This window comes from Streptomyces sp. Inha503, from assembly GCF_047215865.1.
Classification (GTDB): Bacteria; Actinomycetota; Actinomycetes; order Streptomycetales; family Streptomycetaceae; genus Streptomyces; species Streptomyces lycopersici.
The window spans coordinates 1604852-1660889 of sequence record NZ_CP178360.1; the positions used below are offsets into that span (position 1 = coordinate 1604852).

Sequence of the window (56038 nt, forward strand, 5' to 3'; positions counted from 1 at the left end):
ATCGTCGACAGCCTCTTCGGCACCGCGGGGGTCCAGCGCACCGTGGCGCTGGAGGTCGTGGACACCACCACCGCCCTGACCATGGTCCGGCGGCGTCTCGGGCTCGCCTTCGTGGCCGAGGAGGCCATCGCCTCGCAGCCCGGCCTCACCCAGGTCGATCTCGCCGATCCGCCGCCGCTCCACGGTCTCGGCCTCGCCGCCTCGCGCAACCATCCCCCGTCCGAAGCGGGCCGCGCCCTGCGCCGGACCCTGCTCGCCGCGCGCTGACCGCGGCGGCGCAGCCGAATGTCTCACCGCCACTCCCCTTGTGGCCGCATGCCGCGCATTGACGGAGTGAGTACTCACTCCGTACGGTACCCCCATGACAGAGAAGGCAGAGAACCCCTCAACCCCGCCCCGTCGCCGCGCACCGGCCATGGATCCCGATCAGCGCCGCGCGATGATCGTCGCCGCGGCGCTCCCCCTCGTCGTCGAATACGGCGCCTCCGTGACGACCGCGAAGATCGCCCGGGCCGCGGGCATCGGCGAAGGCACCATCTTCCGGGTCTTCGAGGACAAGGACGCCCTGCTCGCGGCCTGTATGGCCGAGGCCGTACGGCCCGATGACACCGTGGCCCATCTTGAGTCGATCGCCCTGGACCAGCCGCTGGCGGACCGGCTCGCCGAGGCGGCCGATGTGGTGCGCGGTCACATGGGCCGCATCGGCGCGGTCGCCGGGGCGCTCGCGGCGGCCGGGCGGCTGGAGCGCATGGCGCCCAAGCCCGGCAAGGACGGCCGCCTCCCGGACCGCGAGGCGAGCCTGGTCCGGCCGCGCGCGGCGCTGGCCGCGCTGTTCGAACCCGACCGGGACCGCCTCCGGCTCGCCCCGGAACGGCTCGCCGACGCCTTCCAGTTGACGCTGATGTCGGCCGGGCGCCTCGGCGCCCCCGACCCGCTGACCACCGAGGAAGTCGTGGACCTCTTCCTGCACGGCGCGCTCGCGGCCCCCGGGGAGGCCCGGTGACCGCACCCGACGCGTACGAAGCGCTCCCGCCACGCCGCCGGACCCTGGTCACCCTCGCCCTGCTGGGCTGCGCCTTCCTGGCCATGCTGGACGGCACCGTGGTCGGCACCGCGCTGCCCCGCATCGTCGAGCAGATCGGCGGAGGGGACTCCTGGTACGTCTGGCTCGTCACCGCCTATCTGCTGACCTCCTCGGTCAGCGTGCCGGTCTACGGCCGCTTCTCCGACCTCCACGGTCGCCGCCGGCTGCTGATCGGCGGGCTCGCCGTCTTCCTGGCCGGCTCCATCGCCTGCGGCCTGTCCGCCTCGATGCCCGCCCTGATCCTCTCCCGCGCGCTCCAGGGCCTGGGCGCGGGATCCCTGCTGACCCTCGGCATGGCGCTGGTCCGCGACCTCCATCCGCCGTCCCGCCCCCAGGGGCTGATCCGGATGCAGACGGCGATGGCCGCCATGATGATCCTGGGCATGGTGGGCGGCCCGCTCCTCGGCGGGTTGATCGCCGACCACATCGGCTGGCGCTGGGCGTTCTGGCTCAACCTCCCGCTCGGGCTGGCCGCGGGCGCCGTCATCGCCCTGGCCCTGCCCGACCGGCGTCCCGCCACCCCGCCGTCCGGCCGGCTCGACCTGGCGGGGATCCTCCTGCTCGCCACCGGGCTCTCGCTCGCGCTGACCGGCCTCAGCCTCAAGGGGAACGCGACCGCCGGACACGCGCCCTCCTGGACGGACCCGGCCGTGCTGGGCTGTCTGCTCGGCGGTCTGGCGCTGCTCGCCACGCTCATACCGGTCGAGCGGCGGGCCGCCGTCCCCGTCCTGCCCCTGCGGCTGTTCCGGCACCGCACCTATACCGCCCTGCTGACCGCCGGTTTCTTCTTCCAGGTCGCCGCGGTGCCGGTGGGGATCTTCCTGCCGCTGTACTTCCAGCACATCCGCGGCCACTCGGCCACCGCCTCCGGTCTGCTGCTGCTCCCCCTGCTCATCGGCATGACCCTGGGCAACCGGCTCACCGCCGCCACCGTGCTGCGCAGCGGGCACGTCAAACCGGTCCTCCTGATCGGCGCGGGGCTGCTCACCGTCGGTACCGCCGCCTTCGCCGCCCTGCGGGCCACGACGCCCCTCACGCTGACGTCCGTTCTGCTGCTGCTCGTCGGACTCGGCACCGGACCGGCCATGGGCGGGCTCACCATCGCCACCCAGAACGCCGTCCCGCGTGCCGACATGGGCACCGCCACCGCGGGCTCCGCGCTCACCAAGCAGATCGGTGGCGCGGTCGGCCTGGCCGGCGCCCAGTCCCTGATCGCCCACTCCGGCGCGGCCGCGCCCACCGCCACGGCCATCGGCTCCACCGTCGCCTGGAGCGGCGGCGCGGCCGGGCTCCTCGCCCTCGGGGCACTGCTCCTCATGCGGGACATCCCCATCGCCACGGCCGGGAAGCGCCCCGGCGCACCCACTCCCGCGTCCGCCGGCCCCGCGAAGGCCGATCGGCGCGCTTGACCTCAAGCGTTACTTCGAGAAGGTCGGCGTCCTGGTTCGCCGCGACGGGGTACAGCCACAAGGACGGTGACGAGTAAAGTCGGCGGCATGGAGTGATGACCCGGCACACCGATCCGTACCAATACCGCCGTTCGAGCCCGTGCTCCGGCGTGTGTTCGGTGTGCCCGCGGCACCCGTCATTCACTTCACACGATCGGAATCCGTATGACCGACGGCATGACTGACGACATGACCGACGACATGTTCCTCGACGATGTCGCCGAGCGACTCGCCGCCCTGCCCGCCGTGCGCGCCGTCGCTCTCGGCGGCTCGCGTGCGCAGGGCACCCACACCCCGGAGAGCGACTGGGACCTGGCCCTGTACTACCGGGGCGGCTTCGAACCGGCCGCGCTGCGGGCCGTGGGCTGGGAGGGCGAGGTCTCCGGGCTCGGCGAGTGGGGCGGTGGTGTCTTCAACGGAGGCGCCTGGCTGACGATCCACGGACGGCGCGTGGACATCCACTACCGCGACCTCGATGTGGTGGAACACGAACTCGCCGAGTCGCGGCAGGGCCGCTTCCACTGGGAGCCGCTGATGTTCCACCTCGCGGGCATCCCCAGCTATCTGGTGGTGGCCGAACTCGCCATCAACCAGGTGCTGCGGGGCTCCCTGCCCCGGCCCGAGTACCCGGCGGCGCTGCGCGAGGCGGCGCCCCCGGTGTGGCGCGAGCGCGCGGCCTTGACCCTACGGTACGCCTCGGCCGCGTACGTGGCACGTGGCCAGGCCACCGAGGTCGCCGGGGCGTTGGCGACCTCCGCCCTCCAGACGGCGCACGCGGTGCTGGCGGCGCGCGGTGAGTGGGTGACCAACGAGAAGCGGCTCCTCCAGCGGGCGGACCTGCGTGCCGTCGACACGATCGTGGCGGGGCTGCGGCCGGAGCCCACCGCCCTGGCCGAGGCGATCACCGCCGCGGAGGCGCTGTTCGAGGCGACGGAGGCCGCGGAGGCCACGGGCTGAGCGGTGGCCCTGGGGACGGCCTGAGCGGTGCCCCGGGGGCGGAGCGCGCCTCCGTCCCCGGGGCCGGGCCGTCCGAGGCGCCGGGCCACCCCGCTGGTCACCCGCGCCGGGTGAGGATGCTCAGCGCGTTGGCCGCGACGATGGCGCCCACACTGATCCACTCCGTCCACCCCAGGCCCTGTCCCAGGCCGACCCAGCCGACCAGCGCGGCCAGGACGGGGTTGACGCTCATGAAGAGCCCGAACGCCTGGGCGGGCACACGGCGCAGCGTGAACAGGTCCGCGAGGTACGGCACGGCCGAGGAGAGGACGCCCGCGACGATGGCGTACGCCGCGGCGCTCACGGTCGGCGGCCGGTGGACGGCGACGGCGATCCCGACCGGCAGGAACATCAGCGCGGAGATCCCCGCGGCCGCCGCGGATCCCTGGGCGCCGGGGACCCGCCGCCCCACGGTGCGGTTGAGCAGGATGTACGACGCCCAGCACACGGCGGCCAGCAGCCCCAGCCCCATGCCCGGATAGTCGGCCGAGGGGCGCGGGCGCATGAGGGTCACCACGGCGGCCGCCGCGACGAGCGCGCAGCAGGCGTCCACGCGGCGCCGTGAGCCGACGAGCGCGATGCACAGCGGGCCGAGGAACTCCAGGGTCACCGCCAGGCCGAGGCCGATGCGGTCGATGGCGCTGTAGAGGGACAGATTCATGGTGCCGAACACCACGGCGAGCCCCACCACCGGCCGCCACTGCCACCAGGTGAAGGTCCACAGCCGGGGCCTGCCGACGGCCAGCAGGACGATCGCGGCCACGTACTGGCGGACGGCGACGACCCCGACCGGGCCGATGACGGGGAAGGCCTGGGATCCGATCGCGGCGCCGGTCTGGTTGGACAGCCCACTGCCGATCATCGTGGCCACCCCGGCGAACCGCCGTCCGGTCGGCCGCTGCTCAAGGTCGGGGGCCGGGCCCCGCTCCAGGCTCGGATCCAGGCCCGGCACCGGGTCGGCGTCGGCAGGGGTCGGAGCGGTCCGGTGCGCGATCTCCGTCGCTCGTGGGGCCGGGGTGCGTGACGCGGGGGCGAGTCGCATGCGTCGATCGTGTGTCCGGCCCATGCATACGCAAAATGCGTTTGGTTCTCCATCTATACGCTGGACGTATGGATGTGGAGCTGCGGCAACTGCGCTGCCTCGTCACGATCGTCGACGAGGGCACCTTCACCGACGCCGCCATCGCGCTCGGCGTCTCCCAGGCGGCCGTGTCCCGGGCCGTGGCCACGCTCGAACGCGCCCTGGGCACCCGGCTGTTGCGGCGTACCTCCCGCGAGGTGACCCCGACGGGCACGGGGCTGCGCGTGGTGGCACACGCCCGGCGGGTGCTGGCCGAGGTGGACGGGCTGATCCGGGAGGCCGTCTCGGGCCACGCCCGTCTGCGGATCGGCTACGCCTGGTCCGCGCTCGGCCGCCACACCCCCGCCTTCCAGCGCCGCTGGGCCCAGGCGTACCCCGAGACGGAGCTGCACCTCGTGCGCGTCAATTCCGCCACCGCGGGGCTGACGGAGGGCGCCTGCGACCTGGCCGTGGTGCGCAGACCGCTCGACGAGCGCCGTTTCGACTCCGCCATCGTCGGGCTGGAGCGGCGGCTGTGCGCCGTGGCCGCCGACGACCCGCTCGCCAGGCGCCGCTCGGTCCGGCTGGCCGACCTCAGCGGGCGCACCCTGCTGGTCGACCGCAGGACCGGCACCACCACCGCGGAGCTGTGGCCGCCCGACTCCCGGCCGGCCACGGAGGAGACCCACGACGTGGAGGACTGGCTCACCGTGATCTCCGCGGGCCGCTGCGTCGGCATGACGGCGGAGTCCACCGCCAACCAGTATCCGAGACCGGGAATCGCCTACCGGCCGGTCCGCGACGCCGAGCCGATCGCGGTACGCCTCGCCTGGTGGCGGGACGACCCGCACCCCGCCACCCAGACCGCGGTCGAACTGCTCACCACTCTCTACCGCAACGGCTGACCCCTGACCCCACCCCTACATATGGACCGTTCCGGATAATCCAGTACGGATCGAATTGTTACCCTGGGCCACATGACCGCCATGGCGCCCACCAAGACCGAACCCGATCTGTCGTTCCTCCTCGACCACACCAGCCACGTCCTCCGCACCCAGATGTCGGCCGCGCTCGCCGAGATCGGGCTGACGTCACGGATGCACTGCGTACTGGTCCACGCCCTGGAGGAGGAGCGCACCCAGGCGCAGCTCGCCGAGATCGGCGACATGGACAAGACCACGATGGTGGTGACGGTGGACGCCCTGGAGACGGCGGGCCTCGCGGAGCGGCGTGCCTCGACCCACGATCGCCGGGCCCGGATCATCGCGGTCACCGAGGAGGGTGCGCGGATCGCGAAGCGGAGCCAGGAGATCGTGGACCGCGTCCACCGCGAGGCGCTGACAGCGCTCCCCGAGACCCAACGCACCGCGCTGGTAAGGGCGTTGACCCGGCTGTCCGAGGGGCATCTGGCCACGCCCGCGGAGAGCCCCCGCCCGGCCCGGAGGGCGCGGCAGCGCGAGAAGTAGAGCGGAGACACCCGTACGGCCCGCCACGCAACCCCTTAGGCAGGTCCGAAACAAATAGTCTGCAACAAAACCATCTGCTACGGTCACTCCTGTCGCGCCTACTGACAGGAGTGTCCGCATGTCCGCCACCTCTTCCGCCCCACCATCTCCCCGCGTTCCCCCTTCACGCCGACTGGCCCTCGGGGTCATCGCCACCGGCATGCTGATGGTGATCCTCGACGGCAGCATCGTGACCGTGGCCATGCCCGCCATCCAGAGCGATCTGCGGTTCTCCCCCGCCGGGCTCAGCTGGGTCGTCAACGCCTACCTGATCGCGTTCGGCGGTCTGCTGCTGCTCGGCGGCCGTATCGGCGATCTCATCGGCCGCAAGCGTGTATTCCTCGTCGGCACCGCGGTGTTCACCGCGGCCTCGCTGCTCGCGGCCGTGGCAACCTCCCCCGCGGTGCTCATCGCCGCACGTTTCCTCCAGGGCGTCGGCAGCGCGATGGCCTCGGCGGTCAGCCTGGGCATCCTCGTCACGCTCTTCAGCGAACCCGCCGAACGGTCAAGGGCGATCGCCGTGTTCAGCTTCACCGGCGCCGTCGGAGCGTCGATCGGCCAGGTGCTCGGCGGGCTCCTCACCGACGCGCTCGGCTGGCACTGGATCTTCCTGATCAATCTGCCGATCGGGCTGCTGACGCTCGCGGTCGCCATACCCGTCCTGCCCGCCGACCGCGGGCCGGGCCTCGCGGCCGGCGCCGATGCCCTCGGCGCCCTGCTCGTCACGGCCGGGCTGATGCTGGGCATCTACACCGTGGTCAAGGTGGCGGACTACGGCTGGACGGCGGCGCGCACACTCGCCCTCGGCGCCGTCTCGATCCTCCTGATCGCCCTGTTCCTGGTCCGCCAGGCCACCGCCCGGACCCCGCTGATGCCCCTGCGGATCCTGCGGTCGCGCGGGGTGGCGGGGGCCAATCTGGTCCAGCTCCTGATGGTGGCCGCGCTCTTCTCGTTCCAGATCCTCGTCGCCCTCTATCTGCGCAATGTGCTGGGGTACGACGCCACCGGAACCGGTCTGGCCATGCTCCCGGCCGCCGTCGCCATCGGCGCGGTGTCCCTCGGCGTCTCCGCGCGGCTCAGCGCCCGCTTCGGCGACCGCGCGGTGCTGCTGACCGGGCTGGCCCTCCTGACCGGCGTCCTCGGCCTGCTCGTCCGCGTCCCCGTACACGCCCGGTACGTACCCGACCTCCTCCCGGTGATGCTGCTCGCCGCCGGGTTCGGGCTGGCGCTCCCGGCGCTGACCAGCTTTGGAATGTCCGGCGCGAAGGAGGACGACGCCGGGCTCGTCTCCGGGCTGTTCAACACCACCCAGCAGATCGGCATGGCACTGGGCGTCGCGGTGCTGTCCACCCTGGCCGCCTCCCGCACGGACGCCCTGCTCGTCCGGGGCGAGGGCCGGGCCGAGGCGCTGACCGGCGGCTACCACCTGGCCTTCGCCGTCGGCACTGGGCTCATCGTGGCGGCCTTCGCGGTGGCGTTCACCATACTGCGAGGACCCGCCAAGAGCCCGGCGAACGGCGCCGAGACGAAGCCCGGCCCCCCGCGTGGCAAGCGGGCTTCCGGCCTGGGCGACGATGAACATCGCGCCCGGGCCGTACGTACCGGGGAATGTGAACGCACCTGGTGAGTGCGCCGGGTGACCGGTGAGGAGGGCTCGGGTGTCCGCCCCTTGGACGAGGAGAGATACCGTGAAAGCACATCGTCTGCCGTGCCGCCCGCGGTGGATCGGCGCCCTGGCCGTCGCCACCTCGGCACTCGCCCTCGCCACGGCGGCCCCCGCCCTGGCCCACACCGAGGTGAGCGCCTCCGACTCCCGCGCCCTGGCGAAGAACGTCACGCTGACGTTCGAGTCGGAGGCGGAGGACCAGGGGGCCGGTTTCACCGAGATCCGGACCGTGCTGCCCAAGGGCATCGACCCCGGCGATGTGAGGCTGAAGCAGGCGCCGAAGGGCTGGAAGCTGAAGCCCACCGATGACGGCTACTCCGTCGGCGGCCCGGCGCTCGCACCCGGCGAGAACGCCGAACACAGCGTCGTCGTACGGCAGTTGCCCGATGCCACATCGCTGGCCTTCAAATCCGTGGACACCTACGAGGGCGGCAAGGTGTCCCGGTGGATCGAGGTGGCCCGCGCCGGAGAGCCGGAGCCGGAGAATCCCGCCCCGCTGCTCAAGCTCAAGCCCGCGGCCGCCGGCGCCACCCCGGACGCCTCGCCCTCGGCCTCGCCCTCCCCGAAGCCGGAGCGCGGGGCGCCGAGCCCGGACGGCAAGGAGCCTTCGAAGGCCGCGACCTCCGACGGCGGATCCGCGTGGCCCGCCGTGGGCATCATCGTCGGCGTCTGTCTGTTCGCCCTGGCCGGAGGGTTTGTGCTGTTCCAGCAGCGGCGCGGCTCGGGCGGGTCGGACACGGAATGATCCGAGGGCCATCGGGGTCCTCGCCACGCCGAGCGGAGCGCGGGTTTGCTGCCGGGGCGAGTGGTAACGCGGTGAACATGACCGAGAAGAAGAACGCACACACTACCCGGAGCTCCAACGTGAACGCGAAGGCCACCGCCACGAGGCCGAAGGAGACCGCGGAAAAGGCCAAGGACACCGCGGGCAGGGCTGAGACCACGGCGAGGACCGCCGCGACCGGCGCGGCGACGACCGCGGCGCACACCGCTCATGTCGCCGCCGACAAGGCCCAAGTGGCCGCCGGGAAGGCCATGACCACCGGTCGCGCCGTGGCCACCGAGGCGCCCAAGAGGGCCGCATCGGCGGCGGGTTCGGCCTGGATGGCGATCAAGGCGCGGAAGGTCCTGGCAACCGTCGCCGGTACCGGTGCCGCCGCGGCGGGCGCCACCACCGCGGTGGTCCTGCGCAGGCGCGCGGCTCGTCGTCGCCGCCCGCTGGCACGGCTGACCGGCGGCCGGCTCGGCTCCTGATATCGCACCTTCGACTGATATCGCACCTTCGACGGCCCCCTTACGCAAGCGACTTGCAATTCTTGCGCTATGCTTGCGTGCATGACGCGACGACTTGCTGAAGTGGCGAAGAAGGTGGGGGTCAGCGAGGCCACGGTCAGCCGGGTCCTCAACGGCAAGCCCGGGGTCTCCGAAGCCACCCGGCAGGCGGTGCTGTCCGCGCTGGACGTCCTCGGCTATGAGCGGCCCACGCAGCTGCGGGGCGACCGGGCCCGGCTGGTGGGGCTGGTACTGCCCGAGTTGCAGAACCCCATCTTCCCGGCGTTCGCCGAGGTCATCGGCGGGGCGCTGGCCCAGCTGGGGCTGACTCCGGTGCTGTGCACCCAGACCAGGGGCGGGGTCTCGGAGGCCGATTACGTGGCCCTGCTGCTGCAACAGCAGGTCTCCGGGGTGGTGTTCGCGGGCGGGCTGTACGCGCAGGCAGACGCACCGCATGACCACTACCGGCAGCTCGCCGAGCGCAACATCCCCGTGGTGCTGGTCAACGCGGCCATCGAGCACCTCGGCTTCCCGGCCGTCTCGTGCGACGACGCCGTGGCCGTGGAGCAGGCATGGCGGCATCTGGCCTCCCTCGGCCATGAGCGGATCGGGCTGGTGCTCGGGCCCGGTGACCACATGCCGTCGGCGCGCAAGCTGGCCGCCGCGCGGGCGATCGCCGGTCACCTCCCCGATGAGTTCGTGGCCCGGGCGATCTTCTCGATCGAGGGCGGCCACGCCGCGGCCTCCCGGCTGATCGACCGGGGCGTCACGGGCATCATCTGCGCCAGCGACCCGCTGGCCCTGGGCGCGATACGAGCGGCGCGCCGCAAGGGGCTCGGCGTGCCGTCGCGGGTGTCCGTGGTCGGCTACGACGACTCCGCGTTCATGAACTGCACCGAGCCGCCGCTGACCACCGTCCGCCAGCCCATCGAGGCCATGGGCAGGGCGGCGGTGGAGGTGCTGAACTCGCGGATCGGCGGGGTGGCCGTGCCCGCCGAGGAGCTGTTGTTCGAGCCGGAGCTGGTGGTGCGCGGCTCCACCGCCCAGGCGCCGCGGGAGTGAGGAGGCGGAGGACCGTCGAGGGGTGATCAAAAGGGTGGTCGAGAGGCCGCCGACAGGCTCAATCCATCTGATTCGCAGTGCAGTTGAATAATTACAGAATCTACGCGACATCTTGCGGGCCGATGTCGTCGGTGCTTGAGTGTGCGGCGCACTCACGGTTGTGTGCGCCCCGCTCGCGGCCGTGGTGCTTCCCTGCTCCTGTACAGAGGGGTCCACCCATGAGAAGCACCGGGTTCCGTCGTACTCTCATCGCGCTCAGCACGTTCTCCCTCGCCCTCACCGCCTGCGGCGGGTCGGGCGACGGCTCGGCGGGCGGAAAGACGCGTATCACGGTCAACTGCATGCCGCCCAAGAGCGCCAAGGTCGACCGCAGGTTCTTCGAGGAGGACATCGCCTCCTTCGAGAAGCAGAACCCGGACATCGACGTCGTCGCGCATGACGCGTTTCCCTGCCAGGACCCCAAGACGTTCGACGCCAAGCTGGCCGGGGGTCAGATGGAGAACGTCTTCTACACGTACTTCACCGATGCCGGACATGTGGTCGACATCAATCAGGCGACCGATCTCACTCCGTACGTCAAGGAGTTGAAGAGCTACCCGACCCTCAGCAAGCAGCTGCGCGACATCTACACGGTCGACGGCAAGATCTACGGCATCCCGCGCACCGGCTACTCCATGGGTCTGATCTACAACCGCAAGCTCTTCGAGAAGGCCGGACTCGACCCCGACAAACCGCCGATGACCTGGGAGGAGGTCCGCGCCGACGCCAAGAGGATCGCCAAGCTGGGCGGTGGCACGATCGGCTACGCGGACTACAGCGCCCAGAACCAGGGCGGCTGGCACTTCACGGCCGAGCTGTACTCACAGGGCGGCGACGTCGTCGGCGCGGACGGCAAGAAGGCCACCATCGACACCCCCGAGGCGCGGGCCGTCCTGCGGAACCTGCACGACATGCGCTGGGTGGACGACTCGATGGGCAGCAAGCAGCTCCTGGTCATCAACGACGCCCAGCAGCTGATGGGCTCCGGCAAGCTGGGCATGTATCTGGCCGCGCCCGACAACCTCCCGATCCTGGTGAAGGAGAAGGGCGGCAACTACAAGGACCTCGCCATCGCCCCCATGCCCGGTGGCAAGGCCACGCTCATCGGCGGCGACGGCTATATGTTCCAGAAGAAGGACACGCCCGCCCAGATCCGGGCCGGCCTCAAGTGGCTCGACCACATGTTCCTCACCCCGGGCAAGGGCTTCCTCGGCGACTACGTCCGCGCCAAGAAGCGACACGCCCCGGTGGGCCTGCCCGAGCCACGGCTGTTCACCGGCGCCGCCGACACCAGGGACCAGCGGATCAAGAAGGCCAACGCCAATGTCCCCGTGGGCAATTACCAGACCTTCCTCGACGGCAACCAGAAACTGCGGATGAAGATCGAGCCGCCGCATGCCCAGCAGATCTACTCCGTGCTCGACGGGGTCGTCTCCGCCGTCCTGACCAAGAAGGACGCCGATGCCGACCAGCTGCTGAAGGAAGCCTCCGGCAAGATCGACAGCATTCTGGCCCGGGGCTGACCCGATGACCAAGACCGCTGCGCGGCCGCCCGCCGGGGCGATCGCCGTCCACCCCGTGCAGGCGCCGCCCCCGGCGGGGGGTCGGGGGCGGCGCCGTCTCGCCGATCAGATCCGGGCGTATGGCTTCCTCCTCGGCGGCCTGATCTGCTTCGCGCTGTTCTCCTGGTATCCGGCGATCCGCGCGGTCGTGATCGCCTTCCAGAAGTACACGCCCGGCTCGTCCCCCGAATGGGTGGGCACCGCCAACTTCACCCGTGTCCTGCACGATCCGGAGTTCACCGCGGCCTGGCGGAACACCCTCACCTTCACCCTGCTGGCGCTGCTCATCGGCTTCGCGATCCCGTTCCTGCTCGCCCTCGTGCTCAATGAACTCCGGCACGCCAAGGCGTTCTTCAGGGTCGTGGTCTATCTGCCGGTGATGATCCCGCCGGTGGTCAGCGCCCTGCTGTGGAAGTGGTTCTACGACCCGGGCGCCGGGCTGGCCAACGAGGCGCTGCGCTTCCTGCACCTGCCCACCTCGAACTGGTCCAACGGCGCCGACACCGCCCTGGTCTCCCTCGTCATCGTGGCCACCTGGGCCAATATGGGCGGCACCGTCCTGATCTACCTGGCGGCGCTACAGTCCATCCCCGGTGAGCTGTACGAGGCGGCCGAACTGGACGGTGCGGGCCTGCTCCAGCGCGTCCGCCACGTCACGATCCCCCAGACGCGGTTCGTGATCCTCATGCTGATGCTGCTCCAGATCATCGCAACCATGCAGGTCTTCACCGAGCCGTTCGTGATCACCGGTGGTGGCCCGGAGAACGCCACGGTCACCGTCCTCTACCTGATCTACAAGTACGCCTTCCTCTACAACGACTTCGGTGGCGCCTGCGCGCTGAGCGTGATGCTGCTCGTGCTGCTCGGCGCCTTCTCCGCCCTCTATCTGCGGCTCACCCGCTCCGGGGAGGACGGCGCATGAGCGGCACCCGGACCCTCGTCTCCCCCGCCGCCCTGGCCCGCCCCCGTGGCCGGGCCGCCTACTGGACGGTCTTCACCGCCGTGGTGGTGCTGTTCGCCATCGCCTTCCTCTTCCCCGTCTACTGGATGGTGACCGGTGCGATGAAGTCGCCGGACGAGGTGGCGCGGACACCGTCCACCATCGCGCCGGAAGAGTGGCACCTCAGCGGCTACAGCGACGCCTGGGACCTGATGCAGCTTCCGCAGCACTTGTGGAACACGATGGTCCAGGCGGCCGGTGCCTGGCTGTTCCAGCTGGTCTTCTGCACGGCCGCCGCCTACTCCCTGTCCAGGCTGAAGCCCGCCTTCGGCAAGGTGATCCTCGGTGGCATCCTGGCCACGCTGATGGTCCCGGCCCAGGCGCTGGTCGTGCCGAAGTACCTGACCGTCGCCGACCTGCCGCTGATCCACACCAGCCTGCTCAACGACCCGCTCGCGATCTGGCTGCCCGCCGTCGCCAACGCCTTCAACCTCTATCTCCTCAAGCGGTTCTTCGACCAGCTCCCGCGCGATGTCCTGGAGGCCGCCGAGATCGACGGCGCCGGAAGGCTGCGCACCCTGTGGTCGATCGTGCTGCCCATGTCGCGTCCGGTGCTCGGCGTTGTGTCGATCTTCGCGCTGGTGGCGGTGTGGCAGGACTTCCTGTGGCCGCTGATGGTCTTCTCCGACACCGGCAAGCAGCCGATCAGCGTGGCACTCGTCCAGCTGTCGCAGAACATCCAGCTGACCGTGCTCATCGCCGCGATGGTCATCGCCAGCATCCCGATGGTCGCGCTGTTCCTCGTCTTCCAGCGGCACATCATCGCCGGGATCAGCGCGGGCAGCACGAAGGGCTGACACCGCCCCCACGAAGGGCTGACACCGCCCCCTCGACAGAAAGGCTCCCACCGTGGCCCAGCCCACCCCTGCCCGGACGCCGGACGACTGGTGGCGCTCCGCCGTCATCTACCAGGTGTACGTACGCAGCTTCGCCGACGGGGACGGCGATGGCACCGGCGACCTCGCGGGCGTCCGCGCCAGGCTGCCGTACCTCGCCGAACTCGGCGTCGACGCGCTGTGGTTCAGCCCCTGGTACCAGTCGCCCATGAAGGACGGCGGCTATGACGTCGCCGACTACCGCGCCATCGACCCGGCCTTCGGCACCCTGGCCGAGGCGGAGAAGCTCATCGCCGAGGCCCGTGAGCTGGGCATCCGCACCATCGTGGACATCGTGCCGAACCACGTCTCCGACCAGCACCCCTGGTGGCGGGCCGCTCTCGCGGGCGGCGCCGAGCGCGAGCTCTTCCACGTCCGTCCGGGCCGCGGCGACCATGGCGAGCTGCCGCCCAACGACTGGACGTCGGAGTTCGGCGGCCCGGCGTGGACCCGGCTGCCGGACGGCGACTGGTATCTGCATCTGTTCGCCCCCGAGCAGCCGGACCTCAACTGGGCCCACCCCGCCGTACGCCAGGAACACGAGGACATCCTGCGCTTCTGGTTCGAGCGGGGTGTCGCGGGGGTGCGCGTCGACTCGGCCGCCCTGCTGGCCAAGGATCCCCGGCTGCCCGACTTCGTCGCGGGCCGCGATCCCCATCCGTACGTCGACCTCGATGAGCTCCATGACATCTACCGGTCCTGGCGCGGCGTGGCCGACGAGTACGGCGGTGTGTTCGTCGGCGAGGTGTGGCTGCCGGACAGTGAGCGCTTCGCCCGCTATCTGCGCCCCGACGAGCTGCACACCGCCTTCAACTTCTCGTTTCTGGCCTGCCCCTGGGACGCCCGGCGGCTGCGCACGTCGATCGACGAGACGCTCGCCGAACACGCTCCCGTGGGCGCGCCCGCCACCTGGGTGCTGTGCAACCACGATGTGACCCGTACGGTCACCCGCTACGGGCGCGAGGACACCGGTTTCGACTTCGCCACCAAGGCCTTCGGCACCCCCACCGACCTCGCCCTCGGCAACCGGCGGGCGCGGGCCGCCGCCCTGCTGTCGCTGGCCCTGCCCGGCGCGGTCTATGTCTACCAGGGCGAGGAACTGGGCCTGCCCGAGGCCGACATCCCCCGCGAGCGCATCCAGGACCCGATGCACTTCCGCTCCGGCGGCACCGACCCGGGCCGCGACGGCTGCCGGGTTCCGCTGCCGTGGGTGGCGGAGGCGCCGTACGCCGGTTTCGGCTCGCGCGAGGAGCCGTGGCTGCCGCAGCCCGCGCACTGGTCGGCGTACGCGGCCGAGCTACAGACGGAGGATCCGGGCTCGATGCTCGGTCTCTACCGCGCGGCGATCCGCATCCGCCGGGCCACCCCCGGCTTCGGCGACGGGCCGCTGACCTGGCTCCCGTCGGCCGACGGTGTCCTGGCCTTCACCCGTGACCACGGCCTGGTCTGCGTGGTCAACCTCGCGGACAGCCCCGCCGAGCTGGACGGCACCTCCCGGCTTCTGCTCAGCAGCGGCCCGCTGGACGACCGGGGCCGCCTTCCGCGGGACACGGCGGTCTGGCTGCTCCGCTGAGCGGCCACCCCCCGCACCGCGCTATCCCACCACCCCCACCATGAAGGGATCAGCACATGCACCGCAGCAGTACCGCATCGGCATCCACCAAACGCCTGTCGGCGATCGGCGTGGCCGTCGCCCTCGCGGCCGGCACGCTCGTCACCCTGACCCCCACGGCGGCACACGCGGCCGCGGGCGCCTCCCTGCCGTTCACCTCGGCCGAGGCCGAGTCGGCCACCACCACGGGGACGAAGATCGGCCCCGACTTCACCCAGGGCACGCTCGCCTCCGAGGCGTCCGGGCGCCAGGCCGTCCGCCTCGCCTCCGGGCAGCGCGTGGAGTTCACCGCGCCGCGCGCCGCCAACGCGGTGAACGTGGCCTACAGCGTGCCGGACGGCCAGTCGGGCACGCTGAACGTCTATGTCAACGGCACCAAGCTGGCCAAGACCATCGCGGTCACCTCCAAGTACTCGTACGTGGACACCGGCTGGATCGCGGGGTCGAAGACCCACCACCTCTACGACAACGCCCGGCTGCTGCTCGGGCGACACGTCCAGGCCGGTGACAAGATCGCCTTCGAGGCGGCGAACACCCAGGTCACCGTGGACGTGGCCGACTTCGAGCAGGTCGCGGCCGCCGCCGCCCAGCCCGCCGGATCGGTGTCCGTCACCTCCAAGGGCGCCGACCCCAGCGGGCAGGGCGACTCCACCCAGGCGTTCCGGGACGCCATCGCCGCCGCCCAGGGCGGAGTGGTCTGGATCCCGCCGGGTGACTACAAGCTGACCTCCTCGCTGAACGACGTCCGACACGTCACCCTCCAGGGCGCCGGCGGCTGGCACTCGGTGGTGCACACCTCGCGGTTCATCGACCAGTCCAGCTCCTCCGGCAGCGTGCACATCAAGGACTTCGCGGTCATCGGCGAGGTCACCGAGCGCGTCGACTCCAACCCCGACAACTTCGTCAACGGCTCGCTCGGCCCGGGCTCCAGCGTGTCCGGCATGTGGCTCCAGCACCTGAAGGTCGGTCTGTGGCTGATGGGCAACAACGACAACCTGGTGGTCGAGGACAACCGCTTCCTGGACATGACGGCCGACGGCCTCAACCTCAACGGCACCGCCAAGAACGTCCGGGTGCGGAACAACTTCCTGCGCAACCAGGGCGACGACGCGCTCGCCATGTGGTCGCTGAACTCGCCGGACACCAACAGCAGCTTCGAGGGCAACACCATCTCGCAGCCGAACCTCGCCAATGGCATCGCGATCTACGGCGGTACGGACATCACGGTCAAGAACAACCTCATCTCCGACACCAACGCCCTCGGCAGCGGTATCGCCATCTCCAACCAGAAGTTCATGGACCCGTTCCACCCGCTGGCCGGCACGATCACGGTCGACGGCAACACGCTGGTCCGCGCGGGCGCCATGAATCCCAACTGGAACCACCCGATGGGCGCCCTGCGCGTCGACTCCTACGACAGCGCGATCGAGGCCACCATCAACATCACCAACACGATCATCACCGACAGTCCGTACAGCGCATTCGAATTCGTGTCCGGCGGCGGCAGGGGCTACCCGGTCAAGAACGTCAATGTGTCCGGCGCGACCGTGACCAACCCCGGAACGGTCGTCGTCCAGGCCGAGGCGCCGGGCGCGGCGAAGTTCAGCGATATCACGGCGTCCAGCGTCGGCGCGGCGGGCGTCTACAACTGCCCGTACCCGTCCGGCTCCGGCACCTTCAACCTCACCGACGGCGGCGGCAACTCCGGCTGGAGCAGTACCTGGTCGGACTGTTCCAGCTGGCCCCAGCCCGGCCAGGGCAACCCGGATCCCGAGCCGGGCCGCAACCTCGCCAAGGGCCGCCCGGCCACCGCGACCGGCTCTTGGGACGTCTACACCCCCGGGAAGGCGGTCGACGGCGACGCGAACACCTACTGGGAGTCGGCCAACAACGCCTTTCCGCAGGCCCTGACCGTGGACCTGGGCTCCGGCCAGGCGGTCCGCCGGCTGGTGCTGAAGCTGCCGCCCTCGTCGGCGTGGGGCGCCCGCACCCAGACCCTGTCCGTGCTGGGCAGCGCCGACGGCTCCGGGTACTCGACGGTGGTGGGCTCGCAGGGCTACCGCTTCGACCCGGCGTCCGGCAACAAGGTCACCGTCGCCCTGCCCGACGGGACGAACGTGCGGTACCTGAGGCTCAACGTCACCGGCAACACCGGCTGGCCGGCGGCCCAGGTCAGTGAGGTGGAGGCGTATCTGACCTCCTCGTGACCCCCTCTTCGCGCCGGGGAGCGAGGTGTGGATCAAGGTCATCACCAGGGGTGCTTGCATGATCATGCGTAAGACTGCATACTCCTGCTGTGTCCAAAGTTCTCACCTCCCTCCCTGTCGGCGAACGCGTCGGGATCGCCTTCTCCGGCGGCCTCGACACCTCGGTAGCGGTCGCGTGGATGCGCGACAAGGGCGCGGTGCCCTGCACCTACACCGCCGACATCGGCCAGTACGACGAGCCCGACATCGCCTCGGTCCCCGGGCGCGCCACGACGTACGGCGCGGAGGTCGCCCGTCTGGTGGACTGCCGGGCGGCCCTGGTGGAGGAGGGGCTCGCGGCCCTCGCCTGCGGGGCGTTCCACATCCGCTCCGGCGGCCGCAGCTACTTCAACACCACCCCGCTCGGGCGGGCGGTCACCGGCACCCTGCTGGTGCGCGCCATGCTCGAGGACGATGTGCAGATCTGGGGCGACGGCTCCACCTTCAAGGGCAATGACATCGAGCGGTTCTACCGCTACGGCCTGCTGGCCAACCCCTCCCTGCGGATCTACAAGCCGTGGCTGGACGCCGACTTCGTCAGCGAGCTCGGCGGCCGCAAGGAGATGTCGGAGTGGCTGCTCGCCCATGACCTGCCCTACCGGGACAGCACGGAGAAGGCGTACTCCACCGACGCCAACATCTGGGGCGCCACCCACGAGGCCAAGTCGCTCGAGCACCTCGACACCGGTATCGAGATCGTGCAGCCGATCATGGGCGTGCGGTTCTGGGACCCGTCGGTCGAGATAGCGGCCGAGGACGTCACGATCGGCTTCGAGCAGGGCCGCCCGGTGACGATCAACGGCAAGGAGTTCGCCTCCGCAGTCGATCTGGTGCTGGAGGCCAACGCCATCGGCGGCCGCCACGGCATGGGCATGTCGGACCAGATCGAGAACCGCGTGATCGAGGCCAAGAGCCGGGGCATCTACGAGGCACCGGGCATGGCGCTGCTGCACGCGGCGTACGAGCGGCTGGTCAACGCGATCCACAACGAGGACACCGTCGCCACTTACCACACCGAGGGGCGCCGCCTCGGCCGGCTGATGTACGAGGGCCGCTGGCTGGACCCGCAGGCGCTGATGGTGCGCGAGTCGCTACAGCGCTGGGTCGGTGCGGCGATCACCGGCGAGGTGACGCTGCGGCTGCGGCGCGGTGAGGACTACTCCATCCTGGACACCTCAGGACCGGCGTTCAGCTACCACCCGGAGAAGCTCTCGATGGAGCGGACCGAGGACTCCGCCTTCGGTCCCGTGGACCGGATCGGCCAGCTGACCATGCGCAACCTCGACATCGCCGACTCGCGCGCCAAGCTGGAGCAGTACGCGGGTCTCGGCATGGTCGGCAGCTCGCATCCGGCGCTGATCGGCGCCGCGCAGGCGGCCTCCACCGGGCTGATCGGCGCGATGCCGCAGGGCGCTTCCGAGGCGATCGCCTCGGACGGGCAGGTGTCCGGGCAGGACAAGCTGCTCGACCGCGCCGCGATGGAGTTCGGCGCCGACTGACCTCCCCGCTCCCCTGGCCCACCGCCCATCCGCGCCCGAGCGCGGATGGGCGGTGGCGTGTTCCGGCCGGGCCAGGTCAGTGCACGGGCCGCTCCGCCGCGCCGCCGCCCAGGCCGTCGACGTACGAGGCGATCCAGGCCAGCGGGGCGTTCCAGTTGATGGTGATCTCGTTGGTGGAGAACGCCATCAGGCTGTCGGTGTAGCACATCGCCGGGGCGCAGCCCTTCAGCTTCTTCTTGGCCACCGGGTCCTGGAGCCCGGAGTTCGGACCGCCCGCCAGCGAGCCGGGCGCCGGACGCGGCAGCCGGTGGTCGCGCTGGTGGGCCCAGAAGCGGTGGTGCTGGTTGTGCGAGTCCCGTTCGCCGTGGCCGGTGACATAGGACTGGTTGAGCGGGTTGCCGCCCAGCAGATAGTCCATGCCGCGGAGCACCGCGTCGAGGTAGCGGTCCTTGCCCGTCAGGTCGTGCGCGGTGGCGAGCACGATCATGTTGTTGAGCACCTGGCTGTTGGAGCCCCACTCGTACTTGCCGTCCTTCGGCGCGTACGGCACGCCGTACGCCGACTTCGCGGAGTCCGCGGCGTAGCGGTCGGCGGCCTTCGCCACCATCGCGCGCGCCTCGGCGCGCTGCCGCTCGGTGAGCTTGTTGGGGACGGTGGCCAGGTCCAGCGCTCCGAGCCCCGCGGTCGAGGCCCACGACATGCCGCCGCCGCGCGGGAAGAGCGCGCCCACGTCGCGGTGGAGCGGCGAGTCGAGCACCGCCTTGGCGTAGCCGTGGTCGCCGGTGGTGATGAACAGCTCGGCGGCCGCCCAGTAGAACTCGTCGCCGACGTACCGGTCGCCGTAGGCACCGCCGCCCGTGGAGTCCTTGTCGCTGGCGTAGATCTTGGGATGTGCCTTGGCCGCGTCCCACGCGGCCCGGGCCGCGTGCAGACAGCGGGCGGCGAACTCCGGGTCGTAGGACTTGAACAGCCGGGCGCTCTGCGCGGCGGACGCCGCCAGGTTGAGCGTGGCCGCGGTGGACGGCTTGTGCAGCTCGCGCTGTTGCTGGTCCTGGTCCGGCCGGGTCGGGAAACCGGTCCACTGCTTGTCGTGCACCTTATGGAACGCCATACCGGCGAGCGGCTTGCCCTTCGGCACCTGCATGCGCAGGAGGAATTCCATCTCCCAGCGGGCCTCGTCCAGGATGTCCGGGACGCCGTTGCCGCGCTCGGGCACCCGGAGCCGGCCATCGCCCAGCGGCGCGGCGTCGACGCCCTTGGTGGTGCGGGCGCGCTCGTACGCGGACATCAGCTGGGCCACCGAGATACCGCCGTTGACGACGTACTTGCCCTGGTCACCGGCGTCGTACCAGCCACCGGCGACATTCCGGCGGTAGTCGCACACGCCCTTGACACACGGGACGTCGGTGTCGCCCCGGTGCGGGGCCGCCTTGTCATGGCCGGCGGGACGGGCGTACTTGGCACCCACGAGGTCCGCGTCGATCTTGATGCCGCTGCGGTTGTGGTAGAAGTACGCGAGCGCGTCGCTCCGCAGCGTGTCGTAGAGGTGGTCACCGATGGCGAACGGCTCGCTCTTCTTCCCGTCGATGGTGACGGTGTACCCCTCGCCCGCGTCCGTGACCTCGCTGAAGTCGAAGGTCTGGACGTTTTGCCGGGAGCTGGGGTCCACGCCCGCGGGAGTGGTGGCACCGCTCGCCCGCTCGGTGCCGTCGGCGGCCCTGAGCGTCCAGGTCAGCGGCTTGGTTGCGGGGGTGACCACGGTGCCCTTCTTGGGGCCGTGGGTCAGATAGCCGACCTGGTTCACCCGCACCGGCGAGCCGGTGTCGGCCTTGGGAGCGGCCGTCCCGGCGCCGTGCCGCGCGTGGTGGTCCACGGCGCCCGCCGCGGGTGCGGCCAGGGCGCCGAGGGTCAGTCCGGCGGCGACCGCCGCGCCCACCATGCGCCGGCGGCGGCGGTCGGTCCGGTCAGTGGTGATCCGTACGCGAGGAGCAGTAGCAGACAAGACTTGAGCACTTCCGGGGTTCGGCGTCTTTTTCCGTCCCTCAGAGGCTAGGAAGAGGCCCTGGCCTGGAGCTTCGTACGCTTAGCCGAAATCCGGGTACACCAGGTGACCGAGGCCGGCCTCCTTCGATCGAGGTATCGGGGAAGCTGAGCCACGGTGGCGGCGGGCTACCAGCGGGCGAGGTCCGCCTGGAAGGACGGGTCGAAGCGCCGCATGTACCCGGTGTCATCGCGGTTGCGCAGTCCGCACCGTACGTATTGCTCATGCAGGCGCGCCAGGGCGTCCGGGTCCAGCTCCACGCCGAGGCCGGGGGCGCCGGGCACGGGCACCGCGCCGTCCACGAAGGTCAGCGCGCCGTCCACGATCACGTCCTCGGTCTTCCACGGCCAGTGGGTGTCGCAGGCGTAGGTGAGGTTCGGGGTGGCCGCGGCCAGGTGGGTCATCGCGGCCAGGCTGATGCCCAGGTGCGAGTTCGAGTGCATGGACAGGCCCATGCCGAAGGTGTCACAGATGCCGGAGAGCAGCTTGGAGCGGCGCAGCCCGCCCCAGTAGTGGTGGTCGGAGAGGACGACCTGGACGGCGTCGGCGGCCACCGCGGGGGCCAGCTCGTCGAAGGCGACCACGCACATGTTGGTGGCCAGCGGCATGGGGACCTCACGGGCGACCGCGGCCATGCCGTCGATCCCGGGGGTGGGATCCTCCAGGTACTCCAGCACGCCCTCGAGCGCGCGCCCGACCTTCACCGAGGTCTCCGTCGTCCAGACGGCATTGGGGTCCAGGCGCAGCGGATGGCCGGGGAAGGCGCGGCGCAGCGCCCGGATCGCCTCGATCTCCTCCTCGGGGGGCCGGACGCCGCCCTTCAGCTTGATCGCGGTGAAGCCGTAGTCGTCCACCATCCGGCGGGCCTGCGCCACGATGGCGTCGGGGTCGAGGGCCTCGCCCCACTCATCGGGCTCCTGGCCGGGGTGGGCGGCCCACTTGTAGAAGAGGTACGCGCTGAACGGGACGGCGGACCGCACGGCGCCGCCGAGCAGGTCGCTGACCGGGCGGCCGATGGCCTTGCCCTGGATGTCCAGGAGCGCCACCTCGAACGGGGAGACGACGCGGTCGACGGTGCTACTGGTGGTGATCATGCCGGTGAGCCCGGAGCCGCCGGAGCCGCCCACGCGGTCGATGACCCGCTGGACGCGCTGGTGCAGCTCCTCGGTGGCGAAGGCGTCCAGCCCGACGATCTCCTGCCCGACGGCCGCCAGGCGCTCCAGGTGGAGCTCGTCCGCGTAGGTCTCGCCGAGCCCGGTCAGGCCGGCGTCGGTGTGGATCTGCACGATCGAGCGGAGCGCGAAGGGCTCGTGGACGCCGACGGAGTTGAGCAGGGCCGGGTCGCGGAAGGCGACGGGGGTGATGGTGACATCCGTGATGGGCAGGGGTGCTCCGTCAGACATCGACGTCCATTCATATGGTTGAACAGATGGTAGGTGTGTGAACCCTATCAAGCGGCGTGCCCCGCCGACGAGCAGCCAAAACACCGGCCATAACTCATGTGATTCCGCGTGGAATTGTTGCTTCCGGAGTCATTGACCAGGGGAAGGGGTGATCGTATGGTCTGCACCCCACTGCCAGTGGGTTCATGTGCATGAACGAAGCGAGGAGAGCCGCCATGGTGAATCCCCCCGCCCCCGACCGCGACCCGGCCGCCTCCTCGGAGCTCGTCCAACGGTCCGTGACCAAGTTTCTGCGACGTGTGATGCCCATCCTGGTCATCATGCTCGTGGTCAACCAGATGGACCGCACCAACGTCGGCTTCGTCCAGGACGACCTCAAGGCCGACATCGGCATCGGAAGCGCGGCCTACGGGCTCGGCGCCGGGCTGTTCTTCATCGGCTACGCCCTGCTCGAAGTCCCCAGCAACATGCTGATGGAGCGCTTCGGCGCCCGCGTCTGGCTCACCCGGATCATGATCAGCTGGGGCGCGGTGACCGTCCTCATGTGCTTCATGACGGGGGCCACCTCCTTCTACGTCCTGCGGTTCCTGCTGGGCATCGCGGAGGCGGGGTTCTTCCCCGGGGTGATGTACTACCTCACCACCTGGCTGCCGGACTCCGCGCGCGGCCGGGCCAGCGCCATCTTCCTCGGCGGCTCGGCCACCGCCTATATCGTCACCGGTCCCATCAGCGGCGCACTGCTGGAGATGCACGGCCTGGGCGGATTCGCCGGCTGGCGCTGGATGTTCGCGCTGGAGGGCGCCATCTCCATCACCGTGGGCCTCGTCGCCGCCTTCTTCCTCGTCTCGCGGATCAAGGACGCCCGCTGGCTGAGCGCCGATGAGAAGGCCGCCCTCAGCGCGGCGGTCGAGCGGGACCGCGAGGCGCGCAGCCGCGAGCCTCAGGTGTCCAGGCTGCGGCTGGTGGTCCACCCCCAGGTGGCGCTGCTGACCGGCGTGTTCTTCGCCATGGCGCTCACCGGATACGCGATCACCTTCTGGCTGCCGAGCCTGGTGGACGACATCGGCGGGCTCTCGTCCTTCCAGATCGGGCTGCTCACGGCGATTCCGTGGATCTGCGCGGTCATCGCGATGTACACGATGAGCCGCTACACCGACCGGGTGCCGGACCGTCGGCCCTACCTCGCCATCGTGCTGGTGCTGTCCGCCATCGGCACCTTCCTCGCCACCCTGGGCTCCCCGTGGTTCGGGCTCGCGGCCGTCACCCTGGCCGCCGTCGGCAGCAAGTGCGCCGCCAACCTCTTCTGGCCGCTGGCCCAGTCCACGCTCGACCTCAAGGTCACGGCAGCGGGGCTCGCCGTCGTCAACTCCCTCGGCAACCTCGGCGGCTTCGTCTCCCCCACCCTCTTCGGCTATCTGGAGGAGACGACGGGCAGCACCAACGGCGGCCTCTACGCGCTCTCCGCGGCCTCGCTGCTCGCCACCGTCGGCGTCTACTTCATCCGCCGGGGCAGCGGCCGTGGCGGGGCCGAGGCCGCCGCGCCCGACCCCGTCCGGACCGCCTCCGGGTGACCCCCGGCGCGGTCAGCGGAGCCCGGACGCGGGCGTGGGCACGGCCCGCGTGACCTGGATCTTCTCCCGGAACAGCAGTTCGTCGACCCGGGGGCCGATCTCCTGCTGCCACCGCTCGCTCTGGTAGACGGCCTCGTAGAGCCGCACCCGCTCCGCCTCGTCGGCGAAGCGCCGCATCCACACATAGCCGTCGGGGTCCTCCTCGTCGACGAACGAGGCGATGACGTCCATCCCCCGCGACGTCTGGAAGGGGATCACCACCTCCTCCATGAAGGTGACCCACTCCTTCCGGCGGCCGGGCCTGGTCTGGTAGCGGCGGATCTCGTAGAACATGCGCGTCTCCTCGGGCTGGTGTGGCGGGTGGTGCGAAGTAGCCTCGGGCGTCGGCCGTCGGCCGGGGACGGTCAGACGCCGGTGCGGAGCACCAGTTTGCCGCGGGTGTGGCCGTCCTCCCCCTGGCGGTGGGCGCGGGCGGCCTCCTCCAGCGGGAAGACGTCCTCGACCTCGACCTCCACCGCGCCCTGGTCGATCAGCCCGGCGATGGTGGTGAGGGCGGCGCCGTCCGGCTCGACGAGGAAGGGGCTGGTGCGCACGGCGCGGGCGTCCGCGGCCTCTTTCAGCTCGGGGCTGACGCCACCCGGGACGGCGACCAGCAGTCCCCCCTTCTTGAGCACCTCCAGGGAACGGGTGCTGGTGGCGTCGTGCCCCTCTCCCAGCAGGTCGATCACCACATCGACGCCCTCGACCGCGTCCTCGAAGCGCTGCTCGGTGTAGTCGATCAGCTCCGCCGCCCCGAGCCGACCGAGCCACTCGTGGCGGCTCGCCCGGGCGGTCCCCACGACCGTCGCCCCCAGATGCCGTGCGAACTGGACGGCGAAGTGGCCGACGCCACCGGCGGCGGCGTGCACCAGAACCCGCTGGCCGGCCGCCACCTCGGCGGTGTCCACCAGGATCTGCCAGGCCGTCAGCGCCGCGAGCGGCACGGCGGCCGCGGCCTCATGGCTCAACGTGGCGGGCTTACGGGCGAATTGGCGGGAGGGGGCCGTCACGAACTCCGCGTAGCCGCCCGCCTGACGGGGGAACCACGGCATCCCGTACACCTCGTCGCCGGGGGCCAGCGTGGTCACCCCGAATCCCACTTCCTCGACCACACCGGAGACGTCCCAGCCCAGGGTGAACGGCGGCTCGCCCAGCACACCCGCCATACCGCCGCCCTGACGGGTCTTCCAGTCGACCGGGTTGACGCCGGCGGCGCGCACCCGCACCAGCACCTCGGTGGGCAGCGGTTCCGGGCGCGCGACCTCCGCGACGCGCAGCACCTCCGGGCCGCCGGGCGCGTCCTGTACCACCGCACGCATCATGGACCTGGGCACGTGTGCCTCCTGAGCTCATCGGTATCTCTCACGCCCGCTCTCCGGGCGCGCTCGCACGCTAACCTCGGGGACCTGGTTACCCACAAGGGACACTGCTACCTTTTAGGTAGTACGAGCACCCCGGAAGGTTCCTCCATGAGTACGCGATGCCACACAGGCCAGCACGCCCATCATGATGTGTACGAGGCCCAGTGCCCGTGCCGCGCCATGCTGGATCTGCTGGCGAACAAATGGTCCGCGCTGGCCATCGGCGCCCTGGAGGACGGCCCCCTCCGATTCGGCGCGTTGCAGCGCCGTCTTCAGGGGGTCAGCCCCAAGGTGCTCACCCAGACACTGCGGCGTCTCGAGGACGCCGGGCTGGTGGAGCGGACGGTCTACCCCGCCGTTCCGCTCCATGTGGAGTACGAGCTCTCCTCCCTGGGCCACAGCGCGTCCGTTCCGCTCAGGAATCTGCGTCTGTGGGTGGAGGACAATCTGGATCTCACCACCACGGCCGCGAAGCCGATGTGACGGCGCCGGTTCCCCTGCCGGTCGCCGCCCGGCCCCCCCCCCTCGGCGACCTCCTCGCGGAACGAGAGGACGCCCCGGTCCGGGCCCTGTCAGGCGGTGGGGGCGGTGCGGATGGCGGCGATGTCGAACTGGAGGCGCACCTTCTCACTCACCAGGGCGCCGCCCTCGGCCAGCCTGGCGTTGTAGGTCAGCCCCCATTCGGAGCGGTTGATGGTGGTCGTGCCGTCGAAGCCCGCCCGCTGGTAGCCGAAGGGGTCCGTGACATGGCCGATGTAGGTGAGCTCCAGGACGACGGGGCGGGTGGCATCCCTGATCGTGAGCTCCCCGGCCATGCGGTAGACGTCCGGGCCCGCGACCTCCACGGCGGTGCTGATGAACCGGATGTGCGGGAAGGTCCTGGCGTCCAGGAAGTCCCGGCCCATCAGGTGGTCGTCGCGCTGCTCGACACCGGTCTGGACACTGGCGGTGGACAGCAGGACCTCGGCCCGGGAACGGCGCGGGTCGCGGCCGTCGAAGTAGAGTCGGCTCTCGAACTCAGTGAAGGCGCCACGCACCGTGCTCACCATGGCGTGCCGGACGGAGAAACCGATCCGGCTGTGCGCCGGGTCGACGATCCACTCTCCGGTGAGAGCCGCGAGGCCGGGATCCGGCAGAGCGACGGCGCCGGACGTCGCCCGCGTAGTGGGGGCCGCCGGTGCGGCGCTGGTGATCGCGCGGCGGGCGGTACTGCGGCTGAACAGGTTCATGCCACCCGTTGTTATTTCAACTTACGGGATGACGCAACCCTTGATCAAGAGCAGATACTCAAGGATCTTGAGTAAGTGTCTGCGATGTTCCCCCCGAGGAGAAGTCCCCGTTGACGACCGACAGTTACTACGAGCCGATCGACGAGCACCGCTACAAGCCCACCTCCCATGTCAGTGGCGCCTGGAGCACCGACGAACAGCATTTCAGCCCGCTCGGCGGTCTCATCGTCCACGCCATCGACCGCCACCTCGCCACCCGTCCGCACACCGGGCTGCTGCTCAGCCGGATCAGCTTCGACATCCTCGGGCGCCTCGCCCTCGACGAGTGCGAGATCCGGGTGGAGACCATCCGCCCCGGCCGCACCATCGAACTCCTCGAGGCCGTGGTGCTCATCGCCGACCGTCCCGTGGTCCGGGCGCGTGCCTGGCTCCTCGCCACCGTGGACACCGCGTCCGTGGCCGGTGGCGCCGGGGACCGGCTCACCCCTCCCGAGAAGCTCGACCCCTGGGCGATGTCCTCGCTGTGGCCCGGCGGGTACATCGCCTCCCTGGACTCCCGTCCGCTCGCACCGCGCGAGCCGGGCCGCGCGACCCTCTGGGTCTCCACCCCGCTCGACCTCGTGGCCGGGCAGACCAGCACCCCGCTGGCCTCGTACATCGCCCTGGTGGACACCGCCAACGGCATCGCCGTACGGCAGTCGCCCACGGTCTGGATGTTCCCCAACGTCGACCTGACCATCCACCTCCACCGGCAGCCCGAGGGCCGCTGGACCGGACTGGACACCACGGTCACCTTCGGCAGTACCGGACAGGGCATCACCAGCACCGTGCTGCACGATCTGCGCGGTCCGGTCGGCCACGCCCAGCAGATCCTCACCGTCCGCCCGCTGCCCGGCACCTGACCGCGGACGGGACGGGCCGCCACCGGCGAGGTGGCGGCTCCCCCTGTACGATGAGCCGGCAAGCAACGAACCACTCTGCCTGACGCAGAGCTGGCGCGACCGCTCGGCGGCCGCGGTCCTTCAAGCCCCTCATCGGCGCGGACCCGGTATCTACCCCGGTCCAGCGCGAGAGGACAGCTCTCGGCGCACTCCGCCATGCCGGCCCGGGTGCGCTACCAGGCGGCGGAAAGGCGTCGGCCGTGGCATCCGCGGTCCCCAGCGACACCCCTCCCCCCGTACAGCGCGTCGGCTACCGGCAACTGCTGCGCACCCCGGGGGCGTGGACCTTCCTGCTGCCCGGGTTCGCCGCCCGGCAGCCGTTCGCGATGCTGACCATCAGCATCGTGCTCCTGCTGCGCCACACCACCGGGTCGTACGGTGTGGCCGGTGCGGTCGCGGCCGTCACCGGCGTCTCCATGGCGCTGTTCGCGCCCCAGAGCGGCAAACTGGCCGACCGCCACGGGCAGCGCGCGGTCCTGGTGCCGGGCGTGCTGCTCCACGCGGCGGCCGCGGCCCTGCTGACGGCGCTCGCGCTGGCCCACGCGCCGCTGTGGGCGCTGATCGCCGCCGCGGTGCCCACGGGCGCCTCCGTCCCTCAGGTCGGGCCCATGGTGCGGGCCCGCTGGGCGGCCGTACTCGGGGACGGCGCGCCGGGCGGATCCGGTCCGCGTCCGGGACGCCATCCGCTGCTGGCGACCGCGGCCGCGTTCGAGTCCGTGACGGACGAGCTCACGTTCGTCATCGGCCCCGTCCTCGCCACCGCCTTGAGCACCGCCGTGCACCCGGCCTCCGGCCTGATCGCCGAGGCCGCGCTGACGCTGGTGGGCGGGCTGCTCTTCGCGGCCAGGCGCCGTACCGCGCCACCGCCGGGCCCGGCGGTGGCGGACACGCGGGAGCCGCACGCCTCGGCCCTGTCCGCGCCGGGCGTACGGGTCCTGGCCGTGGCCTTCCTGGGCATCGGCTCGGTCTTCGGCGGTATGCAGGTCGCCCTGACCGCCTTCACCCAGGAGCAGGGTCAACCGGGCCTGAACGGTGTGCTGTACGGCGTGTTCGCGGCGGGCAACATGCTCGCGGGCGTGGCCTGCGGCGCCATCGCCTGGCGCACCTCCCCCCGACGGCGGCTGCTGACCGCCTACGCCGCGCTGACGCTGATCTGCTCGACGCTGTGGGCGGTGTCCGCGCCACTGCCACTGGGCGGGCTGGGGCTGCTGGCGGGCCTGTGCGTCGCACCGGCTCTGATCACCGGGTACACCCTGGTGGACGCGCTGGTCCCGGCCGCCTCCCGCACGGAGGCGTTCACCTGGCTGACCGGTTCGGTCGCGCTGGGGCAGGCCGCCGCGGTGACCGCGGGCGGACAGGTGGCGGACGGCTTCGGCGCGAGCGCCGCCTTCACGGTGCCGCTCGTGGGCACGGCCCTGGCCCTGCTGACGGTGGTGTCCCTGCGCGCCCACATCGCACCGCGCGGCACCACCACGGCGATACGCCAGGACCAGCGCACCGCCGCCGCACACTCCGCGTCTCAGTCGGTGAGGAACGACGACACGATCGCCCCGGCCTCCGGGCGGCACTCCTCGAAGTAGCCGTGCCGGGCGCCCTCGAAAACGTGCGTCCGCGCCCGGGGGACGCGGGAGGCGAGCAGCGGTGCGTTGGCCGCCGGGGTGAGCCGGTCGTCCGCTCCGTGCAGGATCAGCGTGGGCGCGGCGATCAGCGGGAGGACGTCCCAGGCGTCGTGTTCGTTGCTGGCCACCAGATGGCGCCGCCGGGCGTGCGGGGGCATACCGGGGTCGCCGAGGGTCGTATAGGGCCCGGGGTGCCCGGACCGCCAGGCCGGGGTGTACATGAGGTCGATCAGCGCCTCCCTCGCCGCCCGCGCGTCGGTCTGGGCCAGGGAGCGCCGCACCGCCATGTCGCGCTCCGTCGCCCGTGGCCCGCCGGGTGAGGTGCAGCCGAGGACGAGCCGCCGGATCCGGTCCGGGTGGCGGGCCGCGACCCACTGGGCGACCCGCCCGCCCATGGAGGTCCCGTACAGATCGGCGGACTCGATGCCCAGCTCGTCGAGGACGGCGATCACGTCGTCGGCGAAGTCCCGTGTCGCGTAGGGGTGGTCGGGCTTCCCGCTCTCCCCCGTGCCGCGCCAGTCCATGGTGAGGGTGGAGTGCGTGGCGTGGAAGTCCGCCCGTATGCCGTCCCACCAGTGGTGGTTGTTGGCCTGGCCGGCCAGGAGCACCAGCGGTGCCCCGGTGCCCTGGCGCTGGTAGGCGAGGAGGGTGCCGTCCAGCGCACGGGCGTGGCCGCTGACCTGCTGGGGGACGTCGGTGCGTGCCATGGGCGTCTCTCGTCTCTCGGGTTTTCAGATGTGGTCGGTGTGCGCGGTCCGCGACGTCCCCCGCCACGCGCTCAGCCGCGGGCGATGACCTTGCCCGGGTTGAGGATGCCGTGCGGGTCGAGGGCCGTCTTGACCGCGCGGTGCATGTCCAGAACGGCCGGGGCGAGCTCCCGCTCCAGACCGTCCCGCTTCAGCAGGCCCACACCGTGTTCACCGGTGACCGTGCCACCGAGGTCGATGGCGTCCGCGATGATCTCGTGGAACGCGGCCTGGGCCCGCTCCCGGGCCGCCGTGTCGCCGGGCTGGGTGATGAGCAGCGGATGGAGGTTGCCGTCACCGGCGTGGGCGATGTTGGCGATGAGCGTGTCATGGCGGGTGGCGGCCCGCTCGATGCGCGCCAGCATCTCCGGTACGGCCGCCTTGGGCACGCACACGTCCTCGGTGAGCACCGGGCCCAGCCGCTCCAGCGCCGGGTAGGCCAGCCGCCTGGCCGCGAACAGCGCGTCGGCCTCCTCCTGGTCCGTGGACTGCGCGGCCCAGGTCGCCCCCGCCTCCTCGAAACAGGCGAGCATCCGCTCGGCCTCCTGCGCGCCCGCCGGGCCCGGGGCGTCCGTACGCCCGAGGAGCACCACGTCCGCGTCGACGGACAGGCCCATGTTCTTCCACTTGTCGACGGCCGCCAGGCAGTGCCGGTCGATGAGCTCCAGCGCGGACGGGGTGAGCCCCGCGGCCCCGATCGCGGCGACCGCGCCTCCCGCCGCCACGACGGAGGAGAAGTATCCGGCGACCGTGCGCTCCGCCTCGCGCCGCGGCCGCAGCCGCACCGTGACCTCGGTGATCACTCCCAGGGTGCCCTCGGAGCCGACCATCAGCCCCGCCAGGTCGTACCCGGCGACGCCCTTGGCGGTCCTGCGGCCGAGCCGCACCAGCTCACCGGTGCCGGTCACCACCTCCAGGCCGAGCACATAGTCGCGGGTGACGCCGTACTTCACACAGCACAGCCCGCCCGCGTTGGTCGCCACATTGCCGCCGATGGTGGACCAGGGCGCGCTCGCCGGGTCCGGCGGGTACCACAGCCCCCGCTCGGCGCAGGCGGCCCGCAGATGGTCGTTGACCACCCCGGGTCCGACGACCGCGAGGCGCTCCACGGGGTCGATCTCGTGGATGGTGTCCATGGCCTCGGTGGAGAGCACCACACAGCCCTCGACGGCGTTGGCACCGCCGGAGAGACCGGTGCCGGCGCCCCGGGTGACCAGCGGAACGCCGTGCCGTACGCAGGCCCGCACCACCGAGCGCACCTCCGGCGCCGTACGTGGCCGCACCACCACACGGGGTGTGCCGTACGGCGCCCACTCCGCCTCGTCGTGGACGAACCCGGCGGCGACACCGGGGTCCTCGACCATCCGGCCGTCCGGCAGCTCCTGCCGCAGTTCGTCGATCAACACGCCGGTCCCCTGTCTTCTCGTCGAGCACGGTGTTTCCCGCTCGCACGGTACCGACCGCCATCGGAAAGCGTGATCACCACCCCCTGCGACCGGGGCCGCGGAGGGTCGGCGGCGGGCCGGCACTTGCGCGAGAACCATCGTTCTCCTAGTGTCGTATCCGAGAGGGAGAATACTCGTTCTCCCCTCCCCCTCCACGACTCGAGGAGTCGACATGACCGACGCCGCACGCCCTCCGTTCCCCCCGTTCACCCGCGAGACCGCCATCGAGAAGGTCCGGCTGGCGGAGGACGGCTGGAACTCCCGTGACCCGGAGAAGGTCGCCCTGGCCTACACCGTCGACTCGCGCTGGCGGAACCGCGCGGAGTTCGCCACCGGGCGCGAGGAGATCGTCGCCTTCCTCACCCGCAAGTGGGCGAGGGAGCTGGACTACCGGCTCATCAAGGAGCTGTGGGCCTTCGACGGCAACCGCATCGCCGTACGCTTCGCCTACGAGTCCCACGACGACTCCGGCAACTGGTTCCGCTCCTACGGCAACGAGAACTGGGAGTTCGACGACAACGGTCTGATGCGCCTGCGCTACGCCTGCATCAACGACCTCCCCATCGAGGAGTCGGAGCGCCTGTACCACTGGCCGCTCGGGCGCCGCCCCGACGACCACCCCGGGCTGAGCGACCTCGGCCTCTGAGACCTCGGCCACCGACCGGCCGGACACCAGGAGAGCGATGACATGATCAGTCCCGAGACCGCGGAGCTCCGGATCCTCGACGCGGCCGAGACCCTGTTCTACGGACGGGGCATCCAGGCGGTGGGCATGGACGAGATCCGCTCCGCGTCAGGCGTCTCCCTCAAGCGCCTCTACCAGCTCTTCCCCTCCAAGGGGGAGCTCATACAGGCGTATCTGCGGCGGCGCGACGTCCGCTGGCGCCAGAAGCTGGCCGCGTACGCCGACTCCCAGGCCACCCCCGAGGAGAGCGTCCTGGCGGTCTTCGACTGGCTCCACGAGTGGTTCGGCGAGCCGGACTTCCGCGGCTGCGCCTTCAGCAACTCCTTCGGGGAACTCGGCGCCACCTCCTCGGCCGTCGCCGAGACGGCCCGGGCGCACAAGGAGGCGTTCTTCCGCTACCTCGCCGAGTTGACGGCGGCCGCGGGCAAACCGGCCTGGCTGGGCGACCACTTGGCGCTGCTGGCCGAAGGCGCCATCACCACCGCGGCGATCACCGGCAGCGCGGAACCCGCGCATCAGGCGAAAGCGGCCGCCCGCGTCCTGCTGGCGGCGGCGTAGCGGGTCCCAGCAAGGGCGTCGCCGTCACGATCAAGGGCATAGCCGTTACCATCCAGTCTCATGCGGGGGTGGTGGGAGCGGGGCCGGGCGCTGGGAGCAGCCCATCCCCAGGCCGTGGACATCGGGATCGCGCTCCTGGTCCAGGCGGCCATGACGATGCCGTTCGTGGTGCCGCGGCCACCCGATCAGGAGCCGGCGACCTGGCCCGCCTACGGGCTGACCACGCTCACCGTCGTCCCCCTGATCTGGCGCCGGCGCGCTCCCCTCGCCGTGCTGACCGCGATCATCGCGACCAGCGTGCTGTACAAGCTGGCGGTGGAGGGGCCCGGGCAGCCGCTGCCGTACACCGGGCTCGTCATCATCTACACGATCGCCGCCGTTTCACCGCCGTGGAAGCGGCTGGTCGCCGGGGGGCTGCTGACGGTCGCCGTGCCGCTGTCGGTGTGGCTGAACACCCGGACGGCGCGTGAGCTGACCTTCTCCCTCTTCGTGTTCGCGGCGGCCTATGTCTTCGGACGGCTGACCGACGCCCGGCAGCGGGAGCACCGGATCGAGGCGGAGCGGGCCGCCGCGCGCGAACGGGCCCGGATCGCACGGGAGATGCACGACATCCTCTCCCATGCGGTCAGCCTGATGATCGTGCAGGCGGAGGCCGGTCCGGTGGCGGTGCGGACGGCCCCGGAGCGGGCCGAGGCCGCCTTCGACGCCATCTCCGCCACGGGCCGGGACGCCATGGCCCAGCTGCGCCGGATGCTGGGTGTGCTGCGCGAGGGCGATGAGCCGGGCCGCGCCCCGCGTGAGCCGCAGCCGGGGCCGGCCGGTCTGCCCGAGCTGCTCGACCGGATACGGGCGAGTGGCCTCGAGGTGGCGTACGAGTCGACGGGGGCCGTGCGGCCGCTGCCGGAGGCCACCGGGGCGAGCGTCTTCCGGATCGTCCAGGAGGCCCTGACCAACGTGGTCAAGCACGCGGCGGCGCGCGGTGTCTCCGTCCAACTCACCTATGACGAAGGCGCGGTGGACATCCGGGTGCTGGACGACGGACGCGGCCCGCGGCCAGGGTCCGGTGGCGGCCACGGTCTGATCGGGGTCCGCGAGCGGGCGGCGGCGCACGGCGGTACGGCGGTCACCGGGCCGGGCCCGGACGGCCGGGGCTTCGAGGTACGGGTCCATCTCCCCGTACCCTCCGCGGCGGAGGTGGCGCGTTGACGATCCGCGTGGTGGTGGCCGACGACCAGGAGCTGGTGCGCAGCGGCTTCGCCATGATCCTCGACGCCCAGCCGGACATCGAGGTGGCCGCGGAGGCGGGCGACGGGGCCGAGGCCGTCGAGGCGGTGCGGCGGCACACGCCCGATGTGGCCCTGCTGGACATCCGGATGCCACGGGTGGACGGTATCGAGGCATGCCGCGAGATCGCCGCGTCCGGCGCCTGCCGGACGGTGATGCTGACGACCTTCGACTCCGACGAGTATGTCTACGAGGCGCTGCACGCGGGCGCGAGCGGCTTCCTGCTCAAGGATGTGCGCAGGGACGATCTGGTGCACGCGGTACGGGTGGTGGCGCGGGGCGACTCGCTGCTCGCGCCGTCGGTGGCCCGGCGTCTGGTGGAGCAGTACACCCGGGCCACCGCCCGGCCACGGCGGCCCGACCCCCGGCTGGACGCGCTGACCGGGCGGGAGCGGGAGACGCTGCTGCTGCTCGCGCGGGGGCTGTCGAACGCCGAGATCGCCGCGGAGCTGGTGGTCAGCGATCACACGGTCAAGACCCATGTGGGCAATGTGCTCGCCAAGCTGGGACTGCGGGACCGGATCCAGGCGGTGATCTGCGCCTACGAAACGGGCCTGATCACGGCCGGGGATCCCCCGCCCGGGGGAGCGTCCCGGCCCGGCTCCTCCCCCGCGTCGGCGAGGAACTGACCCCCGGAACACCGCTCGTGCGGGCGATCCGCGCGAGACCGCCGGTCACCAGGATGGAGTCACCGAGAACGACGGCTCATTCCACCGGAGTTGACCATGAAAAGCACCAGACACACCCTGCTGGCCACGGCGCTCGTCCTGGGCGTCGTGGCGGGCCCGGCGGTGCCGCCGGCCCTGGCGGCCGCCTCGTCACGCGCGGCCACCTCGTCGCCCACGGCCTCCGAGCGGACCGGGATTCCCGAGCTGGAGGCCGCCATCGCGGATCTGCCGACGAGCGATGCCACGGCCGCGCTGGTACGCCTCGGGGGCACCGAGGGGATCTGGAGAGGCAGTTCGGGCGTGCACGACCTGACCACCAACCGGCCGGCCGATCCGGCGGGCCGCTTCCGCGCCGGTTCGGTGACCAAGGTCTTCACGGCCGCGGTCGCCCTCCAACTGGCCGCCGAGGGCAAACTCGGCCTGGACCGCACCGCTCGCTCGTACCTGCCGGAGCTGATTCCGGCGTCGTACGGGAAGGTCACCGTGCGGCAGTTGCTCAATCACACGCACGGCATCCCGGCCGCCGATCTGCCCGGGGACACGGTCGAGGAGGCGTACGCCGACCGCTTCCGGATCCACGACCCCGAGGAGATGGTCCGCTCGGCGACCGCGAAGAAGCCCGAGTTCGCGCCCGGCGAGAAGCAGCACTATCTGAACATCGGCTACACCGTCGCCGCTCTGGTCATCGAGCGGATCACCGGCGACACATACGAACACCAGGTGACCCGCCGGATCCTGAAGCCCCTGGGGCTGCGCGACACCTACCTCCCGGGGACGGATCCGCATATCGCCGGGGAGCACAACCACGGCTACCAGACCATGCGGCTGGACGACGGCACGACCGGGCTGCGCGATGTGTCGGTGTGGGGGCCGACGGACGCCTGGGCGGCCGGGGACCTCATCTCGACCACGGCGGACCTGGAGCGGTTCATCAAGGCCCTGTTCCGGGGGCGGGTGGTGCGCGGCCCGCTGCTGCGGGAGATGTTCACGCTGCCGAAGGTGGCGGACTCCACCACCGGCGAGCCGGCCGCGTACTCGGTCGGCCTCTCGATGAAGAAGCTGGGCGGCCGTGAGGTGTGGGGGAAGTCGGGCGGCCGCTGGGGCTACAACACCGGCATCGTCTCCACCCGCGACGGCTCGCGCACCCTCGTCTACAGCGTCAACTCCACCAACGCCAAGGGCCAGGAGATGAACACGGTGGTGCGGGACATCATGGTGGCGGCCTACGGCGCCCCCTGAGCCGCACCTCACGGCGGCGCGTCGCGGAAGGGCCGCGACGCGCCTCAGTCCGCCTTGAGGGCCGTGAGGACGTTCAGCCGCGCCGCCCGGCGGGCGGGCCAGAGTCCGGCGACCACTCCGACGAGCGCGGCGCCCGCGAGGGCCACGCCGATACGGCCCCAGGGGACGACCATCTCGTACTCCCGGATGGAGTCGGTGACGAACCGGCCTGCGGCCCACCCGAGGAAGACGCCCGCACCGATGCCCAGAAGGGCCCCGAAGAGGGAGATGAGCAGGGACTCCAGGCGGATCATGAGCTTCGCCTGCTCGGGCTGGAGCCCCACCGCGCGCAGCATCCCGATCTCACGGGTGCGCTCGTGCACGGACATCGCGAGGGTGTTGACGACCCCCAGGACGGCGATCACCACGGCCATGGCCAGCAGCGCATAGAGGACGTTGAGGAGCAGTGTGATGGCCTCGCCGCCGGCCGCCTCGGCCAGGTCGTCGACGTTCCGCACCTGGACAAGGGGGTTGCGGTCGAGGGTGCGCTCGAGGGACCGCCGTACGTCGTCGCCGTCACCGGCCTTGGTGCGCACCAGGACCGAGGTGTCCTCGATCTCCTTCAGATGGGGCTGGAGCGTGGCCAGCGGCATCATGGTGGAGGGGAGGAATTCGTCGTCATGGTAGATGCCGCCGATCCGCAGGGTGTCCCGGTCACCGTTCTCGTAGACCACCGGAATCCGCTGTCCCGCGGACCAGCCCTCGAGGTCGGCCGTCCGGGTGTCGATCAGCAGGTTCTTGCCCCCGCCCGCGCTCAGGTCGGCCAACGATCCCGATACGAAGCTCGGGTCGAGGAGGCCGCCGATGGTCCGGGGATCCACACCGGTCAGGTCGACCTCGGTGTCGCCGGTCCGCACGGTGGTCTCGCGCTCCGGGCTGGAGGAGGTCACGGCCGCGGACTTCTCCAGGGAATCGTGGGCCGACGCCGGCAGGTGGTCGAAGTTCTTGGCCGAGATCTCGAAGTCGGCCCTGACGCTGTTCTCGGCTCCACGGTGCAGCGATGCCGTGGTGGACACCGCGACCACCGTAAGGCCCGTGACGAGGGACAGCCCGATCATCAGGGCCGAGGCTGTGGAGGCGGTGCGCCGGGGATTGCGCCGCGCGTTGCGCGGTGCCAGCGTTCCCGGGACGCCGAAGCGGCGCAGCAGCGGGCCGGCCAGGGAGATGGCCGGGCCGGAGAGCATCGGCGTCATCACGATGATCCCGATGAGCAGCAGGGCGGCCGGGTAGAAGACGGTGGTCCTGCCCTCCTCACCCCTGGACACCGTGTACAGCACGCCGAGCACGCCGATGGCGAGCAGGGCGACGCCGATCGCGTTGCGCCTGCGGAGGCTGCGGGCCGGCGGGGGCGTGTGGATCGCGGACATGGCGGCCACGGGAGGCACGGCGGCGGCGCGGCGGGCCGGCACATAGGCGGCGAGCATGGTGACGACGACGCCCACCAGGAACGAGACCAGTACGGTGCGCGGAGAGACGATCAGCGGCCCGTCCGGGAAGCCGGATCCGGTGGCCCCGAACAACTGCCGGATCCCCACGGCCACGCCGATGCCGAGCACGAAGCCCGCCGCGCCGGCGCACAGCCCCAGCAGGGCGGCCTCGATGAGGACGGAGCGGGTCACCTGGCGGCGGTCGGCGCCGATGGCCCGCATCAGGGCCATCTCCTGCGAACGCTGGGTGACGAGCATGGTGAAGGTGTTGCCGATGACGAAGATGCCGACGAACAGCGCGATGGCGGCGAAGGCGGTCAGCACCTGGCTGAGCCCCGTGGCGCTGTCGGCGGCGTCGGACCGCTCCTGTTCGCGCAGTCGCGTTCCGGTGCTGACGTCGAAGTCCTTGGGCAGCAGCTCGCGCGTTTCGGCGGCGAGCCGTTCCTCGGAAGTGCCGCGGTCGGCCTCGAGGGTGACCCCGCCGTACTGCCCGGGGTCGAGGAACAGCTTCTGTGCGGTGGCGTCGTCGAAGAGTACGAGGGTGGCACCGGAGACGGCGGTGTCGTCGGTGCGGACGAGGCCGACGAGTTTCTTGTGCAGCACCGGTCCGTCAACAGCCAGTCGGACGGTATCGCCGAGCCGGTAACCGCCCTGGTCGGCGGTGCTGGTGTCCATCAGCACCTCGTCGGGCCCGCTGGGGGCCCGTCCGGCGGTCAGGGGGTGGCGGTTGTCCTTGCCATCGGCCTGCGGGAAGTAATTGCCGCCCACGGTCGAGTGTTTCACGCCGATCGGAGCGCCGTCCTTGCCGGCCACGGCGGTGAACCCTTCGATGATGCCGGTGACCGACGCCACGCCGGGTAGCCGTCGCAGACTCCGCAGCGTGTCCTTCCCGACGGTGCCGGGTTCGCCGGTCTTCTGGTCGAAGGGCGGTTCGGCCTGGACCGAGACATGGTTCAGGGAGGTGAGGGATTGCTGCTTGTAGGCGTTGCTGACGGTGTCGGTGAAGACGAGGGTGCCCGCGACGAAGGCGACGCCGAGCAGCACGGCGAGCATGGTCATCAGCAGGCGGGCTTTGTGCGCGAGGAGGTTGCGCAAGGCAGTACGGAACACGGGACGGCCTTCCGAGGATGTCTCGCCGGGGAGGTACTCAGGTACTCGGGGAGCGCGGCGTACCGCGCGGTGTGGTGTACGCGGGCGTCAGGCGTGTGCCGGGGTCAGGCGGCCCATGCGCTCCAGGACGACCTCGGCCGTCGGCGCGTGGAGTTCGTCGACGATGCGGCCGTCCGCGAGGAACACCACGCGGTCCGCGTAGGAGGCGGCGACGGGGTCATGAGTGACCATCACGACGGTCTGGCCCAGCGCGCTCGCGGAGCCGCGCAGGAACTCGAGGATCTCGGCGCCGCTGCGGGAGTCGAGGTTGCCGGTGGGCTCGTCGGCGAAGACGATGTCGGGCCGCCCGGCCAGCGCGCGGGCGACCGCGACGCGCTGCTGCTGGCCGCCGGAGAGCTGGGCGGGCCGGTGGCCGAGCCGGTCGGCCAGGCCGACGGTCTGGATGATGCTCTCCAGCCAGGCCCGCTCCGGTTCGCGGCCCGCGATGTCCATGGGGAGGGTGATGTTCTCCAGAGCGTTCAGGGTGGGCAACAGGTTGAACGCCTGGAAGACGAAGCCGATGCGGTCGCGGCGCAGCCGGGTGAGCTGACGGTTGTTCAGGGAGGCGATCTCCGTGTCACCGACGCGGACCGAGCCGAAGGACGGCGAGTCGAGCCCGGCCATGCAGTGCATCAGGGTGGACTTCCCCGACCCGGACGGACCCATGATCGCGGTGAACCGCCCCTTGCCGAAGCCGACCGTGACCGCGTCGAGGGCCACCACCCGGGTGTCCCCGGTGCCGTACACCTTCGTCAGGTCGGTGGCGTGGGCCGCGTAGGACTCCGGGGCGGAAGGGGGCTGGTGTGCGTGCATGCCGATCCTCGGTGAGCGCTCGGTGGACGGTCCTCGTGGCGGAGGGTGTCGCCGCTGATGGCGACGCCCATGAGCCTTCCGCCCGGCCACCCCCGCGCGGATCCCCCGACCATCCGGAGCCGCATCCCCCGATCGGGGGAGATCGCCGCGGGGCCGCTACTCGCCACGCCCGTGGGGCGGCTGCTCCGCACGCCCCGTGCGAGCCGCGGGCCGCTACTCCGCGCGCCCCGTGCGGAAGGCCCAGGCCGCGATCTCGACCCTGTTGCGCAGGCCCAGCTTCGCCTGGACCGAGCCGAGATGCGTCTTGACCGTGCTGGGCGCGATGTACAGCTCGGCGGCGATCTCCGGGTTGGTCAGTCCGCGGGCGATGCCCTGGATGACCTCCTCCTCGCGTTCGGTCAGCGGCTCGGCCGGTTCATGCGCGGCACGCCGCCGGCTCTTGGTGAAGTGCTGGAGCAGCCGGAGGGTGATCTGCGGGGCGACCATCGCGTCCCCGCGGACGGCCGCCCGCACGGCCTCGGTCAGCAGCGCCGGACCGGCGTCCTTGAGGAGGAACCCGGACGCTCCGTTCGACAGCGCCGTGTACACATACTCATCGAGGTCGAAGGTGGTGACCACGACCACCTTCGGGGCTCCGGGCCGACCGCCGCCGGCCAGTCGGCGGGTGACCTCCAGACCGTCGGGCGGGGGCATCCGGATGTCCACGAGGCACACGTCCGGCTGGGTCTCGCGGGCCAGGGACAGGGCCGAGGCCCCGTCGGCGGCCTCGGCCACCACCTCCATGTCGGGCTCGGCCGACAACACCATGCGGAACCCGGCCCGCACCAGATGCTGATCGTCCGCCACCAGGATGCGTATGGTCATGCCGTCCTGCCCTCCCGTAGCCGCAACCCGGTTCGTACGGCGTGCCGCCCGCGCGTCCGCGCGCCGCGCGCGGCCTCGTCGGGACGCAGCGGTACGGAGGCGCGGACCCGCCAGCCGCCTTCGGCGCGGTGGCCCGCCTCGAAGGCGCCGCCGAGCAGCTCGACCCGCTCCCGCATGCCCATGATGCCGAAGCCGCCGCCGAGCCGGCCGAGGCCGCCGCGGTGTCCGGACGGGGAGCCGTGTCCGTCGTCCTCCACCACCAGTTCGGCATGGCGTGCCGCCACCCGGGCGGACACATCCACCGACCGCACTCCGCGCGCATAGCGCTGGGCGTTGGTCAGGGCCTCCTGAAGGACGCGGCTCAGCCCTCCGGTGACCTCGGCCGGTACGTCCTCCGGCAGATCCCGCCCGAGGTCCAGCCGGACCGGCAGCCCCGTCCCCCGTGCTTCGTCCACGATGCGGGTCAGGACCTCGCCCAGGTTCTCCGGATGCCGCGGGGTCTCGTCACCGCGCATCGAACCCACCAGGCGCCGCATCGAGGTCAGCGCCTCGCCGCCCGCGTTCTCGACGGCCTCGAGCATCTCGTTCAGCGCCTGCGGGTCGGGGGTGCCCCGCCCGGTGACATGGCGCACGGCCTGGAGCTGCACCACGATCGCGGTCACCTGGTGGGCCACGGTGTCATGCAGGTCCCGGGCCAGCGCGAGCCGTTCCTCCTGCCGCACCAGCTGTCCGGTGCGCTCCTGCTGGACGTCGTAGAGCCGCAGCACCAGCCCGCAGACGAAGGCCAGCGCCAGCAACAGCACGGTGTTGTCGGAGAAGTCACCGGGATCGGAGTCCCGCAGGAGCGGGATGGAGAACACGCTGACGCTCATCACCGCCACGGACAGCAGGGCCCACCAGGGCGTGCAGCGGCGCACCGCCACGGCGAGGAGGAACAGCAGGCCCATGAGTTCGGTGCCGCTGGACTCGCTGGTCACCATGTTCACCGGCATCAGGTGGTAGGCCACCGTGGCCGCGAAGGTTCCGGCACAGGCCACCAGCGCGGCCCGCGGGACCCATCGGACATCGCGCACGACGGCCAGCACGGCCATCGCCCCGGCGAGGGCTCCGGAACCGATCGGCACCCAGTCCCCGGCGAACGCCTCCGTGTCGAATTCCGGGTCGAGGACGAGCCGTTCCCGCACGTCCTGGTAGACGGAGAAGAGGAACCACAGCGCCAGCGCGGCGATCACGATCCGCCCCGGCCAACGTCGATAACCGGCGCGCCGGCCGGAGGACACAGCTATTCGCACCCGGGCCACCCTACGCACCCACGGCGGCGATTGCCGCCCGCCTCCCGCACCCGGGCCCTCGCCGTGTCCAGTACGAGGGGTCCGGTGGGGCGCCACGGACGCCGGAGGCCGGGGCCCCTGAGTACGGGGCCCCGGCCGACTGCCGTGTGTGGTGCTCAGCCGTTGGCGGTGTTGTCGTAGATCGTCTGGATCTTGTTGTCGAAGTAGGCGCTGTCGATGTAAGCGGGCGGATCGGTCCGGGTGCTGGTGACGCCGATCTCGGTTCCCAGACCCGTGGTCTCGTTGTAGTCCCGCAGCCAGGGGCCGCCGCTCGCGCCCTCGACCATGGTGCAGCCGTTCTGCACCCGGGAGCCGTCCTGCCATGTGGGGATGTTCTGGCACGCGTAGGGCAGCTCGCCGTCGTAGCCGAAGGCGGCCGGATAGCCCCAGACGGTCACGGTGTTGGAGTACCCGTAGTTGTAGCCGAGCCCCATGCCGCCGACGGTGTTGACCAGCTTGCCGGCGCCGTTGTCCCACACGTTGACCACGCCGATGTCGTAGTTCAGGTCACTGTTGTTGATCCAGCCGTTGAACGTGGTCAGCGTCTTGGCGGACCAGGTTCCGTACGGCCGCGAGCCGTTGTAGTACGCGGGCACGAACACCCAGTTGGTGGCCCAGGTGCCACCGGCGCCACCGTGGACGCAGTGCCCCGCGGTGAACACCATGTTCTTCGTGGGGTTGTTGACCGCCGCGGCGGAGCAGGCGTAGTCGCCGCCGTTGGTCGGATTGTGGAAGAAGACCTTGCCCTGCACGATCGAGGTGGCGATCCGCACCCCGCGGGCCTTCTGCGAGGTGGCCTTCCGCGGTTTCGCGAGCTGAGCGGGTTCGGCCGCCGCGTCGACGGCCGCCTTCCGCGACGCCTTGGCGTCGGCGGGCGTGTCGGCCTCGACGGCTCTGCGCATACGCCGCGGGGTCCAGTATTTCTCGGCGGACTCCGTGGCCGAGCGGGACGCGGCACTGTGCGTGGACACCGCGGTGTCCACGCCGCGTGTGACGGTGGTGTGCGAATCGGCGGACGCGGCCGCCGGAATCGTCAGGGCAAACGCGAAAACCGCTCCGCTCGCCGCTAAAACGACCTTGCGTATCTGCACCAGTCCCCCCAATTTATGATCGGGACGGGGAGCGGATGCCCCCGGTGAAATCCCGGGCGCACCGTATCGCGTGATGAAGTGCGCACGCCAAGGTCCCGCGGGTGGTCAGAACGGTATCCGGCCAGGCATGACGCCCCCGACCCGGTACGGAAATCGCCTCGCGACTGCTGGACTGCCCTCTTCGGCAAAAGCGGAATGGGTCGTGTGCCGCATTGAACGAGGAATTCCGACGCGTCAACGCGCGTCAACGGCCGCCCTCTTCCGCGCGGCGACGGCCACCCGATCCCCGACCGTGTCCGGAACCCGCAATCACATTTCTCTCGTCGAATTCACGGAAGTATTCAGGGATTCACGGCAGCCCCGCACTACGCGATGGGCCCGCCTGCCGCAGCGGATGCTGTTAGCCTCCCGGCATCCCCGTAGGCCCGCCGCTCCGAGGAAGACCATTGGTGACGAACCTCCAGGACGACCAGGACGCCCAGGACAGCCAGGCCCCGCAACACGCGCCTGACATGCCGGACGCACCTGACGCGCCGCCCCCGAGCTGTCCCGCCCACGCCGCGCGGCTGTACGGGCCGGACTTCCGGCGCCGCCCGGACGAGACCTACCAGCGGATACGGCAGGACAGCGGACCGGTCGCCCCGGTCCTCCTCGAAGGCGACATCGACGCCTGGTTCGTACTCGGCTACCGCGAGACCCGTCAGGTGCTGTCCGACACCGAGACGTTCGGCCGGGACCCGCGCCGCTGGAACGGCTGGGACAACGTGCCGCCGGACTGGCCGCTGATGCCGTGGGTGGCGTACAGCCCGATGATGACCTTCACGGAGGGCGAGGAGCACCAGCGGCGCGCGACGGCCGTCGGCGAGGCCCTCGCCACGATCGACCCCTTCGTGCTGCGCGGCCACTGCGAGCGGTTCGCCGATCAGCTGATCGACAAGTTCGTCGCCAGCGGCAGGGCGGACCTGGTGTACGACTACATCTACTCCGTGCCCACCCTCGCCACGGCCGAGTTGTTCGGCCTGTCCGCGGACGAGGCCGGGCTGGAGGCCCTGGCGGCGGGGCTGACCGTGTCGTTCCTCTCCAACGAGGAGGCCATCGCCGGTCAGCAGCGGGTCGCCGCGTATGTGACCGAGCTGGTGCGGGCCAAGCGTGAGGAACCGGGCCCCGACCTCACCTCGCAGTTCATCCTGAACACCCCGGACCTCACCGAGGAGCAGCACACCGCCGACGTCATGGTGCTGATGGCGGCGGCGCTGCCGCTGACCTCGTACTGGATCGGCAACACCCTCCGGCTGATGCTCACCGACGAGCGCTTCGCCATGACCCTCTCGGGCAACCGCCGCAGCATCGGCGAGGCCATGAACGAGGTGCTGTGGGCGGACTCCCCGCTACAGAACCTCATCGGGCGGTATGCCACCCGCGACACCGACCTCGGCGGCCGGCGCGTCCACGCCGGCGACCTCGTCGTCCTCGGCCTGGCCGCCGCCAACGCCGATCCGCTGCTGTGGCCCGACACCCCCGTCGGCCACGCCGGGAACCACTCCCATGTCGCCTTCAGCGGCGGCGACTACGGCTGCCCGGCGGGCGGTCCCGAGACGGCCAGGATCATCGCGGAGACGGCGATCGAGGTGTTGCTGGACCGGGTTCCGGACCTGACGCTGGCGGTCGCGCCCGACGAGCTGAGATGGGTGGATTCCTTCTGGTACCGCTGCCTGGATTCGCTGCCCGTGACGTTCAGCCCCGCCCCGGTCACGGCGGGCTAGTGCGTGCAGCCACCACCCGCGGTGACCGGGGCATGGTGATGTCAGTTGCCGGGTGGCTGCTGGAGCATGGCGAGGGTCAGGACATTGCCGCCGATGCCCCAGCCGCCGTCGGTGACCTCCTCGACCAGGACCAGGGTGGTGGCGCGGGCGCGCTCACCGTAGATCTCGACGTACAGCTCGGTGGCACGGGTGACGATCTCCTCCTTCTGCTTCTCGTCGAGGGATCCGGCAGGGACCTTGAAGTTCGCGAAGGGCATGGTCGTTCTCTTTCGTAGCTGGGATTTCGATGTGTTCGAGGGTGCGATTCGGGTGTGATTCGGGTGTGATTCGGGTGTGATTACAGTGAGCTGCCCGTGGTGAGCAGATCGTCCAGCCCGGCCCGGCGGAAGAACTCGGCGCGGACGCGGTCGGCGACCGCGGAGACGACTTCGCTGCCGTCGCGGCTGGGGTCTATGTGGGTGCGCAGCGGGCGGGCGCCGGCGGGCAGGGCCACCAGGCGTACGACGGCGTCGGCGACGTGCGCGGCGTCAGCGTCCGGCGGAATCAGCGCGGCCAGCCGCTGGTCCAGATCGGCCAGCAGGGTGCCGTAGCGCTCGTCGTAGGCGGCGGCGCGGTCGGGGTCGGCGGGCGCGCCCGCGTGGCGGAAGTGGTTGGTGCCCGAGGTGAAGGCACCGGGGACGACGATCGCGGTGTCGATGCCGAAGCGGACCACCTCGGCGGCGTAGCTGACGGCCAGGGCGTCCATGGCGGCCTTCGCGGCGAAGTAGGGCCCGATGAAGGGCGGGCAGCCACCGCGGGTGCTGGAGCTGCCGATCCACACCAGCAGCCCCTCGCCCCGGGCCCGGAGATGCGGCAGCGCGGCACGGTTGACGCGCTGGGTGCCCAGGACGTTGACGTCGTACAGATGGGCCAGTTGCTCGGGAGTGAAGGCCTCCGCCGGGCCGGTGGCCATGTGTCCGGCGTTGTGGACGATCACATCCAGCCGGTTCCGGTCGGCCAGGACGCGGGCGATGGCGGCGTCGGCGGAGTCCTGCGAGGTGACGTCGAGCTCCACGGCTCGCAGGTCGACATCGTGGTCGGTGGCGTGGCGGGTCAGCTCGGCCACCGCGGAGGCGTTGCGGGTGTCCGGCTGCCGGATCCCGGCGTAGACCGTATGGCCGGCGCGGGCCAGGGCGCGTGCGGTCAGCGCCCCGAAGCCGCTGGAGGCGCCGGTGACCAGGATGGTCGTGGGTGGGTCGGAGGGCATGGGGTCCTTACGGGCGAGAGAGGGGGGAAGGGGTGTGTGGCGGCGGTCAGACGATGCCGCCGTTGGCGCGGACGCGCTGACCGTTGACCCAGTGGCCGGCCGGGGAGGCGAGGAAGGCCACGACCTCGGCGATGTCGGCGGGGGTGCCCAGGCGCTCCAGCGGGGGCTGGGCCGCCAGCCGGGCGATGGTCTCCTCGTCCTTGCCGTCGAGGAACAGATCGGTGGCGGTGGGGCCGGGGGCCACGGTGTTGACGGTGACGTCCCGCCCGCGCAGCTCGCGCGCCAGGATCATGGTGAGCGCCTCGACCGCTCCCTTGCTGGCGCTGTAGGCGCCGTAGGCGGGGAGGGCCAGGCCCACGATGGACGTGGAGAAGGTGATGAGCGCCCCGCCGCCGCGGATCCTGCGGGCGGCCTGCTGGGCGACGACGAAGGTGCCGCGGATGTTGGTGCGGTGCAGCGCGTCCAGCTCCGCGAGATCCAGCTCGGCGATGGGGGCCAGATACATCCGGCCGGCCGCGTGGACGACGACGTCGACACCGCCGAACTCGGACTCCGCGGTGTCGAAGAGGGCGGCCACCTGCTGTTCGTCGGCGACGTCGGCCTGGACGGCGACGGCCCGGCCACCGGCCGCGGTGATGTCCTTCGCGGCGGCCTCGGCCGGTCCGCGGTGACCCGCGTAGCCGATCACGACGGCGTACCCGTCGGCGGCCAGCCGCTTCACCGACTCGTGGCCGATACCGCGGGACCCTCCGGTGACGATGGCGACGCGGGCCCGGTCGGTGGGGTGCTGGGGCGCGGTTTCCTGGGGTGACATGGAGACTCCTGGGGCATGTGCATGTGCTGACGGACGGATGCCACGGTGTGCGAGCCGTGGCCCCCGGGGCGCCGGCGCCGTTCGCCGCCGTGCCCCTTCGGTGTTTCCAGCTTGCGCGGGGATCGCCGGGCCAGCCACGGCTCTCTCCACCCAGGGGTTGTCAGCCCCTGGCTCAGCTCACCGGCACAAGCGACCATGGGGGGCGTGAACCACTCCGAATTCGCCGCGTTCCTGAAGTCCCGGCGCGACCGCATCCGCCCGGCCGACGTCGGTCTACCCACCGGTCCGCGGCGCCGGGTGCCCGGCCTGCGGCGCGAGGAGGTCGCCCAGCTGGCCGGGCTGTCCGCGGACTACTACACCGAGCTGGAGCGCGGTCGCGGCGCCCAGCCCTCCGCCCAGGTGCTGACCGCGCTCGCCCGCGCGCTGCGGCTGAACGGCGACGAGCGCGACCATCTGTTCCACCTCGCCGACCGTCCCGTTCCCCCGGCGACGCACGGCCCGGCCGCGCACGTCCAGCCGGCCCTGCTCGGCCTGCTGGACCGGCTCACCACCACCCCCGCCCAGGTCATCACCGATCTGCACCAGACGCTGGTGCAGAACGAGCTGGCCGCGGCGCTGATCGGCCGTCCCCCGGCGGTGCGCGGCCTCGCGGCGAGCTTCGTCTACCGCTGGTTCACCGATCCGGACGCCCGTGGGCTCTACCCGCCCGAGGACCACGCCCACCACTCCCGGGTCTTCGTGGCCGACCTCCAGGCCGTAGCCGCCCGGCGTGGCGGCGACTCCGAGGTACGGCGGATGGTGGCGGTGCTCCGCCGCCGCAGTGAGGAGTTCGCCGCCCTCTGGGACACCCATGACGTGGCCCTCCGGCGGACCGACCACAAGCGCATCGTCCACCCCTCGCTGGGCGTCATCGAGCTGGACTGCCACTCCCTGTTCAGCGAGGACGGCCACCAGCGGCTGCTGTGGTTCAGCGCCCCGCCCGGTACCGAGGGCGCCGCCCAGCTGGAGCTTCTGTCGGTGATCGGCACTCAGGACATGACGGCCAGCGAGAACAGCTCGTCACCGTGATCCCCCGCCCCGCGACGGTGGAGCGGCGGCCTCGGGGGCCGGGCACGGCTCCCTGAGCGCGCCAACGTGGTGACGTTCGGGGCGCGGAGTGAGCGGGCGGCCCGTCTTTGGGAACCCCTGTCGCAGTACGAGCGGGCTCCGCCCGGTGCCGGGACCACGGCACCGTCGGCGGGCCCGCCGGTCTCCGACTCACCCAAGGATCCCGTATGAATGGACCAGCCCCGCTTCTGACCCTGAACAACGGCGTGCGGATGCCCGCCATCGGCCTCGGTGTCTACCAGAGCCCGCCCGACGAGACCGTCCCCGCCGTGACGACCGCGATCGACAATGGCTACCGTCTGATCGACACCGCGGCCGCCTACGGCAACGAGAAGGAGGTCGGTGAGGGCATCGCCCGCTCGGGCATCGACCGTGAGGACATCTTCGTCATCACCAAGCTGTGGCTGACCGACTACGGCTACGACTCCACCCTCCGGGCCTTCGACACCAGCCTCACCAAGCTGGGCCTGGACCACCTCGACCTGTATCTGCTGCACTGGCCGGTCCCGTCCGCGTACGACACCACGGTGGCCTCGTACAAGGCGGCCGAGAAGCTGCTGGCCGACGGCCGGGTGCGGGCCATCGGCGTATGCAACCACACCCCCGGACACCTGACCGATCTCATGGCGCGCACCGAGGTCGTGCCCGCCGTGAACCAGGTCGAGCTGCATCCGAACTTCAGCCAGCCCGAGCTGCGCGCGTTCGACGTCCGCCATGGCATCCTCACCCAGTCCTGGTCGCCCATCGGCGGGGTGAACCGCTACGGGGGCGAGGGCGCGGACAAGGTCAGGGATCCGCTCCAGGAGCCCACCATCACCGGCCTCGCCGAGAAGTACGGCAGGAGCCCGGCCCAGATCATCCTGCGCTGGCAGGTCGAGCACGACCTGTGCGCCATCCCGAAGTCGGTCAAACCGCACCGCATCGCGGAGAACATCGGGATCTTCGACTTCTCCCTGACACCCCATGAGGTGGCCGCCATCGACGCGCTCGACACCGGGGCGCGCGGCGGACCCGACCCCGACCGGGTCGAGCTCGGCACATTCTCCTGAGACCCGGTTCTGCTGGGACACCGGTGCGGGGCGGCCACCGGCCGCACCGTACCGGGCCGGGCCGTCCGGGCCGTCCGGGCCGTCCGGGCCGTCCGGGCCGTCCGGGCAGGAGACTATTGAGCTTCGTCATGGAATGATGACGCGGTGCTTTTGTCGGTTCCGGACCTCTGTCGGCGGGAGAGAGGCATGAGGGGACTTCAGGGCAAGAGGATCGTCATCGCGGGTGGCGCCACGGGTATCGGCGCCGCCACGGCCGAGCGGCTCGCCGGGGAAGGTGCCTCGGTCGTCGTCGGCGACATCGATCTCATGGGCGCGAAGGCCACCGCCCAGCGCGTCGGCGAGGCCGGCGGCACCGCGGTCGCCGTCCCGTTCGACCTCGCCGACGAGGAGTCGATCGGCGCGCTGATCGACCGGGCCACCGCCGAACTCGGCGGGGTCGACGGGCTCTACAACGTCGGCGCCGACCTCTCGGACGGGCACCTGGGCCGGGACACCGACCTGCTGGAGATGGACCCGGCGGTGTGGCGGCGCACCCATGAGGTGAATCTGCTGGGCTACGCCCTCACCTGCCGGGCCGTCATCCCGCGGCTGCTGGCCCAGGGCGGTGGCGTGATCGTGAACACCTCCTCCGGCGCGGCCTGGGGAGGGGAGCCCCGGCGTCCCGCGTATGCCGCCTCCAAGGCCGGGATCAACGCGCTGACCCGCCATATCGCCTCCCGCTGGGGCAAGGAGGGGATCCGCTGCAACGCCGTGGCACCCGGGCTGGTCATGGGCGACACCCAGAAGCAGCGGGACGACCAGCGGCTCCAGGCCATGGCGCTCAAGATCGCCCGCAGTCCGCGGCTCGGCGAGCCCGCGGACGTGGCGGGCACCGTGGCGTTCCTCCTCTCGGACGACGCCGAGTGGGTCAACGGCCAGGTGTGGTCGGTCTGTGGCGGCATGAGCCTGCGCGACTGAGGGCTCCCCCGGGACCGTCCTACGGCGGGCCGGGTCGTCCCGCGGCGGCTACGGCGTCCAGGGCCCGGACACCCGCCAACTCACGTCGTCGGCCCACGACGTGGCGCTGTCGAAGGGGTTGGACCCTCCGTTGGAGGCGATGTAGACCTTGTTCTCGTAGTGGCGGATGAACCGGTCGGGGTAGTTGTAGGACGCGAACGAGGTGCCCTGGCCGTTCTTGCCGGTCTGGGGGCAGAAGGTGGCGTCGGCCCGGAAGATGGCGGTGCCGTCCATCGGCTGCCGGAGCAGCTGGTAGTCGTAGTGGCGCAGGAAGTCGCCGGGGTAGTTGCGCGACTCGAACGACACACAGGAGGCGTTGGCGAGGCCACGGCGCACGATCCAGGACGCGTCGCCCTTGTCGAGCGCCGAGCTGCCGGAGGACACCACGGAGGTGACGGCGCTGTTGGCCTGGTGGCGGACGTAGCGGTCGGTGTAGCCGGGGGTGGTGGCGCGCAGTGACATCGTCGAGCCCGCGTTGAGGGTGCCACCCGCCACGGGGCTGGGCGCGCCGTAGCCCACGGAGACGACGTTGGCCTGCACCGCGTCGTCGGCCGCGTCGGTCGGCAGGCCGCTGGTCATCACGCCCTCGAAGAACGAGCCGATGGATCCGTTGCTGTTGTCGCCGCCGGTGCCGAGGACGATGGAGCCCTCCTGGTGCATCGGTGAGTAACCCGGCCTGGACGGCTCAGGACCCGCGTACTGGGTGGTGAGCCTGCCGGACTGGGCGTTGCCGTCCTTGAGCGCGAAGTAGTTCTGTCCGTTGTTCTTCAGCAGGGCGGTGACGAAGGGCGCGGAATTGCCGGTGTTCGAGGGGTTCTCGCTGTAGCCGCTGTCCGACTGGAACAGGCCGTTCTCCAGGTCCGCCTGCACCCAGGGCCCGGAGCCGCTGCACGGCGGGAACCAGCACTCCGTACCGAAGTTGATGGCGTCCATGTGGCCGTTGCCGGTGTCGGCGATCGGCACCTCGGCGTTGCCGTAGTCGAAGCAGCACAGGCCGTTGACATGGGTACCGGAGGTGACCATGTACATCCCCTCGGGCCGGCCGTTGACGGCGACACCGGAGGCCGCGGTGTGACGGTAGCCCATGCGCCCGGAGAAGGACGCGCCGTAGACCTGGTGGCCGCCCGCGGTCACGGGTAACGCGTCGGCGGGCACACCGGAGTTGGCGGGGCCCGCGGTACCTGCCGGTTCGATCGGCATGTGGTTGTGGCGCGGTGACTGGTCGTAGATGACATTGATGACGCATGTGGTTCCGGCGCAGAAGGAGTCCTGCCGGGCGGCGTCGGCGTAGCCGCCCGCCGTCAGTGTTCCCACGTCGGTCACGGCGCTGTCGGAGGCGCGTTTCAGCTGGTAGAGCGGGCCGTTGAAGGAGGCGTAGAGGGCCCGGGTGGTGCTGTGCGCGGCCACGCAGGGCGTACCGGCCGCGGCATAGATGTCGCACGGCAGGGAGGCCGCGGCCTGGGACGTGCCCGTGCCGCCGGCCAGGAGCCCGAGGACGAGGGTGGCTGTCGCACCCACCGACAGCAGCGCTCTTCTCACTCTCGTGAGACCCGAAGGAATTTTCATGGTGGTGCCCTTCTCGTGACTGTCAGGGCCATGCCATTGCTGAACTTGTTCGGTATTTCGCACATTGACCGTGAAATCGAACCTGACGGTAGGACTGGCAACCGCCGGCGTCAATGGCCGTGCACGGAGGAGTAGCCTCCTGCACGGCGACTCGTACGGTTCATTCGCCCCCACCGCACATCGAGGAGAGACCGTTTGTCGACGTTTGTCGTGTTCGACCTTGAGTTCACCACATGGCCGGGAGCGCTCGAGCAGGACTGGTCGGAACCGGGGCAGCTTCGCGAAATCGTCCAGATCGGCGCGCTGCGCATCAGCACCGACTCTTCCGCTGCCGCCCACTCCGTCGTCGAGGAATACGAGGCGCTGGTCAGACCGGTGGTCAATCCTCGGCTGTCCCCGTTCTTCACCGGTCTCACCGGCATCGACCAGCGGACCGTGGACCGGGAGGGAGTCGCCCCGGCCGAGGCGATCGGCGACTTCCTGGCCTTCTGCCGGGGGCAGTCCGCGCTCTCCTACGGCAATGACATGGTCGTCCTCGGGGAGAACGTGGGGTGGGCCAGGGCCCGCGGCGAGGAGGTCAAGAACGGCTTTCTCACCACCCCCTTCCTGAACATCCGGCCATGGTTGAACACCATCGCGCCGAAAACGGCCTCGACCAATTCTGGTCGGCTGTGGGAAGTGCTCGGCCTGCCCAAACCCGCGGCCGGCAAGGAGCATTCGGCGCTCTTCGACTGCTATTCGATCGCCGCGGCGATCGGACACCTCCGTGCCGGTGGGGCCGCCCTGCCCGAGGGGTGCCTCTAGGGGGCGTCCGGCGGCACGGCGTCCGACGCGCCGACAGCGAGTGGCACGATGTGCCGGAGAGGCCGGAGATCTTGCTCGGCGGTGCTCGCACGCCGCCCGGTACGCATCGAGGAAAGGAACCCCACATGACCGCAGTGCGCGGAACAGCCGTGGACATCCCCGCCCAGGACGGCATCGCCGATGCCTATCTGGCCCATCCCGACGACACCGACCGCCACCCGGCCGTTCTGTTCTACATGGACGCGTTCGGCCTCCGGCCCCATCTGCGCGGGATGGCCGACCGTCTGGCCGCGGCCGGTTACACCGTGCTGGTGCCCAACGTGTTCTACCGCCACGGGCGCGCTCCCGTGGTGGAGCTGCCCGACTTCCTCGACCCGGCGGCGCGTGGGGCGGTCTTCGAGCACATCGCCCCGATCGCGCAGGAGCTCACTCCCGAGCGTGCCATGCGCGACGCCGGTGCCTATCTCGACTGGCTGGCCTCCTGTGAGCGGGCCACCGACGGGCCCGTGGGCCTCACCGGCTACTGCTTGGGCGCCGGGCTGGCCCTGCGGACCGCCGGAGCGCACCCCGGCCGGGTCGCCGCGGCGGCCGGTTTCCACGGTGCCTTCTTGGCCACGGAGGCGCCGGACAGCCCGCACACGGTGGCCGGGCAGGTCACCGCCGAGCTGTACTTCGGACACGCGGACCAGGATCAGGCCCTTCCCCCCGAGCAGATCGAGCGCCTGGACAAGGCCCTCAACGAGGCCGGTGTCCGCCACCGCGCCGAGGTCTACCCGGGCGCTCAGCACGGCTACACCCAGGCCGACACCTCGGCCTATGACGCCGAGGCCGCCGAACGCCACTGGGAGGCCCTGCTCGACCTCTTCGGCCGCACGCTCTGACGCTCTGACCATGGTCGGCCAGGGCGGGTGACCGGCCGTCGGGGGCTGGTCACCGCCCCCGGCCTAGAGCTGCCGGAGGTGGTCCCGCAGGGTGCGGGCCACCTGCGCCATCAGGGCCTCGGCGCCGGGCTGGAAATTGGCGGGCACCAGCGACTCGGTGAGCACGGCGACGGCGAACACCTGGCCGTCGGAGTGCTCGACGATCCCGATCTCGTGGCGGAGGTTGAGGAGGGTGCCGGTCTTGGAGGACCAGGTGGTGGCGTCGGAGCTGAAGTCCGGGGCGAGCCGGTGCCGCAGCACGTTGTGGGCCATGAGGTCGCGTACGCGCAGCGCCACTTCGGGGTGGATCTTCGACGGTGTCCACAGTGCCTGGAGCAGTTCCACCCAGGCGCGTGCGCTGCCGGTGTTGGCGCGGGTGGTGTCGAGTTGCGGCACCCGATGGCCGCGGCCACTGGTGCCCGCGTCGATGGCCAAGGCGTGGGCGAGATGCACCTGTGCGGCGTCGAAGCGCTCCACGGGGGTTTCGCTCAGTTCGCGCATACCGTGCCGGACGGTGATGCCACGCAGCCCGAGCTCATGGAGGATCTCGGCCACCTGGGCGTGCGGGGTGAGGTCGAACAGCGCGTCGGCCGCCGTTCCATCGCTCACACAGGTGCTCAGATAGAGCAGATCGTCGATCGCGATCCGGACGGGGTGGCGGAACCGGCTCAGCCCGGTGGGGCCGGGCGTGGTGATCCTCCCGGGTGGCACATCGAGCATCGTGGCGCCGTCGAGCTCGCCACGCCGGATGCGCTCCAGCGTGGCCAGCGCGAGCGGGACCTTGACCAGGGAGGCGGAGGGCAGCTGGGTGTCCGGGTCGATCCCCAGCTCGTCCCCGGTGTGGAGGTCCCGTACGAGCAGACAGCCGTGCAGACCGCCGTCGCGCAACTGCCCGCGCAGATCGCTCAGCAGCGCCTCGGTGCTCATGCCCCGGCTCCTTCCGCGGTGCCCGCTTCCGCGGTGCCCGCCTGTGTACGCGATTCCCCGGCGCCCGCGCCGAGGCAGCGGGCGATGGCGCCGCCCAGACGCCCTTCGAGGTGCTGGGGATTGCCGTCCGCCGCGGCGGCGAGGGCGAACCCCCGGCTGAGCGCGAGCTCACCGATGGGACGCCACTTCAGGGCGAGTTCCTCGGCCTGCGCGGGAGAGCACAGCAACAGGTCGCGGGTGCACAGGACTTCGGCGGCGGCGGTCGTCAGATCGGTGGCGGCCACGAGTTGCGCGGGCCGCAGACCGACCGCGTCGCGCAGCCGGGTGAGCGGGTCGCGGATGTGCGGCACATCGTCCTCCGGCTGGATCCATATCCGGCGGGCCGGGCCCCGAGCGGACCGGCCGACCCGCAGCGTCTCGAGATAGACCCGCCGCACACCGGGGTCCCGCACCCCGGCCAGCCCGAGCGGCACCGACCACGTGGCCTCGTCCGCGGGCACCGCGAGCAGGGCGGCCCGCACCTGCTGTGCGTGGATGAGCTCCAGGCGCCGCGCGGGCGCCGCCACGCGGAGATCCAGGGTGACCCCGTGCCCTCGCGCCTCGGCGACGAGGTGGGCGAGCCCCGCCGTGGAACAGATGCCGGGCACCGCGAGCCGCCACGGCTTGCGCTTGGCCGCCTCCGCCTCGTGCAGCAGCACATCGGCCGCCTGTACGAGCTGTCTGGCCACCGGCAGCATCTCCCGCCCGAACGGGGTGAGGACGGCCCGCCGCGAGGTGCGCTCGAAGAGCTGCTCCCCGAAGCGCTCCTCCAGCGCGGCCACGCGACGGCTGGCCACCGACTGCGACATCCGGGCGGCGGCCGCCCCGACGGTGAAACTTCCCCGCTCGCTCACGCTGACGAACGCCCGGCACACTCCCACCAGATCCACCCCCGCACTCTATGCCAGATCAGCATGAAGAAGCGCATGAACGTATTGGACCGCATAGCCACCCGACGGCGAAGGTGATCCCAACGCAAAGACCCCGCCCCGGAAGAGGGGCCCGGTCATCCCATCCCGTGTGCGCCCCGCGTGACGGGGACCCAACCGGAGGTTCGGACCATGCGATTCACCCGTACCCGGCACACCGCTGTCAGCGCGTTCGCCACGCTCGCGCTGCTCGCCCCGCTGACGGCCTGTGGCGAAGGGGACTCCCCGGACGCGTCGGGACCGTCGAGCTCCTCGTCCACCTCCGCCGAGAGGGCCGGTACGGCGAGTACCGGCGCGGACGCGAAGGCGGCCACCGGCGAGTTCAAGAAGCTGGAGCGCTCCTACGACGCGCATCTGGGGGTTTACGCGATCGACACCGGCACCGGACACGAGGTGGCGTACCGCGATGGCGAGCGGTTCGCCTTCGCCTCCACGTTCAAGGCGCTGGCCGCCGGCGCCGTGCTGCGGAAGTACAAGCTGAGCGGGCTCGACCGGGTGATCCAGTACTCCAAGGACGATCTGGTCGACAACTCCCCCGTGACCGAGAAGCACGTGGACACCGGGATGAGCCTGGGCGCGCTGTGCGACGCCGCCGTCCGCTACAGCGACAACACCGCGGCCAATCTGCTCTTCGACCAGCTCGGCGGGCCCAAGGGCCTCGACGCCACCCTTGAGAAGTTGGGCGACGACGTCATCCAAATGGAGCGCGTCGAGCCGGAGTTGAGCCAATGGGTACCGGGCGAGACACATGACACCACCACCCCGCGGGCGATGGCCAAGGACCTGCGCGCGTTCGTCCTCGGCGATGTCCTCGACAAGGGAGAGCGCGCCCAGCTCACGAAGTGGCTGCGGACCAACACCACCGGGGACGAGCTCATCAGGGCCGGAATGCCTAAGGGCTGGCAGGTCGGCGACAAGACCGGAAGCGGCAGCTACTACGGCGCCCGCAACGACATCGCCGTGGTGTGGCGGCCCGGCGCCGCTCCCCTCGTCATGGCGATCATGTCGTACCGCGGTGACAAGGACACCCCGTTCGACAACAAGCTGATCGCGGACGCGGCGTCCGTGGTGGCCGACACGATGTCGTAACGGGCGGCGGACAGATGCCGTAACGGGCCGCGCCCTCAGCCGCGCAGGAAATACAGGACGGTCATGGTCACGGCGGTGGTCAGGATGACGCCCCGCAGCAGCCACGCGGGCAGACGGCGGGCGATCCGCGCCCCGGCCACACCACCGGCCACCGCCCCGACCAGCATGGCGGCGAGCAGACGCGGTGCGCCCAGCGCGTCCGAGGCGATGAGGAACAGCCCGGCCGCGCTGAGGTAGATGGCGGTGATCTGGGCGACCCGCATCGGGTTGCCGGTCGAGGTGTCGAGGCCGAGGCCGATGCTCCACACGGCCAGCATCAT

Annotated in this window: 52 protein-coding genes (2 of these 52 cut by a window edge); 32 read left to right on the forward strand and 20 right to left on the reverse strand. The window is 71.2% G+C overall.

Annotated features, from left to right (window positions below; genetic code table 11):
• From ACJX2R_RS06580 to ACJX2R_RS06595, 4 genes are all read left to right on the forward strand, one after another.
• Window positions 1–267: the 3' end of a LysR substrate-binding domain-containing protein gene (locus tag ACJX2R_RS06580; RefSeq protein ID WP_413099225.1), read on the forward strand. It extends 651 nt beyond the left edge of the window; 267 of the gene's 918 nt are visible here — the last part of the coding sequence; its start codon lies off the left edge, out of view; it ends in the stop codon at window positions 265–267.
• Between the two features lie 94 nt (window positions 268–361).
• Entirely contained in the window at window positions 362–1003 is a 642-nt protein-coding gene (locus ACJX2R_RS06585) for a TetR/AcrR family transcriptional regulator (RefSeq protein ID WP_413099226.1), read from the forward strand.
• On the forward strand, window positions 1000–2493 hold the full coding sequence (locus tag ACJX2R_RS06590) for an MFS transporter (protein WP_413099227.1): 1494 nt from the start codon (window positions 1000–1002) through the stop codon (window positions 2491–2493). Before ACJX2R_RS06585 ends, ACJX2R_RS06590 begins: the two co-directional genes overlap by 4 nt.
• Window positions 2494–2709: 216 nt before the next feature.
• Window positions 2710–3489: a nucleotidyltransferase domain-containing protein gene (locus ACJX2R_RS06595; RefSeq protein ID WP_413099228.1), complete on the forward strand. Its 780-nt coding sequence runs from the start codon at window positions 2710–2712 to the stop codon at window positions 3487–3489.
• Window positions 3490–3586: 97 nt separating this feature from the next.
• On the opposite strand, the gene ACJX2R_RS06600 is transcribed toward ACJX2R_RS06595, so the two are convergent.
• Entirely contained in the window at window positions 3587–4570 is a 984-nt protein-coding gene (locus tag ACJX2R_RS06600; protein ID WP_413099229.1) for an EamA family transporter, read from the reverse strand.
• Between the two features lie 68 nt (window positions 4571–4638).
• Here ACJX2R_RS06600 and ACJX2R_RS06605 point away from each other — a divergent pair, with 68 nt between their 5' ends.
• From ACJX2R_RS06605 to argG, 12 genes are all read left to right on the forward strand, one after another.
• The gene (locus ACJX2R_RS06605) at window positions 4639–5493 is read left to right on the forward strand and encodes a LysR family transcriptional regulator (RefSeq protein ID WP_413099230.1); all 855 of its coding nucleotides are present in this window, start codon (window positions 4639–4641) and stop codon (window positions 5491–5493) included.
• Between the two features lie 72 nt (window positions 5494–5565).
• Window positions 5566–6054: a MarR family winged helix-turn-helix transcriptional regulator gene (locus ACJX2R_RS06610; protein ID WP_413099231.1), complete on the forward strand. Its 489-nt coding sequence runs from the start codon at window positions 5566–5568 to the stop codon at window positions 6052–6054.
• Window positions 6055–6172: 118 nt separating this feature from the next.
• Window positions 6173–7720 carry an MFS transporter gene (locus ACJX2R_RS06615; RefSeq protein ID WP_413099232.1) on the forward strand — a complete coding sequence of 516 codons (1548 nt, stop codon included), beginning with the start codon at window positions 6173–6175 and terminating at the stop codon, window positions 7718–7720.
• A gap of 61 nt (window positions 7721–7781) precedes the next feature.
• Complete coding sequence (locus ACJX2R_RS06620) at window positions 7782–8504, forward strand: DUF1775 domain-containing protein (RefSeq protein WP_413099233.1); 723 nt, start codon at window positions 7782–7784, stop codon at window positions 8502–8504.
• Between the two features lie 77 nt (window positions 8505–8581).
• Entirely contained in the window at window positions 8582–9013 is a 432-nt protein-coding gene (locus ACJX2R_RS06625; RefSeq protein ID WP_413099234.1) for a hypothetical protein, read from the forward strand.
• An 81-nt stretch (window positions 9014–9094) separates the two neighbouring features.
• Window positions 9095–10093, forward strand: coding sequence for a LacI family DNA-binding transcriptional regulator (locus ACJX2R_RS06630; protein WP_413099235.1), 999 nt, complete (start codon window positions 9095–9097; stop codon window positions 10091–10093).
• A 218-nt stretch (window positions 10094–10311) separates the two neighbouring features.
• Complete coding sequence (locus tag ACJX2R_RS06635; protein ID WP_413099236.1) at window positions 10312–11655, forward strand: ABC transporter substrate-binding protein; 1344 nt, start codon at window positions 10312–10314, stop codon at window positions 11653–11655.
• A 4-nt stretch (window positions 11656–11659) separates the two neighbouring features.
• Window positions 11660–12616: a carbohydrate ABC transporter permease gene (locus tag ACJX2R_RS06640; RefSeq protein ID WP_413099237.1), complete on the forward strand. Its 957-nt coding sequence runs from the start codon at window positions 11660–11662 to the stop codon at window positions 12614–12616.
• Window positions 12613–13491: a carbohydrate ABC transporter permease gene (locus ACJX2R_RS06645; RefSeq protein ID WP_413099238.1), complete on the forward strand. Its 879-nt coding sequence runs from the start codon at window positions 12613–12615 to the stop codon at window positions 13489–13491. The genes ACJX2R_RS06640 and ACJX2R_RS06645 overlap by 4 nt, the downstream gene beginning before the upstream one ends.
• A 52-nt stretch (window positions 13492–13543) precedes the next feature.
• Window positions 13544–15142 carry a glycoside hydrolase family 13 protein gene (locus tag ACJX2R_RS06650; protein ID WP_413099239.1) on the forward strand — a complete coding sequence of 533 codons (1599 nt, stop codon included), beginning with the start codon at window positions 13544–13546 and terminating at the stop codon, window positions 15140–15142.
• A 56-nt stretch (window positions 15143–15198) separates the two neighbouring features.
• A complete protein-coding gene (locus ACJX2R_RS06655) occupies window positions 15199–17388 on the forward strand; it encodes a discoidin domain-containing protein (protein ID WP_413099240.1) in 2190 nt (729 codons plus the stop codon).
• Between the two features lie 89 nt (window positions 17389–17477).
• The gene (gene argG / locus ACJX2R_RS06660; protein WP_262700191.1) at window positions 17478–18926 is read left to right on the forward strand and encodes an argininosuccinate synthase; all 1449 of its coding nucleotides are present in this window, start codon (window positions 17478–17480) and stop codon (window positions 18924–18926) included.
• 76 nt (window positions 18927–19002) lie between these two features.
• Here argG and ACJX2R_RS06665 read toward each other — a convergent pair whose 3' ends face one another.
• On the reverse strand, window positions 19003–20865 hold the full coding sequence (locus tag ACJX2R_RS06665; protein WP_413105786.1) for a glycoside hydrolase family 9 protein: 1863 nt from the start codon (window positions 20863–20865) through the stop codon (window positions 19003–19005).
• 230 nt (window positions 20866–21095) lie between these two features.
• Window positions 21096–22370: a glucarate dehydratase family protein gene (locus ACJX2R_RS06670; protein ID WP_413099241.1), complete on the reverse strand. Its 1275-nt coding sequence runs from the start codon at window positions 22368–22370 to the stop codon at window positions 21096–21098.
• Window positions 22371–22585: 215 nt separating this feature from the next.
• Between ACJX2R_RS06670 and ACJX2R_RS06675 the strand changes: the two genes are divergently transcribed.
• Entirely contained in the window at window positions 22586–23941 is a 1356-nt protein-coding gene (locus tag ACJX2R_RS06675) for an MFS transporter (protein ID WP_413099242.1), read from the forward strand.
• A 12-nt stretch (window positions 23942–23953) separates the two neighbouring features.
• On the opposite strand, the gene ACJX2R_RS06680 is transcribed toward ACJX2R_RS06675, so the two are convergent.
• The gene (locus tag ACJX2R_RS06680) at window positions 23954–24274 is read right to left on the reverse strand and encodes an NIPSNAP family protein (RefSeq protein ID WP_413099243.1); all 321 of its coding nucleotides are present in this window, start codon (window positions 24272–24274) and stop codon (window positions 23954–23956) included.
• A 71-nt stretch (window positions 24275–24345) separates the two neighbouring features.
• On the reverse strand, window positions 24346–25299 hold the full coding sequence (locus ACJX2R_RS06685) for an NADP-dependent oxidoreductase (protein ID WP_413105787.1): 954 nt from the start codon (window positions 25297–25299) through the stop codon (window positions 24346–24348).
• Between the two features lie 150 nt (window positions 25300–25449).
• Between ACJX2R_RS06685 and ACJX2R_RS06690 the strand changes: the two genes are divergently transcribed.
• The gene (locus ACJX2R_RS06690) at window positions 25450–25824 is read left to right on the forward strand and encodes a winged helix-turn-helix transcriptional regulator (RefSeq protein ID WP_044579634.1); all 375 of its coding nucleotides are present in this window, start codon (window positions 25450–25452) and stop codon (window positions 25822–25824) included.
• An 89-nt stretch (window positions 25825–25913) separates the two neighbouring features.
• On the opposite strand, the gene ACJX2R_RS06695 is transcribed toward ACJX2R_RS06690, so the two are convergent.
• Window positions 25914–26570 carry a YceI family protein gene (locus ACJX2R_RS06695; protein ID WP_262700195.1) on the reverse strand — a complete coding sequence of 219 codons (657 nt, stop codon included), beginning with the start codon at window positions 26568–26570 and terminating at the stop codon, window positions 25914–25916.
• Window positions 26571–26680: 110 nt separating this feature from the next.
• Here ACJX2R_RS06695 and ACJX2R_RS06700 point away from each other — a divergent pair, with 110 nt between their 5' ends.
• Together ACJX2R_RS06700 and ACJX2R_RS06705 are read left to right on the forward strand one after the other, a co-directional pair.
• Window positions 26681–27472 carry a thioesterase family protein gene (locus tag ACJX2R_RS06700; RefSeq protein WP_262700196.1) on the forward strand — a complete coding sequence of 264 codons (792 nt, stop codon included), beginning with the start codon at window positions 26681–26683 and terminating at the stop codon, window positions 27470–27472.
• Between the two features lie 239 nt (window positions 27473–27711).
• Window positions 27712–29091 carry an MFS transporter gene (locus tag ACJX2R_RS06705; protein WP_413099244.1) on the forward strand — a complete coding sequence of 460 codons (1380 nt, stop codon included), beginning with the start codon at window positions 27712–27714 and terminating at the stop codon, window positions 29089–29091.
• On the opposite strand, the gene ACJX2R_RS06710 is transcribed toward ACJX2R_RS06705, so the two are convergent.
• Both ACJX2R_RS06710 and ACJX2R_RS06715 read right to left on the reverse strand, forming a co-directional pair.
• Complete coding sequence (locus ACJX2R_RS06710; RefSeq protein WP_413099245.1) at window positions 29031–29837, reverse strand: alpha/beta fold hydrolase; 807 nt, start codon at window positions 29835–29837, stop codon at window positions 29031–29033. The genes ACJX2R_RS06705 and ACJX2R_RS06710 overlap by 61 nt on opposite strands.
• A gap of 71 nt (window positions 29838–29908) precedes the next feature.
• Window positions 29909–31240 carry an FAD-binding oxidoreductase gene (locus ACJX2R_RS06715; protein ID WP_413105788.1) on the reverse strand — a complete coding sequence of 444 codons (1332 nt, stop codon included), beginning with the start codon at window positions 31238–31240 and terminating at the stop codon, window positions 29909–29911.
• Window positions 31241–31493: 253 nt separating this feature from the next.
• On the opposite strand from ACJX2R_RS06715, the gene ACJX2R_RS06720 reads away from it, so the two are divergent.
• The 5 genes from ACJX2R_RS06720 to ACJX2R_RS06740 all read left to right on the forward strand — a co-directional run bounded on the left by ACJX2R_RS06720 (window position 31494) and on the right by ACJX2R_RS06740 (window position 35755).
• Window positions 31494–31967, forward strand: coding sequence for a nuclear transport factor 2 family protein (locus ACJX2R_RS06720; RefSeq protein ID WP_262700199.1), 474 nt, complete (start codon window positions 31494–31496; stop codon window positions 31965–31967).
• Window positions 31968–32009: 42 nt separating this feature from the next.
• Window positions 32010–32564 carry a TetR/AcrR family transcriptional regulator gene (locus ACJX2R_RS06725; protein ID WP_413099246.1) on the forward strand — a complete coding sequence of 185 codons (555 nt, stop codon included), beginning with the start codon at window positions 32010–32012 and terminating at the stop codon, window positions 32562–32564.
• A gap of 60 nt (window positions 32565–32624) precedes the next feature.
• The gene (locus ACJX2R_RS06730; RefSeq protein WP_413099247.1) at window positions 32625–33770 is read left to right on the forward strand and encodes a sensor histidine kinase; all 1146 of its coding nucleotides are present in this window, start codon (window positions 32625–32627) and stop codon (window positions 33768–33770) included.
• Complete coding sequence (locus ACJX2R_RS06735) at window positions 33767–34477, forward strand: response regulator (RefSeq protein ID WP_413099248.1); 711 nt, start codon at window positions 33767–33769, stop codon at window positions 34475–34477. The genes ACJX2R_RS06730 and ACJX2R_RS06735 overlap by 4 nt, the downstream gene beginning before the upstream one ends.
• Before the next feature lie 96 nt (window positions 34478–34573).
• On the forward strand, window positions 34574–35755 hold the full coding sequence (locus tag ACJX2R_RS06740; RefSeq protein WP_413099249.1) for a serine hydrolase domain-containing protein: 1182 nt from the start codon (window positions 34574–34576) through the stop codon (window positions 35753–35755).
• Between the two features lie 44 nt (window positions 35756–35799).
• Here ACJX2R_RS06740 and ACJX2R_RS06745 read toward each other — a convergent pair whose 3' ends face one another.
• From ACJX2R_RS06745 to ACJX2R_RS06765, 5 genes are all read right to left on the reverse strand, one after another.
• Window positions 35800–38331, reverse strand: coding sequence for an ABC transporter permease (locus ACJX2R_RS06745; RefSeq protein ID WP_413099250.1), 2532 nt, complete (start codon window positions 38329–38331; stop codon window positions 35800–35802).
• An 87-nt stretch (window positions 38332–38418) separates the two neighbouring features.
• Complete coding sequence (locus ACJX2R_RS06750; RefSeq protein WP_413099251.1) at window positions 38419–39183, reverse strand: ABC transporter ATP-binding protein; 765 nt, start codon at window positions 39181–39183, stop codon at window positions 38419–38421.
• A gap of 213 nt (window positions 39184–39396) precedes the next feature.
• Complete coding sequence (locus tag ACJX2R_RS06755) at window positions 39397–40047, reverse strand: response regulator (protein WP_413099252.1); 651 nt, start codon at window positions 40045–40047, stop codon at window positions 39397–39399.
• Window positions 40044–41339 carry a sensor histidine kinase gene (locus tag ACJX2R_RS06760; RefSeq protein ID WP_413099253.1) on the reverse strand — a complete coding sequence of 432 codons (1296 nt, stop codon included), beginning with the start codon at window positions 41337–41339 and terminating at the stop codon, window positions 40044–40046. Before ACJX2R_RS06760 ends, ACJX2R_RS06755 begins: the two co-directional genes overlap by 4 nt.
• Window positions 41340–41494: 155 nt before the next feature.
• Entirely contained in the window at window positions 41495–42469 is a 975-nt protein-coding gene (locus ACJX2R_RS06765) for a trypsin-like serine protease (RefSeq protein WP_413099254.1), read from the reverse strand.
• A 449-nt stretch (window positions 42470–42918) separates the two neighbouring features.
• Here ACJX2R_RS06765 and ACJX2R_RS06770 point away from each other — a divergent pair, with 449 nt between their 5' ends.
• On the forward strand, window positions 42919–44232 hold the full coding sequence (locus ACJX2R_RS06770) for a cytochrome P450 (RefSeq protein ID WP_413099255.1): 1314 nt from the start codon (window positions 42919–42921) through the stop codon (window positions 44230–44232).
• 41 nt (window positions 44233–44273) lie between these two features.
• Here the strand turns inward: ACJX2R_RS06770 and ACJX2R_RS06775 are convergent, their stop codons facing one another.
• The 3 genes from ACJX2R_RS06775 to ACJX2R_RS06785 all read right to left on the reverse strand — a co-directional run bounded on the left by ACJX2R_RS06775 (window position 44274) and on the right by ACJX2R_RS06785 (window position 46292).
• A complete protein-coding gene (locus ACJX2R_RS06775) occupies window positions 44274–44489 on the reverse strand; it encodes a tautomerase family protein (RefSeq protein ID WP_020873857.1) in 216 nt (71 codons plus the stop codon).
• A gap of 80 nt (window positions 44490–44569) precedes the next feature.
• Window positions 44570–45478 carry an SDR family NAD(P)-dependent oxidoreductase gene (locus ACJX2R_RS06780; RefSeq protein WP_413099256.1) on the reverse strand — a complete coding sequence of 303 codons (909 nt, stop codon included), beginning with the start codon at window positions 45476–45478 and terminating at the stop codon, window positions 44570–44572.
• Between the two features lie 46 nt (window positions 45479–45524).
• The gene (locus ACJX2R_RS06785) at window positions 45525–46292 is read right to left on the reverse strand and encodes an SDR family oxidoreductase (protein ID WP_413099257.1); all 768 of its coding nucleotides are present in this window, start codon (window positions 46290–46292) and stop codon (window positions 45525–45527) included.
• A 195-nt stretch (window positions 46293–46487) separates the two neighbouring features.
• Between ACJX2R_RS06785 and ACJX2R_RS06790 the strand changes: the two genes are divergently transcribed.
• From ACJX2R_RS06790 to ACJX2R_RS06800, 3 genes are all read left to right on the forward strand, one after another.
• Window positions 46488–47360 carry a helix-turn-helix transcriptional regulator gene (locus tag ACJX2R_RS06790; protein WP_413099258.1) on the forward strand — a complete coding sequence of 291 codons (873 nt, stop codon included), beginning with the start codon at window positions 46488–46490 and terminating at the stop codon, window positions 47358–47360.
• A gap of 206 nt (window positions 47361–47566) precedes the next feature.
• The gene (locus ACJX2R_RS06795) at window positions 47567–48448 is read left to right on the forward strand and encodes an aldo/keto reductase (protein WP_413099259.1); all 882 of its coding nucleotides are present in this window, start codon (window positions 47567–47569) and stop codon (window positions 48446–48448) included.
• Window positions 48449–48634: 186 nt separating this feature from the next.
• Window positions 48635–49405, forward strand: coding sequence for an SDR family NAD(P)-dependent oxidoreductase (locus tag ACJX2R_RS06800; protein WP_413099260.1), 771 nt, complete (start codon window positions 48635–48637; stop codon window positions 49403–49405).
• Window positions 49406–49453: 48 nt separating this feature from the next.
• Here ACJX2R_RS06800 and ACJX2R_RS06805 read toward each other — a convergent pair whose 3' ends face one another.
• Window positions 49454–51010, reverse strand: a complete 1557-nt coding sequence (locus ACJX2R_RS06805; protein WP_413099261.1) for an alpha-L-arabinofuranosidase B — start codon at window positions 51008–51010, stop codon at window positions 49454–49456.
• Between the two features lie 195 nt (window positions 51011–51205).
• Here ACJX2R_RS06805 and ACJX2R_RS06810 point away from each other — a divergent pair, with 195 nt between their 5' ends.
• Together ACJX2R_RS06810 and ACJX2R_RS06815 are read left to right on the forward strand one after the other, a co-directional pair.
• Window positions 51206–51814, forward strand: a complete 609-nt coding sequence (locus tag ACJX2R_RS06810) for an exonuclease domain-containing protein (protein WP_413099262.1) — start codon at window positions 51206–51208, stop codon at window positions 51812–51814.
• A 125-nt stretch (window positions 51815–51939) separates the two neighbouring features.
• Entirely contained in the window at window positions 51940–52695 is a 756-nt protein-coding gene (locus ACJX2R_RS06815; RefSeq protein ID WP_413099263.1) for a dienelactone hydrolase family protein, read from the forward strand.
• A 63-nt stretch (window positions 52696–52758) separates the two neighbouring features.
• Here ACJX2R_RS06815 and ACJX2R_RS06820 read toward each other — a convergent pair whose 3' ends face one another.
• Together ACJX2R_RS06820 and ACJX2R_RS06825 are read right to left on the reverse strand one after the other, a co-directional pair.
• Window positions 52759–53661, reverse strand: coding sequence for a serine hydrolase (locus ACJX2R_RS06820; RefSeq protein ID WP_413099264.1), 903 nt, complete (start codon window positions 53659–53661; stop codon window positions 52759–52761).
• A complete protein-coding gene (locus ACJX2R_RS06825) occupies window positions 53658–54590 on the reverse strand; it encodes a LysR family transcriptional regulator (protein WP_262700219.1) in 933 nt (310 codons plus the stop codon). Before ACJX2R_RS06825 ends, ACJX2R_RS06820 begins: the two co-directional genes overlap by 4 nt.
• Window positions 54591–54761: 171 nt before the next feature.
• Between ACJX2R_RS06825 and bla the strand changes: the two genes are divergently transcribed.
• Complete coding sequence (gene bla / locus ACJX2R_RS06830) at window positions 54762–55718, forward strand: class A beta-lactamase (protein WP_413099265.1); 957 nt, start codon at window positions 54762–54764, stop codon at window positions 55716–55718.
• A 35-nt stretch (window positions 55719–55753) separates the two neighbouring features.
• Here bla and ACJX2R_RS06835 read toward each other — a convergent pair whose 3' ends face one another.
• Window positions 55754–56038 carry the 3' end of a sulfite exporter TauE/SafE family protein gene (locus tag ACJX2R_RS06835; RefSeq protein WP_413099266.1) on the reverse strand. The gene runs 477 nt beyond the window's last position, so 285 of the gene's 762 nt are visible here — the last part of the coding sequence; its start codon lies off the right edge, out of view — the gene reads right to left on this strand; the stop codon is at window positions 55754–55756.

Excerpts from the sequence above, each read along its gene's own strand:
- ACJX2R_RS06595 (WP_413099228.1), top strand. The coding sequence starts at position 2,710 with ATGACTGACGACATGACCGACGACATGTTCCTCGACGATGTCGCCGAG.
- bla (WP_413099265.1), top strand. The coding sequence starts at position 54,762 with ATGCGATTCACCCGTACCCGGCACACCGCTGTCAGCGCGTTCGCCACG.
- ACJX2R_RS06815 (WP_413099263.1), top strand. The coding sequence starts at position 51,940 with ATGACCGCAGTGCGCGGAACAGCCGTGGACATCCCCGCCCAGGACGGC.
- ACJX2R_RS06600 (WP_413099229.1), bottom strand. The coding sequence starts at position 4,570 with ATGCGACTCGCCCCCGCGTCACGCACCCCGGCCCCACGAGCGACGGAG.
- ACJX2R_RS06585 (WP_413099226.1), top strand. The coding sequence starts at position 362 with ATGACAGAGAAGGCAGAGAACCCCTCAACCCCGCCCCGTCGCCGCGCA.
- ACJX2R_RS06800 (WP_413099260.1), top strand. The coding sequence starts at position 48,635 with ATGAGGGGACTTCAGGGCAAGAGGATCGTCATCGCGGGTGGCGCCACG.
- ACJX2R_RS06665 (WP_413105786.1), bottom strand. The coding sequence starts at position 20,865 with ATGGTGGGCGCGGCGGTCGCCGCCGGACTGACCCTCGGCGCCCTGGCC.
- ACJX2R_RS06720 (WP_262700199.1), top strand. The coding sequence starts at position 31,494 with ATGACCGACGCCGCACGCCCTCCGTTCCCCCCGTTCACCCGCGAGACC.
- ACJX2R_RS06685 (WP_413105787.1), bottom strand. The coding sequence starts at position 25,299 with ATGCGTGCGGTGGTACAGGACGCGCCCGGCGGCCCGGAGGTGCTGCGC.
- ACJX2R_RS06680 (WP_413099243.1), bottom strand. The coding sequence starts at position 24,274 with ATGTTCTACGAGATCCGCCGCTACCAGACCAGGCCCGGCCGCCGGAAG.
- ACJX2R_RS06695 (WP_262700195.1), bottom strand. The coding sequence starts at position 26,570 with ATGAACCTGTTCAGCCGCAGTACCGCCCGCCGCGCGATCACCAGCGCC.
- ACJX2R_RS06820 (WP_413099264.1), bottom strand. The coding sequence starts at position 53,661 with ATGAGCACCGAGGCGCTGCTGAGCGATCTGCGCGGGCAGTTGCGCGAC.
- ACJX2R_RS06805 (WP_413099261.1), bottom strand. The coding sequence starts at position 51,010 with ATGAAAATTCCTTCGGGTCTCACGAGAGTGAGAAGAGCGCTGCTGTCG.
- ACJX2R_RS06755 (WP_413099252.1), bottom strand. The coding sequence starts at position 40,047 with ATGACCATACGCATCCTGGTGGCGGACGATCAGCATCTGGTGCGGGCC.
- ACJX2R_RS06750 (WP_413099251.1), bottom strand. The coding sequence starts at position 39,183 with ATGCACGCACACCAGCCCCCTTCCGCCCCGGAGTCCTACGCGGCCCAC.
- ACJX2R_RS06645 (WP_413099238.1), top strand. The coding sequence starts at position 12,613 with ATGAGCGGCACCCGGACCCTCGTCTCCCCCGCCGCCCTGGCCCGCCCC.
- ACJX2R_RS06690 (WP_044579634.1), top strand. The coding sequence starts at position 25,450 with ATGAGTACGCGATGCCACACAGGCCAGCACGCCCATCATGATGTGTAC.
- ACJX2R_RS06610 (WP_413099231.1), top strand. The coding sequence starts at position 5,566 with ATGACCGCCATGGCGCCCACCAAGACCGAACCCGATCTGTCGTTCCTC.
- ACJX2R_RS06795 (WP_413099259.1), top strand. The coding sequence starts at position 47,567 with ATGAATGGACCAGCCCCGCTTCTGACCCTGAACAACGGCGTGCGGATG.
- ACJX2R_RS06710 (WP_413099245.1), bottom strand. The coding sequence starts at position 29,837 with ATGGCACGCACCGACGTCCCCCAGCAGGTCAGCGGCCACGCCCGTGCG.
- ACJX2R_RS06670 (WP_413099241.1), bottom strand. The coding sequence starts at position 22,370 with ATGTCTGACGGAGCACCCCTGCCCATCACGGATGTCACCATCACCCCC.
- ACJX2R_RS06785 (WP_413099257.1), bottom strand. The coding sequence starts at position 46,292 with ATGTCACCCCAGGAAACCGCGCCCCAGCACCCCACCGACCGGGCCCGC.
- ACJX2R_RS06605 (WP_413099230.1), top strand. The coding sequence starts at position 4,639 with ATGGATGTGGAGCTGCGGCAACTGCGCTGCCTCGTCACGATCGTCGAC.
- ACJX2R_RS06730 (WP_413099247.1), top strand. The coding sequence starts at position 32,625 with ATGCGGGGGTGGTGGGAGCGGGGCCGGGCGCTGGGAGCAGCCCATCCC.
- ACJX2R_RS06715 (WP_413105788.1), bottom strand. The coding sequence starts at position 31,240 with ATGGTCGAGGACCCCGGTGTCGCCGCCGGGTTCGTCCACGACGAGGCG.
- ACJX2R_RS06790 (WP_413099258.1), top strand. The coding sequence starts at position 46,488 with ATGGGGGGCGTGAACCACTCCGAATTCGCCGCGTTCCTGAAGTCCCGG.
- ACJX2R_RS06725 (WP_413099246.1), top strand. The coding sequence starts at position 32,010 with ATGATCAGTCCCGAGACCGCGGAGCTCCGGATCCTCGACGCGGCCGAG.
- ACJX2R_RS06775 (WP_020873857.1), bottom strand. The coding sequence starts at position 44,489 with ATGCCCTTCGCGAACTTCAAGGTCCCTGCCGGATCCCTCGACGAGAAG.
- ACJX2R_RS06655 (WP_413099240.1), top strand. The coding sequence starts at position 15,199 with ATGCACCGCAGCAGTACCGCATCGGCATCCACCAAACGCCTGTCGGCG.
- ACJX2R_RS06630 (WP_413099235.1), top strand. The coding sequence starts at position 9,095 with ATGACGCGACGACTTGCTGAAGTGGCGAAGAAGGTGGGGGTCAGCGAG.
- ACJX2R_RS06740 (WP_413099249.1), top strand. The coding sequence starts at position 34,574 with ATGAAAAGCACCAGACACACCCTGCTGGCCACGGCGCTCGTCCTGGGC.
- ACJX2R_RS06640 (WP_413099237.1), top strand. The coding sequence starts at position 11,660 with ATGACCAAGACCGCTGCGCGGCCGCCCGCCGGGGCGATCGCCGTCCAC.
- ACJX2R_RS06625 (WP_413099234.1), top strand. The coding sequence starts at position 8,582 with ATGACCGAGAAGAAGAACGCACACACTACCCGGAGCTCCAACGTGAAC.
- ACJX2R_RS06780 (WP_413099256.1), bottom strand. The coding sequence starts at position 45,478 with ATGCCCTCCGACCCACCCACGACCATCCTGGTCACCGGCGCCTCCAGC.
- ACJX2R_RS06615 (WP_413099232.1), top strand. The coding sequence starts at position 6,173 with ATGTCCGCCACCTCTTCCGCCCCACCATCTCCCCGCGTTCCCCCTTCA.
- ACJX2R_RS06675 (WP_413099242.1), top strand. The coding sequence starts at position 22,586 with ATGGTGAATCCCCCCGCCCCCGACCGCGACCCGGCCGCCTCCTCGGAG.
- ACJX2R_RS06635 (WP_413099236.1), top strand. The coding sequence starts at position 10,312 with ATGAGAAGCACCGGGTTCCGTCGTACTCTCATCGCGCTCAGCACGTTC.